The following is a 57671-nucleotide window of genomic DNA, read 5'->3' as shown; positions in this document are numbered from 1 at the left end:
CCTGGTAGCTTAAGCGCTTGTGTAACAGAAAGCTAAAATCGTTTAATGATTAGGCATTATCACAGAATTGCGGATGCCCTATATTCCGTTATTTGTAATAACCAAATCACACAAGTATGAAAAAGAGCTATCTGCTTATTGCCGGATTGTTATTAGCCAGTCCGGTTTTTGCACAAAAGAATTATTTAGAAGAGTCGAAATCCGCTAAAACCGAGCGGATGCAATGGTGGCATGATGATACATTCGGAATGTTCATCCATTGGGGATTATATGCGATTCCTGCCGGAACTTACAACGGAAAGGATGGTGGCGCAGAATGGATTATGGAAACCCATAAAATCCCGACCGCAGAATATGAAAAATACGCTGCACAATTCAATCCGGAGAAGTTCGATGCTAAAAAATGGGTAAGTATAGCCAAAGCAGCAGGAGCTAAGTACATCGTGATCACCTCCAAACATCATGATGGCTTTAGTATGTGGGACAGCAAGGTGACGAACTACGACATCATGGATGCGACCCCATTTAAAAGGGATGTGGTAAAAGAGTTGGCTGATGCCTGTAAAGCGGCGGGTATCAAGTTTGGTTTGTACCATTCGATCATGGATTGGCATCATCCAAAAGCCAACCCAAAACAAAAGCCTGCAGAAAAGCCTGATTTCACGAAATATAGGGAGGAGTATTTAAAACCTCAGCTGGCAGAGTTGATTAAGAAATATGATCCGGCTATATTATGGTTTGACGGAGAATGGATTTCTGAGTGGACGGAAGATCAGGGGAAAGACCTTTACAACTATTTACGCGGCCTTAAGCCTTCTTTAGTGATCAATAACAGGATCAGTAAAGCCCGTGGCGGTATGGAAGGGATGAACAAGTATGAGAATGCAGCGGGTGATTTCGGTACGCCGGAACAGGAGATTTTAAAAACAAATTCTCAGGATTATTGGGAGAGCTGTATGACCATCAATAACAACTGGGGTTTTGTAAAGAACGACCACAATTGGAAATCAGCAGAAACATTGATCAATAACCTGATTGATGTAGCCGCTAAAGGTGGAAATTACCTGTTAAATGTTGGTCCGAGTGCGGAAGGCGAGATTCCTGCACCAAGTGTAGAACGCCTTGGTGAAATGGGTGACTGGCTAAAGGTGAACAAACAGGCGATTTATTCGACGAACAGTCTGCCGAATTATAAAGAAGGAGAAAACTTGCGTTTTACGCAAAGCAAGGATGGTAAGACTACCTATGCGATCTTTAATAAACAGCAGAACAATGAGCTCTCTATTGCTTCGGTTCAACCAAAAGAAGGGTCAAAAATCTATATGCTTGGCGTTAGCAAGCCTTTAACCTGGACAAAAAGTAATGGTGCGGTAGTGGTGAAATTGCCGGAAACACTGCCTTGCAAGTATGCATGGGTGTTAAAAATACAAAGTGCTTCGGCCAATTCGAAGTAAATGATTCCTGGCGGCAGGTGTTTTCAATGGTAAAATACTGCCGCTTTTTATGAATTCCTAAGCTGTTCCAGCAATCAGTCTGCTTTCTGCAGGCGATTTTGGTTTTAACAGCATACATCACTATAATTTCCTGAACAGGTCTGCCGATTTCTTTATTCAGGGAATGTGGTCTCTATTTACGAAAAGGGTAGAAACAAAAAAAGCATCTCTTTTGGGAGATGCTTTAGGTAAATCATCAATAAATTAGATGGCTTTTACATTTGTTGCATTAAGGCCTTTTTTGCCGTTTTCAACTTCATAAGTAACTTTGTCGTTCTCCCTAACAGGGCCTGCTAATCCAGTTACATGTACAAAGATTTCTGCATCTCCGTTTTCTGGTACGATAAAGCCAAATCCTTTTGACTCATTAAAAAATTTTACTGTTCCTTCTGGCATTGTAGTTTATTTAATTATTAAAGATAAGTGTTATTGCTCCCGTAAAGTTGTTGCCTAACAGAAAAGAATAACAAGTGTAAAATAGGGATTGTTTAAAAGAATTCTAAGTTTTTTTAATAAAATATTTAATAATAGTACTTTTTCGCCTTAGATCACGTTTGGAGGCCTATATTTTAGTAAACTTTTTAGTTTAAAATATGTCGCTTTGCAGCTTCCAGCGGCTCGTCCGTTCCATTTTTGATGCCATTTAGGGTCGGTTTTACCATGTAATCGATTTTTACACCAGTTCCCTGAGCATTAAAACCATCCGGATAGTAGACACCGATACCTGAAATAAAGGTTTTGAAACCACCGGGCAAAGGTATGGCGACAATGTTTCCGTCTGCCCCGGCAGTAGTGCTGCCAATTACTTTTACATTGGGAGCGGTTTGAAAGGCCATGGTTACAAACTCAGCATTACTCTGTGTCATTTCATTCACAATGACGACAACTTTACCTTTGTAGTAATCTTCGGTTTTACTGCCACTGATTACCGGGGGACCATACCGGAAAGATCCCGGCCGACTTAAAGATCCCTGACTGAATCTTACAAATGGAGAGGGGTTGGGTTTTAAATAGGTACTGAGTGAATATCCCATTTCATCTGTAGGGTAATTGCGCATGTCAATAATAATTCCGGTCGTATTTTTAAATTGCTCCCTGATCTGATCCAGTTCGGTTGCCTTAAAGGTTTTGCAATAGATATAACCAATATCTTTGCTGAGTAGTTCAAATCCTGGTGCTTTTGGTTTCGGATCCCAATCTTTACTATAGCTGTCAAATTTATCATTTAGCGGCCCTTCCTGATTCAGGGTCAGGAACTGACCAGCTCTGGAAATTTCTAACTTAAATACAGGCTCATGACTTCTCAATAGATATAATCCAGGCATATCTCTTAATACGGTAGGGTGATTGGAAGCAGAAGTAACCGGAACGTGATCTTTAACCAGTTCCTTTACTGTTTTTCCATTGATTGAAGTGATTACATCACCAATTTTAAGCTGTTGCGTCACATTCAGGGTGTCTTTATAATAACCGGTAACTACCAATTGATCTGCTATGAATTTAGCCTGAAAGGGTAACTTGTACCTGCCCAGATAATGTTGATAGACGTTGCTGCTTATAAAAGCATGCGTATCACGGATAGTACTGACTAACCTGACCAGGGTATTTACATATTTATATTGATTGCGTGCTGCAATGATCTGTGGAATGAAAATCGCTAAGGTATTGTTCCAGTCCTGCGCTAGCTTCCTGTTTGGCGAAAAATACTGAATGATGCCCCAGTAGCGATACAAGGCCAATAATCGATACCCAACATCTGGATAGTCCCACTTGGTGTAAGGTTGTTCATGTGTGAAAGCAGGAATAATGCCTCCACCAAAGTCTACGTAGTAATGGCTTTTGTTATTGCTGTTACTGATCAGATGAGTCAGTTTCTTCTTTAGTGATTTACTAAACGTTGAATTATTGAGTAAGCTGCCGTAGTCGGGCTTTACTACCAGATCTTTTAGCTGGTTTGTTGGGATGCAGTCCTTGCAGTCCGGAACCTTTCCTAAGTCATCCATCCAACTTTCGAATAGGATAGAGGCAGTTTCGTCAGTTGTTAGCTGTAGCACTTTAGGTAATACCCTTAAAAGTTCCGCATCCCAGTTTCGCTCACCGGCAGCGATAGCAGGATGATGATATTTTAAGAATCCCCAAAGTTCTCCCAGGAGTGTTAAGTATTTTAACTGAACTTTTCCGGTAACAATCGTATCTATTCCAGAACCATTCTCAAATTCCTTATCCTTTAATGCCGGGTAGTTTGGGGCAGATTTTAAGGTTGCCTGCTCAATTTGGGTTTCATCAACATATAATCTCAGGCTGTCTACCCATATTTTTCCTTTTCCAAAAAGCATGGCACCAGCAGTGATTTTTACGGCTTCATCTGAGTTGTACTTAACGCTTACCATATACTCCTTCCAGTCGGTGCTACCGGTTAACTTTTGATTTTCCATGGTCTCAAAAGCAAGATCATTGCCATTAGCGTCCTCTACTCTTAACCATACGCCAGCAAAACCATCGGTCACATTTTCTGTTCTGATATTTCCTACCAGCATTAGCGATCTTCCCTGAAATGATTGGTTGATTGGAAACCGGATGGCACCACTGGGAAATCCCGGGACTGAGCTGATAGATATGGCATATTTTCCTTGTTTCTTAACCGCACTGTCTAGTTTGATCTCGAATTTATTCTTGCCATTATAAGTTAAATCCCATCCAACAGGGTTTCCTTGCTGGTCAAGCTTTTCAAAAGTACCATTGAATCGTTCCTGCGCATTGGTTAAGGCAGGAAAAAGGAGTAGGGCGAGCAATAATTTTAATTTAACCATACCGTAATTTACTTTAATTGCAGGAAGTAGGTAGGTTAACTATTTAATTTAACGTTAATTAACAATTGAACTAACTTCGTTTACTTTCTTGATCAGGTAAAAGTTATAGGTTTTCCCATCAGCACCAGGCACATACTTATGGTATTTTGTTTGCCATGGTGTAGGTTCGGATGGTGTGTTAAAGCTGTATTTTATCCAGGTGGCATCCAGCAACGCAGCAGCGTAAAGATTCAGTCGTTTATTTTTGGCATTTGGAATCGGAACATACCTGGTAAAGTCCAGTGGAAGCCCTGATTGTGCGATCATCTTATCATAATAGGACAGGCCCGTCCGACCGTCATTAGTTGAGATCAGCATTCCAAAACTTATTAAATCATCGGTGGAGCTGAGGAAAAAGCCGTTGAAATCATTTTCAGTACCTTTTTCTAACAGGTAAGGAATTTCTACCCTTTTGGTAGTTTTGACAGGGACAATCCTGTATGTTGTAAGAACATCTATACGCTGCCCGGTCCATTGTCTTCTGTCTTCTTCCGTATATTTAACATAATAGACCGGTAGCTGAAGGGTGTCTACTTTCATCTCTTTACTTTGGGCATAGGAACTACCGAAGTTGAAGAGGACTAACAGAGCCCCTAAGCTGAGTTTTTGACTGATCATAGTTGACTCTGTTTGATGTTAAAATGCTATTTTTTATAGTTAAATGGTTGTTTAATAGATGAATGTATGTATCTTTAGTTAAGCGATAGCTCCTTTGATTGCTGGCCTTTAACCTAAATATGATAACGGGAACGATATGAAAAGGATAAGTACTATTACCATAATGCAGCGGGTATTGCTGTTTTTTGTGGTCACCAATTTCCTTACCGGATTAGCGCTGTATTGGATCAGGGATGGATATGAGCTGGAAAAGCAACTCGCAAGCATTCCTGCATTGCTGTTGCTTTATTGCTACCTGGATTTCCTGGAAAAGCGAAATTTAAGAAAGGCAGGGAGAAACAGGGAGTTAACTTAAAGGATTTTATCCAATGCATTCAGCATTTTTGTCCAGGAAGTTTCTGCACTGCCAACGAAATGTTCCCAGTCTGCCGGCATTTTTTGCGTTAGCGTAAGTTCAGCTCCTGTGGCATTGGGCACAATATCAACCACTATTTCTGAATGGTCATCGGTATCCTTGCGTACCGCCCAGGTAAATGCCAGTCGTAGGGGACGATTGATCTCTAAATACTCACCGGTATGGTCAATTTCTTCTTCATTTCTAAGGACTACAAAGGAAAAGGCACCACCCACCTTAGGATCTGTTGTAAGGCTCACAATCTTTTCATCCCGAACCTCGGGACCAAACATAAATCTTCCGATCATAGCGGTATTCAGCCAGGCGTCAAAAACATCTTCAGCGGTTACCGAAAAATGGCGGGTTACAGTTGCTTGAGCAGAGAGTTGTTCATTCATGATTTCCAGTTTTAGATTAAGTTTTTATGATCTGTTGTTTTCGTATAACTTATCAGAATGCTATAATGTTTTAGAATTACACAAATATTTCCGCCATGTCAGTGCTGGTTTTGTTGAATTCCGCATAGCTGACCGGCTGAAAACGGGGTCGCCGATCCGGGGGTGGCAATAATGTATTTTTACCTAAAGGATAGTCTTTCTTGTAATGAGGGTTAATTCTTTAGCGCATAAGCAGGATAATTATTGCCTGGTCTGATTTAAATACCTATTTTTAAAGTCGAACCATTATTTGAATTATGAAACTAAAAATCAGCTTATCCCTTTTTGTATCTCTGACCTTCCTGTTTGTAAACCAGGTTTCCGCCCAAAAAGGCTGGATCAATCTTTTTAACGGAAAAGATCTGAAAGATTGGAACATTAAAATCGCCAAACATGACTATAACGACAATTATGCGAATACTTTTCGTGTAGAAGGTGGCCTGATCAAAGTAAACTATGATGGATATGAGACTTTTGATCAGCAATATGGCCATATGTTTTACAAGAAGCCTTTCTCGTATTACCTGTTAAAGGTTACTTATCGTTTTGTTGGCGATCAGGCAAAAGGTGGAGAAGGATGGGCTACAAGAAATAGCGGAGCGATGTTGCACGGACAAGCACCGGAAACCATGCTTAAGAACCAGGATTTCCCGATTTCTATAGAGGCACAAATTTTAGGTGGCGACGGGGAGCATATTCGTCATACCAGTAATCTATGTACGCCGGGTACACAGGTCGTGTATGATGGTAAATTGTTTACCCCACATTGTTTAGATTCCAAATCGAAAACTTATGCTGGTGATCAGTGGGTTACCGCAGAGTTTTTAGTGCTTGGAGATTCGGTAATCAAACACATTATTGATAAAGAAGTGGTGCTGGAATATTCAAAACCTCAAATCGGTGGAGGTAGTGTATCCAACTACGATCCGAAAATGAAGCAGGATGGCAAAGCCTTAACCGGCGGTTATATCTCTTTACAGAGCGAAAGTCACCCGATAGAATTTAAAGAAGTAAAGCTGTTTAATTTAGAGCGCTACGCAAAGGATAAAGCAAAGCTGGATAAAGTAATTGAAAAGTTGTTACAGTAAGCATACACAGGTATAGTAATACCGGTAAATTATAACATACAGGACAGGTATCCTTTACAGCCTATAAAAAGCGATAAAGGATACCTGTTTTGCTTTAATCCAGGGTTTGAACACCACCTCCGTTCACAAACAGTATTTGTCCGCTGACCCATTCAGAAACCGGTGCAGCGAAATACAATACGGCCCCTGAAATATCTGATGGGTTTCCCAATCGTTTTATCGGCGTATGTGCCAGCATTTTTTCCTCTATTTCCGGCGTAAGTACAGAAGCCAGGGCCGCAGTCTTTGTAGCCCCCGGGCCAACCGCATTGATGCGCACCTGTGGTCCAAAATCCATAGCCAGGTTACCCGTCATATGGTTCAGTGCTGCTTTAGACGATGCATAAGCACTCATATTCGGACTTTTATTGACACTACTCATCGAAGTGATGTTAATGATACTCCCATAACCATCTTTTTTCATTAAGGGCACACACAGTTGTGAAAGTCTCCAGGCACTGAAAACATTTAGTTTAAAAACCCTGGCAAAGTCGTCCACCGTAATGTTAAATGGGTTTTCCTTACCGCCACCACCACCACCGGCATTATTGACCAGGATATGAACACCGCCTAATTCTCTATGGGTTCGCTCTACCAGATTAACCAGATCCTCATCATTGAGCACATTACACTCAATGGCTATGGCTTTACCGCCTTTACTGATGATTTCTGCGGCCACCGCTTCTGCGTCCTTAAGTTTTAAATCGGCTATTGCAATCGCTGCTCCAGCGCCGGCAAGGGTTTCACAGCAGGCTTTTCCAATTCCATTACCACCTCCGGTTACAATGGCAACTTTCCCTGTCAGGTCAAAAAGTTCGTTAATAAGCATATTTATAGTTTTAATGTAAGCGGCTATTTTCAGGGTATTATACCTGATTAAGACACAAAAGGAACAAAACCAGCGCGCAAATGTTTGGATATATTCACCTGGATTGTCCTGTGCCAACTCTAAATAAATATTCCTGGATACATTGGTGCTACCGGGTGATAATTGCAAATATTCTGGTCCCTAAGCAGTACTTTTGACAGGCTCTTCTTTTAACACAAACTATTGCGAGCAAACTATTGGAACCAAACCATGTTATCAAACCATGATTAAAATACGCTTCTTATTACCACTCTGTTCCATTGTTTTACTTTCTTCCTGCGTGTCAAGGTTGGCCAGACCAGCAATTTCAGGTGTGATTGTCGATTACGATAAGAATCCGGTTGCTGATTGTCGGGTGGGTGAGACCGTAACGGATAAAAACGGGGCCTTTTATTTAAAGGAAAAAAGGTATAACAAGTTTTTACTTTCAGAAATGATGATCATGGAAGCGCCACCGCTTCGTGTTGAAGAGCCGATTGTTAAAGCAGATTTTATAAGTGATGCCATTACTTTATATAACCCACGTGGTGGCGGACAGGCCAAAGGCGCAAAATACCAGATAGACACCATTTTTCTAAAGAGAACAAATCAGGAATTCGATATCGCGGATTTGCTGGCCAATAAGCACTGGAATTTAAGCTATACCAAAAATGCGGATACCATTTATATGCTGAGATCTGGCTTTGCCGAATGGTGCAAAACTGAAAAATGCCGGAAATTTTTTAATGAATATGAGGCTTTGACTGATAATTACTATCATTCCTACCGTAAAAACCTCAGTGAAGGGGTAATTAAAAGATTTATTGAGTTGAAATTTAAGGGGGATCATTCTGGCAGACTAGAACAGGTGCAGCATTACAAACATACTTTTGAAGGTCCAAATAAGCAGAGTGATACTTTAAAAACCAGTTTTAACTGGGCCTTGACCAACAAAGGGATCATTCAATTTAAAGTTCCTGAACCGGTTGAAATCAGCCATAGCTATAAAGTCGCATGGGTTGATTTGTATCAATTGATGTTGGTTAAGACTAAGTATGATAACCTAAACAACAGATAAAGTACTTATTTATGGCCTGATATTAACAGGAATAGAATGACAATTTCCAGGTTTAATTACTCTTGTTGTAAGATGCTGGTCGCTTTTCCATCTTCAGTTTTGGTTACGAACCAATGTTTCTGCGCATCTTTTTCCATTTTGTATTTTTTATCGGTTGAGGTATATACGTCTGTGTCTGCTGCACTGAGTATAATTGCCGGATTAAATTCAACGGCAAATATCTCCACCTGTTTGTTGTCCGCAGAGAACAGCACATATCCTGCAAAGTTATTATTGCTCAGGTCTTTCATTTTGGTTGCTAATTCAAAGGGGCGAATGCATTCCTTTTTTAAAACCGACCAGCTATAACCAGCGGATGTCAAACATCCATGTTCGTCTTTGTTTCCGCCAATCTGTTTTTTGGCGGTATCTACAACAGTATTCATTGTCGAATCCTGTTTTTGAGCACTGGTATTGGCTTTTTGAGAGTTGCAACTGAATAAAGCCAGTGCAATCAGGGAAATTCCAGAAGGGTAGATTGTTTTCATATCGGTTTTTTGAATGATTAGATAGTTTGTTAAACACCAGTTGGACTCATTTGTTTTTTTACGCCTAACTGGTTTGTAATGTTGAATTTATGTACCTTATGACAAGCCGGCTGTCCGGCCTTTGCAAGCTCCCAAATAGTGTCTGACTTTTTGGGACCACTGCACTTTAGCTGCCCTGTCTTTATTTGAAACGCGCTTATGAAATACATTTTAAAGTTATTCCTTCTTTTTACGATCAGTAGCCAGTTTACCGTTATCAGTGGCCAGGCACAGGTTAAGCAAGTTCAGATTGCGCGCGTAAAGGAGATGGCAAACCTTCCTCAACCCTTAAATATCATCGACTGGAAAAAGATGGCGCTCCGTTTCGACAGTACCGTCTATGATTTTAAGGCAAAAGGAGCGTACTGGCCATTGATTTGGATGGACAGCACCCGTAAAAATTTCGATCAGCCAGTACTGGGAATGTATACTGCTATCGGGGATGTCAGACAGGGGCCAGGCAACAATAAGGGGATGTTTCATGAGGCGCTTGCCAATATGGGAGCCGTTTTAGGCGCCTCGCTGGTTGGTGTCGACAAGAGCAATCAGCAAGGCCTGAACTATGTTGCTATGCTGAAAAACTACTTCAACAGGGATACCGGCTGGGACATTATGATGAACAATACAGCGCCGGAAGTAGCCTTGCTGGGTGGTGGGTACGGAAGAGATTGGTGGTATGATGTGTATCCCAATGTGCTCTTTTATGCCATTTATGAAAAGTATCCCGCAGAACCGGATTTTGATCTGCTGGCAAAAAAGATTGCCGAAAAGTTCTTTAAAGCAGACTCCATCCTAAACGGAAATTACCACTATTCTTATTTCGACTATGGGGCAATGCTGCCTAAAACCAATACCATCTGCCTGCAGCCTGACGCTGCGGCCGGACATGCTTATGTATTGTATGCAGCTTATAAAAAATTCGGAGATCCACGTTATCTAAAAGGTGCAATCAGCGCGATGAAGGCCTTAAATGCAGAAAAAATCAATCCTACTTATGAATTGTTAATGCCTTTTGGTGCCTATTTAGCGGCCAGAATGAATGCAGAAGAAGGGACGGGTTTTGATGTCCCAAAAATGCTGGACTGGACGTTTTCCGGTACTGCGGTATGTAGGGAAGGTTGGGGATTCCTGGCAGGAAGCTGGAATGGCATAGACATTTCCGGCACTGTGGGAAGCACGGTGGATCATGGTGGCTACAGTTTTTTAATGAACACTTTTGATGCGGCATGGCCTTTAGTGCCATTGGTGAAATATCAACCTGCTTATGCCACAGCCATCGGGAAATGGATGTTGAATGCGGTAAATGCCTCCAGGTTGTTTTATCCGCAATATATGCCGCTGGAGCATCAGACTTTGCCGGGATTTGCGGAGGTGACCAAAGGTGTGATTGCTTACGAGGGCCTGGCAAAAGCATCCACATTTGAGGATCGGTACCTGGATTTAAAAGCGCCGGTTGCGCAAGGGGATGGGCCTAAATGGGTGCCCGGTAAAAACCCTGAAATCTCCCAGTTTAGTGTTTATGGGAGTGGACATGTAGGCATTTTTGGAAGCATGGTCAGGAAAACTAACGTAGAAGGGATTCTACAGCTGGATTTGAATGTAACGGATTTCTTTGCGGCTCCGGGTTTTCCTTCCTGGTTGTTTTACAACCCTTATCCCATAGCCAAAAAACTGAGCTTTAAACCGACTGGTAAAGTTGATATTTATAACCTGGTAACCCAAAAGGTTATCGCCAGAAATGTGAGCAAGGCGATTCAATTTACGATTCCCGCCTTAACTTCAGCGATTTTGCTGGAGATTCCTTCGGGCAAAAAAAGGACGGTAAAAAACAACCAGCTACAAGTAGCTGGTCGCGTGATTGATTATCATTATAGCCGGAAATAGCAGAATTAGTTCAGGACTTTATTTAGCGTGAGTTTATAGCCTACATAAACGAGTGGGACAGTAGAAGCCATCACAATAGTAGTGATTAGCAAAGCGTCTTTTGAAAACAAGGAAACGACTCCGCTGGCTATAAAACAGATGCCCAACTGAATGGTGTTTTGCATAGCGGCTGCTTTTCCTACATTGTGTGAAGCTGATTTTAAGGCTTCTGCCACAACGATAGGGTATGATGCCCCATTGGCCAAAGCCATTAAACAAAATGGAATTAACAATATGGTTAAGGTAGGCGTCATGGTGATGGTAATGATATAAAGGGCTAAACAAGTTGCCGAATAGATGATCAGTAAGTAAGGGAGTAACTTTTTCCCTTCTATTCTACTCGTTAAGCTTCTATAGCCATATCCACCGATTAAAAATGCAATGGTTTGCGGGAAAAAACTTAGTCCGATCTGATTTTCATTGTAGCCCAGTTCTTTTAAGAAGAATGGAGAGCCGGTAAGCCAGGCAAAAAATGCTGCGGAACAAAGGGCATAGAGTAACACATTTCCTAAGAATTGTTTGGATTTTAAGAGTGACTTATAAGATTTGTCTGCTGTGGAGTCCCCGGCTTTAATGGTTTGTACCGTTTTCTCGTCTTTTATGGTTAAGGTGTAAATGATGAGCAGAACTGCAATTAAAGCAAGTGCGATAAAGATTGATCTCCAGCCAAAATAGTTGAGTAAGAATGCGCCCATTAAGGGTGCTAATGCAGGTGATAGTGCCACCAATGGCATAATCGAGGCGAAAATCTTATTGGTTTCTTCCTTTGGATATCTTTCGATCACTAAGGCCTGCCAGCTTACAGCAGCGGCACATACGCCTATTGCCTGTATCAATCTCAGCAGTAATAAAAGACTTACATTGTGGGTGAAATAGATACCTAAGGAGGCAATGGTAAAGATGCTTAAACCCATAAGCACTGTTTTTGGCTTGCCAAATTTATCGGAGATTGGCCCCCATAATAATTGTGCAATACCATATCCAGCCAGGAATAAACTCAAGGTAGCACTGATATTGCTTTTGGAGGTGCCCAGATCTAAACGCATTTTATCGAATGCCGGTAAATACATGTCTGTGGCTAAAAAACCTATAATACTAAGACCAACTAAGTAAAGAAAGAACAGGAAACTATTTTTTTTAGGATTTAACGTAATCTCATTTTTCATGATTACGCAAAGGTAAGTTAAAGATCAGGGATCTGATGGCCATTTTATTGTAAACTGTTCCATTCTTCATCAAGGATGGAGTACAATACGATATCATGAAACTCATTGTTGACCAGTTCGGATTTTCGCAATATACCCTCTTTCGTAAAGCCTAATCTTTGTGGTACGGCCTGACTTCTTATGTTTTCTACAGCCGCTTTTATTTCTATTCTTTTGAGTTTCAATTCCTGAAATCCGTAATTGATCAGGGCTTTGCAGGATCGTATAACTAAACCATTTCCTTCCGCACTTTTTGTTAACCAATAGCCGATAGATGCATTGTTATTTTGGTGATTTATATGGTGTAATCCTATTCTTCCTACCGGAACCTGATCAAACAAAATGGCATAACTCAGCTCTTTTCCTTCAGCCGTAAGGTGTCTGGAGGCAATCAGGTAAAGTAGAAAATCATCGGAGTCCTTCATGTTCTCCACCCAGGGTAGAAATACGGAAAGGTGTGCTCTGTTGTCATCTATAGCCTTGAATAGCAATTTAGCTATTGGTTCGCTGATTACCTCAAGACTTAATCTGTCGTCAATTTTTATCATGCTTATAGGGACTGTGGAGCTTTATAAAGTTCAATATATGGATGTTGTAGCTGAATTCAAACTTTGGAAGGTCTTAATACTATAAGTTTTATATGACAACTCCTTAAACCAGCTACGCAGGTACGGATATGGTATGGAAAGAGATTCCAAATAAACGTTGCTGATCAATTAATTAAAAATTTTGTAACTTTTGATTACTATTTGACGTCTTTAGAAAAAAGAACATGATGAGATCTTCCTGGTTACTCCCTTTATTCCTGATTGCCTCCTTAAGTACTCAGCAGCTATTTGCCCAATCTGACCCTAAGACTAAAGCTTTGATCAAAAAGGTGGAGTCAGGATTGATTCCCGCGGTTCGTTTTGAGGGAGATTCCGTATGGACCATTGAGTCAAGAATGAAACATTATGGTGTTCCGGGATTGAGTATTGCGGTCATAAAGAATTCTAAAATTGCCTATATCAAAAGCTATGGAATCACAGATAAAACAAGCAAAGTTCCGGTAACGGATCAAACGCTCTTTCAGGCGGCCTCGATCAGTAAGCCAGTCAGCGCCTATGCGGCATTAAAGGTAGTAGAGCTGGGTAAAATCGATGCTGACGCGGATGTGAATAATTACCTTAAAACCTGGAAGCTTCCGGATAATGAGTTTACGGCTGCAAAAAAGGTAAATCTGAAACACTTGTTGAGCCATAGCGGCGGAGTTACCGTTGGCGGTTTTGCGGGTTATGCAGTTGGAGATTCCGTTCCTACACTTATTCAGGTGCTCAATGGCGCTAAACCGGCCAACTCTCCGCAGATCAGGGTGGATAAAACTCCTGGTGGATCTTTACGTTATGCTGGTGGTGGGTATTGTATCCTGCAACAAATGCTGATCGATATCGAAGGGAAGCCTTATCCTCAAATCATGAAAGAATTGGTTCTTGAGCCATTGGGTATGACAAACAGTACTTATGATCAGCCTTTAACTGCTGGACAGCTAAAACTGGCGGCGACGGGTTATTTACCAAATGGTTCGGAAGTTCCCGGAAAAAGACATACTTACCCGGAAATGGCACCTGCCGGACTCTGGACGACTGCAACAGACCTTTCGAAATTTATCATCGATGTACAATCTACTTTAAAAGGAGAAAGCCATAAGGTACTATCTCAAAATATGGCCAAACAGTTTGTCAGCCCTTTTATTGAGCCTTTTGAGGGTTTGGGTATTTTTCTGGAAAAAAGAAATGAGACGCAGTATTTTATGCACAATGGCTGGAATGAAGGTTTTTCTAGCATGATGATCGCAAATACAGCGCATGGCGATGGAGTCGTGATCTTAACGAATGGCAATCAGCCAGATCTGAATACGGAGCTGATGCGTGCGGTAACCACTACTTTTAACTGGCCGGATTTTGATTTTCCGGTCTATAAAAAATTAGCTATTCAGGTAGCAGACCGGAATAAGGCGGTAGGTCGTTACCAAACTGACAAATATGGGCTAACTAAAATTCGGGAAGAAAAGGGGAGGTTGTTCCTTCAAAATAATATGGATCAGCCTCTGGAATTGTTTAAAGTAGCAGCGGATACTTATGTGATGAAAGGTTGGGAGCGTAAGGTAAAGTTTTTGCGGAATCCTGCAGATCAGAAAATGTATCTGGTTTACTCGATGTTCCATGATCCGGTTCGCTATGAGAACCCAAGATTGGCTAAGACTGAAGATACACTTTCTGAACTTATTGATAACGGTCAATTTGAAGAAGCTTTGGTTTTATTCAGAAAAATTAAAGCGGCAGATCCGGGACATTTTATCATCAGCGAGTCTAACATCAATGGTCAGGGATACGCGCAATTAAACGCTAAAGATTTTAGAAAGGCTATCGCTATTTTCAAAATAAACACCTTGTTCTATCCGGAAAGCGGGAATACTTATGATAGTCTGGGAGAAGCATATCTTGCCAATGGCGATAAACAACTGGCAAAGGAGAACTATGAAAAGGCCTTGAAACTTAATCCTGGAAACGAGAATGCTGCCAGAATGGTTAAATCATTAACGTCTGAATAAAAACAATATCCGACGCTTGCTCCATAATTAGCATAGGGGTAATTTTAAGGAGCAGGCGTCGGTTATGGTAATATATTGACAAATTATTTATAATATTGGTTTCCCGGAACACCACAAAAAGGGTATCTCAATAATGGCAGTCAGACCACTGGAAAATGAAGTTTACATTCTAAAAAAAATAGCGGAAGGCGACGAGCGTTCCTTTGCTGAATTATTCCATTGGTATGCCAAACCTCTTGCTGAGTTTGTTTTTAAGCTCACAAATTCTATCGATATCACAGAGGAGATCATTCAGGATTCCTTTATCAAGATCTGGGTAAGGCGGGAAACGCTGACAGATATCTCCAATTTTAGTGGTTACTTATATATCCTATGTAGGAATGAGGCCTTTTTAGTGCTAAAAAAAATGGCCGCTAAAAGCGTTGTTCATGCTGCATTTGAAAAAGAGGCTTTAACGGAATTTGCCTTAGATGAACTCGATAACCCTGCGGATGGCTACCGGAAGCTGATCGAAATGGCCGTTGATAAATTACCTGAGCAGCAGCAAAAAGTCTATAAGATGAGTCGGTATGACCGTTTAAAGCATGATGAGATTGCTAAAGCACTTCAATTATCCCCCGAAACAGTCAAAAAACACATCCAATTAGCGGTTCAGTTTATCCGGAAAGACGTAAATGGTCGTATCGATCTGAGTATCCTTCTGGTGCTGACATCTACTATAATCATCCGCTAAAAAATATATTTTAAATCCATTACCCCCTTTTTCCTGAGTATTTACTCTTTAGTGTAGATGAGGCAGATTTCTATGGCCTGCATCTATTAAATTTATGCTAGAAGAACGATTTTCCTATTTATTCGAACAGTATTTCAGTAAGCAAGGCAGTCCTGCTGAAACGGAAGAACTGTTGCGCCTCATTGATTCCGGGAATTATGATCAGCAATTGAAAAGAATCATAGACCAGCATTACTACGGCTTTGAGCCGATCCAAAGTCCGTTTTCTGCGGAACAGGAAAATCGCATATTATCTGCGGTATTGAATGCTCCATCTCCAGCTATCGAATTGAAAACACCTGGTCGCAGGAAATTATGGACCAGCATTTCCATTGCAGCATCTATTGCACTTTGTCTTGGCCTCGGGCTTTATATACAACAGCGTAATACTTATGATAAAGGACAGGAACTGGCGGCAAGTTTGATTGGCCCCGGTTCCAATAAAGCACGATTGGTATTAGGTACCGGCGAAGTGATTCTACTGGATACCCTGAAAAACGGAACGCAGAATCTTGAAGCCGGCGTACAAATTACCAAGACCAAAGACGGACAGCTGATTTATACCATCAATGATTTCGGTTCTAAAAATGCGGGTTTGATCAATACCATTGAGACGCCAAGGGGCGGTCAATATCAGGTACGTCTTCCGGACGGTACAGCAGTTTGGCTAAATGCAGCTTCTAAACTTAAATATTCCAACGTTTTTAGTACTAAGAAAAGGGAAGTGACCCTAAGCGGGGAGGCTTACTTTGAAGTAGCACACTTTGCAAACCGTCCTTTTCTGGTACATACTTCCAACCAGGTGGTGGAGGTATTGGGCACACACTTTAATGTGAATGCCTATCCGGATGAAGAAAATCAGGTCACCACTTTGCTGGAAGGCCGGATTAAAACAAGCAGTAAAGAACAGGACCTTATCTTGAAGCCAGGTGAGCAGGCGACACTGGATGTGCACAATGACCGCTTGAAAAGAGCGGCAGCAGATCTGGAAAGCGTTATGGCCTGGAAAAACGGCGACTTTATATTTAAAGATGAGGATTTGGCGAGTGTGATGAAAAAAATAGAACGCTGGTATGATGTGGAGGTGGTTTTTCAGGATGTTGATCCAAAGGCGGTCAAGCTGGGAGGCTGGGTTTCCCGTTCAAAAAATATTTCCGGCTTAATCAAAATTATTGAACCTATAACAGGCCTGAAAATTAGAATTGATGGAAGGAGGGTGACTGTGATGAAGTAATTCTACTTTACTACAGGGAATCTTAATAATTCAGGAGTGCGCTAACACTCCTGAAAAGTATTGGATTACCCCTGATTAATATTCATGCGAACAAACAATTAAACCGATAACCCAAACTATTCAAATGTATGAAATTTAGTAGTAATTTCTCATATGGGATAAATTCCTGTATGCAGAAGTTGAGTATATGCCCGGACAGGAAGTCTAACCAGCTCAGTCCAGCCTTAAGGCGAAAAATCATTATGCGTATTCAACTTGTTTTTCTTATTGTATTCGCCGCCATGCTACAGGTCAGTGCCAGTAGCTATGCCCAGAAAATCAATATCAACCAAACCAATATCAGCTTAGAAAAAGCTTTAAAATTAATTCGTCAGCAAAGTGGCTACGACTTTCTATTTGATGCTAAAGTAATTCAGAAAGCATCAACATTCAATATCAACATTAAAAATGCGGATATAAATGAGGCTTTAAAGCAATGTTTAAAAGGACAAAACTTAACCTATAGCCTCGAAGAACATACCGTTCTCATTAAGGAAAAATCATTTTTTGAAAGCCTGAAGGAGAACCTGGATTATCAATTAAATGCCAATGACATTACGGGTTATGTTTTTATTGAAAAAACCAGTACGCCCTTGATCGGTGCAACCGTCATGGTTAAAAGGACTAAAAAGGCAGTATATACGGACATTAGAGGTGTCTTTACTATAAAAGATGTATTACCAACAGATACCTTAGTTTGTAGTTATATTGGTTATGTTAATAAATATGTTGCAGTTAAAAATAATATGGGAATTTTTGTTTATTTAACGGAAACTACCAATGCCTTAGATGCGATAGTAGTCCAGGGTTACGGTAAAACTACACAGCGATTAGCTACGGGTAACATTGTCCGCGTTACTGCCAGCGATATTGGAAAGCAATTGCTGGATAACCCAATTATGGCTTTGCAAGGTGCAGTACCTGGTTTAGAAATTACGAGTCTAGATAGCCGGGATGCCGGCCTTAAAAAAATTGAATTAAGAGGACGAAAATCAATTAACGCTAATCTTAGCTCAGAGCCATTATACATTATTGATGGTGTGCCACTCACCATATTAAGCCCCGTATCTAATGCTTTAGGTGCAGGTACGCAAAGTGCGATCTCTACCGGGCTAAATGGCAATAGTCCATTGTATAACATTAATCCGGGTGATATAGAATCGATTGACGTATTAAAAGATGCAGATGCTACGGCGATATATGGAAGTAGAGGTGGAAACGGCGTCATTTTAATTACCACAAAAAAGGGTAAAGCAGGCAAAACAACCTTTGCTATTAATGGTCAGCAAGGCGTTAAAATGATCATTAAAAAATGGGACTTATTAAATACCGAACAGTACCTGGATATGCGCAGGCAGGCTTTCAAAAATGATGGCACCACACCTACCATACTAACTGCACCCGAATTATTAAAATATGACCAAAACAGATATACTGATTGGCAGGAGATGGGTTACGGAAACTTAGGTAAATGGACCAATTTTGATGCGAACCTCAGTGGTGGAGACGCGCAAACTACTTTTAGATTATCATCAGGATTAAACCGGACTAAAGATATTAGTACATACAGCGGCCTAAACCAGCGTATTTCTGCTAATACTTCTTTATCACACAACAGTTTAGATCAACGATTTAAAATAGAATTCATGGCGAGTTATACCTCATCAGAAGATAACAGTATTTCAGTAGGAGATATCGCTATAGCACCAACCAATGCGCCTGATATTTTTGATGTAAAAGGCGGCTTTAATTTTAAGGAATGGGCCAATGAGATGGATGCATTTACCTCCTTAAAAAGACCAAAGAAAAACACTAACGACTATTTAAATTCTAGTATAAGTATAGGCTATAGCTTTTTTAATAACTTTAATTTTAAGGTAAACTTCGGCTATAACAGTAATAATTCAGACTTAAGAAATATTTTACCTCTTGCTAGCTTTAATATAGCCTTAAGTCCAGATTCTAAAGCGACCATAATCACCTCCAACATGAGCGCTAAAAATTTTTTAGTAGAGCCTCAGGCAAATTATAATACTTTTATTGGAAAAGGAAAATTAGCGCTGCTACTAGGAGGGACTTTCCAAAATAACTCCACAAATTCCCGCATATTAACTGCTTCAGGTTTTGCCTCCGACGAACAATTAACCAGCATTAACGCGGCAACTACCTATGTGAATAAGGAGTCGGTTTTAGCCTATAAATACGCAGGTGTATTTGCCAGAATAAATTACAACTGGGAAAATAAATACATTTTAAACTTAAACGCCAGAAGAGATGGAAGCAGCCGTTTTGGTCCGGATAACCGTTATGGTAATTTTGGTTCCATTGGTGCCGCCTGGATTGTATCTGAAGAAAAATGGGTGCAAAAATACCTGCCAAAAGCGATCAGCTTAATTAAATTAAGGGGTAGTTATGGAATTTTAGGAAGCGATGCTGTTGGCGATTATAAATATTTAACGCAATATGGAAATGACTATTTAGGAGTTAAATTATGGCCCTACGATGGAGTCAATGCACTTGTACCACAAATACAACCCAACAGCGATTTTAGATGGCAGCAAAACAAAAAAACAGAACTTGGGCTAAGCTTAGCCTTCTTTAAAGATGTTGTAAACATAGATTTTGCCTGGTATTCTGATTATACAAACAATCAGTTGTTAGAATTTCCATCACCAATCTATACTGGTTTCAATAACATTGTGATGAACTCTCCTGCAGAAGTAGAAAATAAGGGGATTGAATTCATGCTTACAGCCCAAATCATCAACACCAAAAACTTCAGCTGGAACACCAGTTTCAATTTTTCTAAGAACGACAACAAATTAGTCGGATACGAAAACTTTGAAGAATCTCCATATTACAGTTATTATAAAATTGGCCAATCATTGAACAACAGTTATGTTTTCAAAAGTTTGGGCGTAGACCCTAATACAGGGCTGTACACTTATTATGATTTTGATGGAGATGGAAAAGTCTCCTATCTCGGCAATGTTCCGGCCGGTACCTTAGGAGATGACCGGGGTGTAGCGATCAATACTTCCCCAGAATTTTTTGGAGGAATGACCCAAAGTTTCAGATTCAAAAATATTAGTCTGTCTACTCAATTTTATTACAGCAAAATCAAAGGGAAATTTGGTACCCAACCTCTTGGTAGTAGAAACATAACAAAGTACGGGTATGAAAATACCTGGCGGCAACCTGGTGATCAGGCTCTTTATGCCAAATTCACAAACCTAAGCACCCCAGATAATGGTTATTATGGCAGCTCTGATGCCTATTTGGTAGACGCAGATTTTATCAAGCTAAAAAATATACAACTGGCTTATAGCTTGCCTGGGAACGCGCTCAAATTTTTAGGGATAAGTGCATTATCAGTTAATGTTACCGGGCAGAATATTTTTGTGATTACTAAATACAAAGGGATGGATCCAGAAACACAACAATCCGGTGGAATGCCACCAACAAGAGTGTTTACCATGGGTTTAAATTGTACTTTTTAGAGAAATATACTATGAAATTAAATACTAATTATATCAAATGTCTGCTGTTATTAGCAGTGGTATTTACTGTGGCTTGTAAAAAACTGGTGGATATAGACGAACCGATAGACACCGTAACCAGTGTTAAGATTTTTAGTTCTGATGATCAGGCGAGCCAAACTTTAGCCGGATTATATAGCCAAATGGTTGGCACAGATGGAGCTCCGCTTTTAACTTTTGGTGGTGCAAGCATGTATGGGGGCTTAGCAGCGGATGAATTGGTACCCAGTAATCCTGTTGACTATCGCGAAGATAATGAGTTGTTTACCAATTCCATGCTTATAGGAAATACAATATCTGCGAATTTGTTGTGGACAGCTGCTTATAAAAATATTTATGCTGCAAATGCAATATTAGATGGAGAGCAAGCTTCAACATCCGCTCTGCTTACCCCCGGGAAGAGGAACGAATTGAAAGCATCGGCAAAGTTTATCAGGGCATTTAACTTTTTTTACCTCAGTAACTTTTATGGAGAAATACCACTGCCTTTAAGCAGTAAATATAGTGAGACTATAAAATTGATCCGGGTTTCGCAACAAGCCGTTTATGAACAAATTATTAAAGATCTAACGGAGGCGATTGCATTATTTCCACAAAGTACTGCAAGTAGTACTGTTAGAACAAAAGCCAATCAACTCAGTGCAGAAGCGCTTTTAGCCAGAACCTATTTGTATGCTAAAAACTGGGAACAAGCTGCCATACATGCCAATAATGTAATGAACAGTGGCCAATTTAGTTTAGCCGCCTTAGCCCATACTTTCGAACAAAATAGTCGGGAGACCATTTTTGAATTAAACGTGAATAGGAGCGTTTTAATAGGACGGATGAGTGAAACGGTTTCTTTAGTCCCTTTCTTACCACTGTATTTATTACCAGAAGCAGATCAGGAAATGTTTTTAGATCCTTCAATGTATTCAGAGTTTCAACCATATCTTGTTCCGATATTTTACTTGAATGAAAATTTAGTGAATGCTTTTGAAAGCGGAGATCAGCGTAAAACAACCTGGGTAAACTATAATGGAAGTCCAACGGATGCACCTTACAATGGCAAAAAATACTACTTCTCTAATAAATATCCCAATGATGAGCAAGAAAGAACGAGTTATATTGTGATTAGATTGGCCGAAATCTATTTAATACGCGCAGAAGCGTTGGCTATGCAAAATAAAGCAGATCTGGCTTTAGCTGATCTCAATAAAATCCGAAACCGTGCTGGTTTGGATAATAGTTTAGCAAGCAACCAGGCTGGTATTTTAGCCGCGATTGCACAGGAACGCCGTTCTGAACTTTTCACAGAGTGGGGGCACCGCTTTTTTGATCTGAAAAGAACAGGGAAGGCTTTAATTGAACTGGCAAAAACACCTGAGAAAAGTGCCATTAACGCCAATAAATTAGTATTCCCAATTCCATCAAAAGAAATTATAGCAAACCCTGGATTAACACAAAACCCGGGCTATTAATTAATAAAACCATCATAAACTTTTACCATGAAACCTTATTCATCCATGAAGGTCTGGGCAGCTATTGCCTTATTTTCTTCAAGCGTGCTGATCTTATCTTGTGGGGACTACTATGGAGTGCCTGAAAGTGACGAAAGAAAAACCATGCCACTAGATTCCTTTGAAGTTGCAGAAACAAAAACACCTTTACTTGCCAAAACGTATACTTTTTTGGGAATGAAATTTAACACAGAACTGGTCAGCCTGCAAGATGGTGTAGACCATAGTGACTTTCTGTCTGTTCAACTAAATTCAGAAACAGGGGAGACCGTATTAAATTTAATTAAAACAGTAAAACCATTTATGGCTACCTATTTAAAAGAATGGTCCGCAGAAAATAAAGGCATTATGCTTGATTTAAGAAATAATCCCACAGAAACCGGCGAAAAAGAAGCATACAGTTTAGAAAAGGAAGAGACTTTTGCTGTCCCTGTAATCATCCGTTGGGATGCTGGTTCCGCATCAAATGCGGAAGAATTTAAAGCAGCGCTCAACAATTTACCTGGAATTACCGCCAGGAAAATCATTCAAGAAAACACGAATTTTTAAACCTAGAATAAAAAAAACAATGAAAATTAACAACTGTACTAAACTTTTATTAATTGTTCTTTTGATTTTCAGCTCTTTCTTAGCGCAGGCGCAAGACAAGAAAAGTAAAAAATCCAGAAGATCGAAGATCGCTTTATCTGATACCACCAAGGCCGTTGTAAAGCCTAAGATTAATCCTTTAAAAAAAATAAAACCTTACGAAAGCGTCATCAATAAGGATTTTAAGAGCCAGAAAGGCTTATTTAATGTACACCAGCATAGAGATACCATCTATTTTGAAATACCTGATAGCTTGTTGAAGAGAGATATTATGGTCATCAACCGGCTAAAAAAGGTTCCGGGTAATTTCGATATGTTTGCGGGAGAGCAATTGGATGAAAACTTAATTCAATTTGAACTAGGTCCGGATTCCTCCATTAGAGTTCGTTTTAATTTAATTCTTAATGAAGCTGATCCGAAAAGCAACATTAGCAAAGCGGTTTTAGCCTCCAATTTAAATCCGCTCATCGCAACATTCCCTATTATTGCCTATGCTAAAGACTCGGGTAGTTATGTAATTGATGTGACTAAATTTTTAACAGAATACAATTTCATAAATAGTATCAATTCGACTTCTCCATTACTGAAAAAGCTTTCAGCTTCTCCATTAAAGGATACTTATATAGAGTCTATTCGTGCTTATCCATTAAATGTTGAAATTGGTATTAGTAAGAGTTTACCCGGTAAACAAGCAATAGCTGGTACAGGCACCGTAAGTTTAGAAACCAGTACTTCATTTATTGTATTGCCTAAAACGCCGATGCAAAGAAGGTTTTTTGATAAAAGAGTGGGTTATTTTGCCCGACAATATAATGTTTTCGCGGACGACCAGCACCATGCAGAGTCTAAGCAGTTTATTTCCAGGTGGCGTTTAGAGCCTAAAGATCAGGATATTGAGAAATGGAAAAAAGGAGAATTGGTGGAGCCTAAAAAACCAATCGTTATTTATATCGATCCAGCTACGCCAAAACAATGGGTGCCTTTTTTAATTGCAGGTATAGAAGACTGGCAAGTCGCTTTTGAAAAAGCAGGTTTCAAAAATGCAGTAGTAGGAAAAGCCTGGCCAGAAAATGATAGCAACATGCATATGGATGATGCGCGTTATTCTGTTCTGAATTACCTGCCATCAGCGACTAGTAATGCTTACGGACCACATGTTGCCGATCCACGCAGTGGAGAGATTATTCAAACCCATATTGGTTGGTACCATAATATCATGGAATTATTAAATCAATGGTACATCATTCAGGCAGGTGCTAATGATCCTGAAGCAAGAAAAGCCAAGTTGGATGACAAGTTAATGGGCGAATTGATTCGTTTTGTATCGAGCCACGAAGTTGGCCATACCTTAGGTTTACGTCACAATTTCGGTTCGAGCAGTAAAACCCCTGTTGATAGTTTGAGAAGTTTAAGTTACCTGAAAAAGTATGGACATACGGCCAGTATGATGGATTATGCCCGTTTTAACTATGTTGCCCAACCAGAAGATCACATTCCTCAAGAATACTTATTCCCTAAAATTGGCGATTATGACAAATGGGCAATTGAATGGGGCTACAAAAATAGCTTTGCAGCCAATGCTGATGAAGATCAGAAAATTGTTAACCAATGGATAGTTGACCGTGTATCTGCAAACCCTAGATTATGGTTTGGAGATGGTGAAACGGAGTATGGCGATCCACGTTCTCAAACAGAGGATCTGGGTGATAATGCGATGAAAGCCAGTGTTTATGGGATTAAAAACCTAAAAAGAATACTACCAAAATTGAAAAATTGGGTCTATGAAAAAGATGCTGATTATACTAATTTAACTAAAATCCATACGGAGCTTGCCACTCAATACAATAGGTATTTAAACCATGTGTTAAAAAATATCGGTGGCGTTAACCGAAACTATAGTAGCCAGGGTCAGAATAAAGCGGTATATACCGCAACACCCCGGAAAATGCAGTTAGAAGCCATGCAGTTTTTTGATAAAGAGCTATTTACGACGCCTACCTGGTTGTTGAATAAAGATTTGGAAGACAGAACATTGGACCCAATGTACAATGGAAGCGGAAACCCTTCCGGAGCACATTTTGTGGAAGATTTTCAGGTCAAAGTATTAAATACCTTATTAAGAGATGGCTTTCTGCAAAACATTGTAGCAAATGCAAATCGGTTTGGCAAAGGTTCTTATACCATTGATGACCATTTAAATGCATTGCACAAGATGATTTGGAGAGATTTAAATCCAGCTCAAATCAAAATGGATCGTTCCCGCAGAAATATGCAGAAAAGTTATGTTGGATCTTTAATCGCTATTCTTGCTTTTAAAAATGTACAAACTTCAGAAACGGATGTGCCTTCAATCGCTAAAGCCGAATTAAAAAGAATACGCATCAGTATAAAAAATGCAATTCCTAAAACACAGGATAGCATCACCAAATATCATTTAATTGATATGCAGGAAAGAATTGATAAAGCCCTTTACGTTAAAGGTTAACAATCATTCCACAATACGTTTCTCAAGCCTCCTCGCTAAATTTAGCCTGGAGGCTATTTCTCCATCCATTCCTTTTTTAATTTCATTTACAATGCTGAACAAGAAGATATTTCTACTTGCGGGGTTTATATTATGCCAGCTTTTTAGCTACGGACAAACGATATTGTCCGGAAAAGTTCAGTCTGCGGATGGTTTGCCTATGCCAGGGGTGAGCATCAGGGTCGTTAATCTGGGTTTGGGTACCTCCACTGATTCCATTGGACGTTTCCGCCTCAGGGCGAATAGCACTGGTAATTACCTGCTTCGTGTTTCTGCAATTGGTTATTTACCAGATAGTCTGCGTTTGCTGATTAAAGGGGATAGCCTAAAGGTTAATTTTATCCTCCGTGAAAACAACCATAACCTGGCAGGAATTGAGATTCTGAATATGCGCAATCTGACGGAGGTTAACCGGGATTATACCCTGAGCCCGATTGCTATGGTGCTTACTGCCGGCGCTGCTGCGGATGTAACTGCTGCATTGCAAACTTTTCCAGGTGCTGCTCCTGCAGGAAATGAAACCGGCTTTTTTGTGCGTGGGGGCACAGCGGCAGAAACTACGGTACTGTTCGACGGGATGCTGGTGAAGAATGCTTTTGGCAGTCGTTTGCCGGATCTGGCTAATAGAAGCAGATTTTCTGCCTTCCTTTTTGACAAGACGACTTTTAGTACCAATGGATATGCTGCGGCGAATGGCCAGGCATTGTCTTCTGTTTTAACATTAGATACCAGAGGTGTTGCTCAGAAATCTTCTACGGAGTTTGCATTAATTAGTTTGGGCCTGGGTGCAGCGCATACCCATCGCTTTAAGAACAGCTCTTTGACCCTGGGTGGTAATTATTATAACTTTTCTCCTTATAATTCTTTGGTACCACAATATACGCTTTGGGAAAAGGATCCGGAACAAAAGCAGTTATCACTTCATTATAAATTGAAAACTTCGGGCACAGGAATGTTAAAGGTTTTTACCGATTACAGTGATACAAGGCTTTCCTTTAATATCAAGAATCCAAATTATACCTCGCTGGATTTGCTTTCTAACCGCAATAAGAACTTATACTTCAATACGAATTATCAGGATTTTGTTGGCTCAGACTGGAAAGTATATGCAGGTGCTGCCTATAATAGTACCCTGGAATCTGGTGAGGTAAATGATGTTGCTTATCACCAGGATGATAAGGTAGGGCATCAGAAGTTATATTTTGCCAGAAAATTCAGGGGGAGCTCATTGATCAACCTGGGAGGAGAGCTGTTTGAGAATACCAGGTCAGAAGGTTATGGCGGGACTTCCAGAAGCTATAGCGATGTGCTTGCTGCGGGATTTGTGGAATCGGAACTCTATTTTACAGATCAACTGAACTTAAAGTCGGGGTTGAGGTTGGAATCATCGTCCTACCTTAAAAAGATGAATCTGGCACCACGTACTGCCTTATATTATCAGCCAGATGCTAAAAACAAGCTGGTGGCTTCCTATGGCATCTACTATCAAAAACCTGATGATAGTTTCCTTACCCAAACCGCTTCACTGGATTATGAAAAATCTATTCAATATGCGTTGGAGTATGAGCTGAAAGTCTTGTTTAGAGTTTTAAGGGTCTCTGCTTATCTGAAAGATTACCAACAGCTCGTTAAAATTAAAACACCAGTATTTTCCGGTTTTCAGGCTTACGGGCCACCAATGCAGATTTCTGATTTCAACAATAAAGGAAAAGGTTATGCAAGAGGCTTTGATGTGTTCTGGAAAGACAAGCAGAGTATGGATTTAACCGAGTACTATGTTTCGTATTCTTTTCTGGATACCAAAAGAGATTATATTGATTTTGAAAGCGCAGCAAGACCTTCTTTTGCACCGAAGCATACCTTTAACCTGGTCGCAATGAGGGGTACAAGGGATGTTCGCTGGCAGTTTTCAGGCACTTATACTTATAGCAGCGGCAGGAGTTATTTCAATCCTTTAAGCAAGGTTTTTATGAGCGAAAGGACTCAGAATAATCACAATGTCAGCCTGGGAATTACCCATCTGCCGGGATGGATTAAAGGATTCTCCGCCTTTAACCTGAACGTCAATAATGTATTTGGCTTTAAGAATGTATATGGGTATCGCTATGCTTATGATGGCAGTCGGAGGGAAGCTGTTCTTCCCCCTGCAAAGCGTAGTTTTTTACTCAGTTTTTTAATGAATATTGACGGGGATGATTTTAATCATTAGCAGGCCTATGATCAGGACTTATTTCCTGATCAACGGTATCGAAATGCTAAAAGTTGAACCTTCACCAACAACAGAATCCACCCAGATTTTACCATCCAGTTGTTTAATGATTTCCGAAGAGATATAAAGACCAAGCCCCAGGCCAGGGAAAGTGTTTTCCTTAGTGCCGGTTACGCGGTAAAACTGCTCAAAAACCCGGTCTTTTTTATCCTTGCTGAGGCCGATACCGAAATCCTGCACGCGCAACCGGACTTCCGTATCATGGTCTTCCGTATAGACTATGATTTTATCAGCATCCGGAGAATATTTGATGGCGTTAGTCATCAGATTGACAACGATCTGGGTTATCCGATCTCTATCTCCGCTTACCATCCTTTTAAAAGACAGCTGATGTTGTATCTGGTGTGTAGCGGAGGTAAACTGGATATCATCGATGATATCCAATACCATCTGGTTAAAATCAAAAGGTACATTAGTCAGTTCTAACCGGCCTGTGTTGATTTTTGTGACATCGAGTAAATCTCCGATTAAGCTGGAAAGCCTGTTAATCTGACCATCCATCTTCGCCATCAGGCCTGCATTTTTGGTGTCTCCGGCTCTTTTAAGCATCATTTCCAATACCTGGGCATAGGCTTTTATACTGGTAACAGGAGTTTTAAGCTCATGACTAGCCACGGCGAGGAAGTTATCCTTTTGATGCTCTAATTCTTTTTGATCGGTAATGTCGGTATTGGTTCCATACCATTTTACGATTTCACCATCGGCATTTCTCAGTGGTAATGCCCTCACTAACCACCAACGGTAAGCACCGTCTTTATCAATCGCACGGAATTCAATTTGGTAAGGATCACCAGTACTCAGACTAGCCGACCAACGATCGACCACCGATTTTAGGTCCTCGGGGTGTATTGTTTTTGTCCAGCCAATTTCCAGCGCATCGGAAATACTGATGTCACTACGTTCATACCAGCGCTCATTAATGTAATCCAGCATACCATCCGGCATACTCGTCCATACCACCGGAGGAACAGAATCGGCAAGGAATTTCATTTCTTTTAAGAGTGCTTTCAGCTCCGTAGTCTTTTTATCGACTGCATTCTTCGCATTGATCTCAGTTCTTAAATCCCGCGCAATTCCAGCGATAGCAATCGGTTCATTATGAAGTTCATGACGAATCATAAACAGCTGTTTGTGTATTGGAATGATCTCTCCGGTAATTTGATGTACCAGGTCTAGCCGGCCTGACCATTTGCCGTTTTTATACAGTTGAGGTAGGATAGAACTTCTGATTTCTTCCGAGGAAACCGTGCTATGATACCTGTACAGACTAATGCCCTGCATATTCAGTGGATCGATACCAATTAATTTTCCACCGGCCTCATTCATATAAATGGTATTGCCGTTAAGGTCACAATAATTACAAAAGTCTTCACTAATGTCTACGATAGTAGCCAGACGTTTCAGCTCAGATTTAGCATCCATCTCTGGCCGCAAATCACGGGCAGTGGCACCTCTTCCAATGATTGCTCCGGAGAAAGGATCTTTAATCAATATATAGTTTACCTCGCATGGTATTTCAGTTTTTGTTTCACAATTACGGAGGTGAATCAAGCCTTTCCATCCTTTGAGTTCAGTGATTTGCTGGATGAGGGTATTTTGAACTCTGTGTAGCTCTTCCGGCGTATAAAAGTCTGCGGCAGTCATGGTGCTGATGTCTGTATCATCTGGAACGCCCAACATTTTTCTCCCTGAAGCATTCATATAAATCAGCTTTCCATCCATATCAGCGATAGACATGTGGCCCGCATTGTTGTTGATGAGGGAGAGGAGTTGCTGTTCAATAAGGCTGGCCGTTGCTTCATTGGTAATGTCCAGGGCGATTCCGGCAAAGCGGTATACTTCTCCCTGTGGATTAAAATAAGCTTTTCCTTTACAATGAACCCAGCGCAATTGCTTGTTATGCTCACTTATGGTGCGGTATCGTAAATCATAATCTGCGGCGGTCTCCGGATTGATGGCCGCCTGAACGGCAAGGTCAACGTTCTCTTTATCATGTGGATGGATGCAGCTTAGTACGGATTGGTAATTGATTTCCCGATCCGATTCAAAGCCGAACAGCTCGCGGCATTTTGCATTCCAGAACACGGCCTGACTTAATGGATTCAATTCCCAGGTACCTATTTCTGCGGCTTCAATGGCAAATGTTAAACGCTCTTCCGTTTCACTGATCTTCTGCTTTGCGAGGACCAGCTCAGTAACGTCAATTGCGGTATGTATAATGGCTTGTGTACTTCCGTCTTCGGCCAATATCGCTTTATACGTGAAATTGAAGTAGAAAGACTGAAGGACGCCGTCTACCACCAGGTTTGCCTGTTCCTGCTCGCCCTGATAGGTAATTCCGGTATCATACACTTGCTGTAACAAGGCAATAAAGGGCTGATCTTTTAATTCAGGAATCGCATCAATCATATTCCTTCCAATCACGGAATGATCTTTCCCCCAAAAATTCAGCATGTGTTGATTGGCAGCAGTTATCGTAATGTTTCTACTGGTGTAAATTGCTGTCGCTGAAGGGTAGGCCTGAACCACCGCGTTAAACTGATTTAAATTGAATACTGAATTCATCTGGTGGTTAAAGTGTGTTAACTAAGATAGTCTTATTTGTGAGTTTTTTTTAACCCTTTTCAGCGGGTTTAACACGAACTGTGCCAAAATTTAAAACAATTTGTGGGTACAGACGCTAACAGATGCCTTTTCTTATGGATTGAATGTCTTTTTTTTTTCGATCAAAAACTGTAACGATCATTTTTCACTAAATTTGTAATCCAGTTTGACAATAGCTAAAATAAGGGATTTAAATGAAGGTACTTTTAATAGAGGATGAAATAGCGGTAGTTTCTTTGATAAAAAGAGGCTTGATGGACGATAATAGTGAGTTAGACATCAGCGTCGCTATGGATGGCCTTACTGGCTTGAAAATGGCGGGGATGCATCAGTTTGACCTGATTATTCTGGATGTCATGTTACCCGGTATGGACGGCCTTGAAGTTTGCCGGAACATCAGATTAACAGACCCAGATGTACCTATTATCATTCTTTCTGCCTTAAATCAAACGGAAGATATTGTGGCCGCGTTTAATCAGGATGCTGATGAATACATGACCAAACCCTTTAAAATGGATGAATTAAAGGCTCGTGTATACCGAAAATCCCGTAAATCGGGGACTGTACGTGCCACTCCGGCAAACATCCTGTCTATAGCCGATCTGGTGCTGGATAAAGATAGTAAAACGGTTACCCGGGCAGGGAAAGTCATTGTGCTGACTGCCACAGAATACAGACTGCTCGAGTATCTGATGCAGAATATGAACCGGATCATTACCCGTGTGGATATTCTGGAAGAGGTATGGGGCATGGATTTCAACCTCAGTACCAATGTGGTGGATGTATACCTGAATTACCTGCGAAAAAAAATAGATAAGAACTTTAGTCCTAAATTGATCCATACCGTGATTGGTATGGGATATGTATTGAGAGTCCAGGATAATTATGAAAATTAGAACCAAAATCATTCTGCTATCTTCGGCAATAGGGAGTTTAATCCTGTTGTCATTTGCAGTGTATGTTTCTTATTTTACGGCCAGAACCCTGGAGAGCAAGTTCTATATCAGGTTAGAAGAAAATGCCAAAATGTTGGGGAATCATGTCTTTAATTCTCAAAGTTATAAAGACAAAGGCTATTATGAATTGAGCAATCAGTTCATCAACCAGTTTTCCTTTGGAAAGAATTTCCTGGTCAGGGTTGCTAAAAACAAGAAGCAGCCCCGATATGAACCGCTTTTACCGATGGATAATTCTTTTTTTGAAGAAGCTATTGAAAAGGGAAAGGCCGAGCTCATGTTAAACGATACGGCCTATGTTGCGCTCTTTTTTGTAGACAAAGACCATGATAAGAATCTGGTGGTCGTTTCTTCGGCAGTGGATGATTTTGGGAAAGCAGAACATGCCGATCTCAATCGCGCACTGATCTCAGGAGTAGCGATTTTCTTAATTTTCATCGTTTTAATTTCATTCTATTTTGCGGAAAAACTGCTGAACCCGATTGCATCGATCAATAAACGGATCGGTTTGATCAATATCAGTAACCTGAACATGAGGTTGCCTGCTAAGAAGACAAAAGAAAAAGACGAGATTGAAGTGTTGATCTCGAATATCAACGATATGCTAAGCCGCCTGGAGATTGCAGTAAAATCCCAGCGGAGTTTTATCAGCAATGCCTCCCATTCCTTGAGGACACCGATGACGATCATCAGTGGGGAATCTGAACTGGCATTAAACAGTCTGGACCCTAAACATCCTGCACATTATTCTTTAGAAATGGTGTCCAGAGAAGTGGATCGGATGAACCTTATTGTCAACAATCTACTTTTGCTTTCCAGAACCGGATATGATGGTAAAGTGCAAAACATGAGTCTGGTCAGGATTGATGAGTTGCTCTACAGTGTGAAAGAATCGGAAGGATACCTGAATGATAACCACCGGATATTTCTGGATTTCTCTAATATCCCGGAGGATAGTAACCTCCTGAGCGTTTACGTGAACGAGGACCTGTTCTTTATCGGACTTTCCAATATCATTTCCAATGCCTGTAAATATGGCAATGAGAAGGAAGTGAAAGTCAGTATTGAAGTGATCCATTCTAAGATTGTCATCCGGGTAATTGACCAGGGGATCGGAATCCCGGACCGTGATAAACCACATATTTTCGAATCCTTTTTCCGGGCATCAAATGTGGGCAGTATTTATGGAAATGGCCTCGGCCTGGTACTTGCCAAAAACATCTTTGAACTTCATGACGCCAGCCTGACTATTGAATCTACGGAGGGAAAGGGCACTATAGTGACCATAACCTGTCCTGTGGCGGATTTCTAATCTCGCTCTTATTTTTACCTAATATGGCGTTAATACTCGGTTTAACGCATTATTAGGTCTGTCGCCTATACTTGTATCAATAAGTAAAGCGATATGAAAATAAGAACCAGTATAGGCGTAGTTTTATGTGCAGTTTGTCCGGCAATAGCATCGGCACAAACACCTGTTGATAGTGTAAAACAGGCCGGCAGATTAGTCCCCGCGACTAAAAAAGCAGCCAAAGATTCTTCTATATTTAACCTAAATGTACTTGGACGTACCTCATTAAATATTGGCCAGAATAAGGAGCGTCATTTAAATGCCGGCTTCAGACTGGATGAAACCAGACTCTTATTGAGTGGTAATGTTCATCCTGACCTATCCTATAAAGTTCGTTTCCGTTTAAACAGATCCTTCAATACCACTATTCAGGACAATGGCTCGAGGGCTCTTGACTGGGCGCAGGTCAACTATCGCTTTGGTAAGCAAAAAGAGTGGGAAGTAATTCTGGGTAAACAAGCCGCTATGGTTGGAAGTTATGAATTTGCCAACAACCCGGTTTATGAATATATTTTTACAGATTATGTAGATCGTATCCTGAATCTTTTCGTAGTAGGTGCTAACTTCTCTTATAAAGCCAACCCTAATCATACCTTTCATTTACAAGTTTATAACACCTCCACAGAGACTTTTGATCAGCTGATCAAAACCGCTGGTTACGGAGCAGGAGATTTCAAACAATCTGAGCGTCCAATGGGTGCTTATTTAACCTGGGAAGGTAGCTTCTTCGATAAAGCATTCCATACCAAATGGTCTTATAACTATTCTCAACTGGTAGCAAATGGTGATAATCATGCCATTTCCCTGGCCAATAGGTACCAATCTAAAAACACAAAAATCTATTTGGATCTCCAATATTCTGATTATGGCGTAGACCATACGATGTTGGCTTCCAGTCCGATTCATGCCTTCAAAGGAAATGTCGGTACAGATAGAACCATGCTTAGAGATGTCGTTTATAAGTCGGCGGTATTGAGGTTTGATCAGCAATTCAACAAAAGCTGGGGCATGTCTTTAAAAGGAGCTTTTGAAACAGCGAGCGCCCGCAAAGACAAAGAAATTGGCAATGATTTCAGGAAAAACTGGACAGGCTATGCTGCATTGGAATACAAACCGGTACCAACTAAAGACTGGAAACTTTTTGCAGGATATATAGACAACACCATTAGCTACAAAAACAGGATTGCGCTTCCCAATGAAAAGAACAATCGCTTTATCCTCGGCACGTATTTTAACCTGTCGGCCATCTAAGGAAAGCACCCATTAAAAAACAGATAATAAATTTAATACTATAAACTTTTATGCGTTTAACACCCAGAGAAACCGAAAAATTGATGCTGCATCTTGCAGGTGAGCTTGCCAGCAAACGCCTCAAAAGAGGAGTGAAGCTGAATTATCCAGAATGCATCGCCTATATCAGTGCAGAGATCATGGAGAAAGCAAGAGATGGAAGGACTGTAGCCGCATTAATGGATTACGGAACCAAGTTACTGAGTAGAAAACAGGTGATGGAAGGCGTTCCTGAAATGATCCATGATGTGCAGATTGAAGTCACATTTCCAGATGGAACAAAGCTAGTTACCATTCATAACCCGATTCGTTAATCTTTAAAATCATAAACATGGTACCAGGAGAATACATTATAAAGAAAGAAGACATCAGAGCAAATGTTGGGTACAATACCACCCCGATTTCTGTGACCAATACCGGAGACAGACCGATACAAATAGGTTCTCATTATCATTTTTTTGAGGTGAATCGTCATTTGCAGTTTGACAGAGAACTTGCATTTGGGAAGAGACTAAATATTCCGGCAAGTACGGCCATTCGTTTCGAACCCGGAGAAAGTAAAGATATCATTCTGATAGAGATCGGTGGTAACAAAGAGATCCACGGATTTAACGGCCTGACCAGTGGCAAGTACACGGATGAGAAAGTGAGAGCAGCAGCGATCAAAAAAATGGTTGAAGAAAAGTATAAAACCGTAAAATTAAGATAGAATATTATGGCAGATTGGAATAGAAGAGAGTGGATTAAGGTAGTTGGTATGACTGCCATGGGTAGTGTAGTTGGTCTTAGATCTTTAGGATTAGACAAACTTGGCCTGGATGCAGGATCCGTTAAATATATAGATGGGGAACTTTATATCCCGAGAGCAAAATATGTAGCGCTTTTTGGCCCTACTACAGGTGATAAAGTTCGTTTAGCCGATACAGAGTTGTTTATTGAAATTGAGAAAGATTTCGCGGTATACGGAGAAGAGAACAAATTTGGTGGTGGTAAGACCATTCGTGATGGTATGGGCCAGTCTGCCCGTGCATTATCAGACGAAGGGGTACTGGATTTCTGTATCACTAACGTGATGGTAATCGACCATTGGGGTATCGTAAAAGGTGATGTTGGGATTAAAGACGGTAAAATTGTAGGTGTAGGTAAAGCCGGTAATCCTGATGTTCAGGATGGCGTAACCGAAAACATGATCATCGGTGCCTCTACGGAAGTACATAGTGGAGCCGGTATGATCCTGACAGCAGGTGGTATCGATACGCACATTCACTTTATCAGTCCACAGCAAGTTGAAACGGCACTTTACAGTGGGGTAACGACCTTTATCGGTGGTGGTACCGGACCAGCAGATGGTACGCATGCTACTACAGTAACTTCAGGTAAATGGTACATCGAAAAAATGCTTCAGGCATTCGAAACCCTGCCAATCAACGTAGGTTTATTCGGTAAAGGAAACGTGTCTACAATGGCACCTATTGAAGAAATGGTAGAAGCCGGGGCCCTTGGTGTCAAGATCCACGAAGATTGGGGAGCTAATCCCGTGACGATCGATATGGCACTAAAGGTTGCCGATAAATATGATATTCAGGTGGCGATCCACTCTGATACACTAAATGAGGCTGGTTTCCTGGAAGATACGGTTCGTGCTATTGACGGTCGTGTGATCCATACTTTCCACACGGAAGGTGCTGGTGGTGGTCATGCTCCGGATATTATGAAGATTGCAATGTATCCTAATATCCTGCCTGCATCGACTAACCCAACAAAACCATACACCATTAATACTGCGGAAGAGCATTTGGATATGTTGATGGTATGCCATCACTTAGACAAAAACGTAAAAGAAGATGTTGCTTTTGCAGATTCAAGAATTCGTCCTCAGACGATTGCTGCCGAAGATATTCTTCAGGACATGGGTGTGTTTAGCATCATGAGTTCTGATAGTCAGGCAATGGGTAGAGTAGGAGAAGTAATTTCCCGTACTTTCCAGACTGCTCACAAAATGAGAATTCAAAGAGGCCCGTTAAAGGAAGATGAAGGAAAAGGTAATGACAACTTCAGGGTGAAACGTTACATCGCTAAATACACGATCAATCCGGCTAAAGCACATGGAATTGACAGTTATGTAGGATCGATTGAGCCGGGTAAGATTGCCGATTTGATTTTATGGAAAGCAGAAATGTTTGGCGTAAAACCAGAGATGGTCATCAAAGGAGGAATGATCCTTGGAGCGAAAATGGGAGATGCGAATGCCTCTATTCCAACACCTCAGCCTATTATCTATAGAATGATGTTCGGTAACCATGGTAAAGCATTATCCAGCACTTGTTTCAACTTTGTTTCTAAAGTTTCTTTAGAAAATGGAGCGATCGCAAGATATGGATTGCAACGTACCAGTCTTCCGGTAAAAGGATGCAGAACGGTGATGAAAAAAGACATGGTTCATAATGATGCAATGCCAGTGATTTCGGTAGATCCGGAAACTTATGATGTGCGTGTAGATGGCGTTCTTGCTACCTGCGAGCCGCTGGCTGTACTTCCTATGGCGCAACGTTATTTCCTTTTCTAAGATGATAAAAGTAGATCGGGTTATTGCTAATCTATATGACGATGCGAAGCGTTTTTCCAACTGTAAAATCGATGTTTTGCAGCTGGAATGGTATGATACGACAAAGAAAATCCTGCGCATGCTAACAGATGGTGGATCTGAAATTGCGATCCATCATCTGGCACAGGAGCAGCTTTATCATGGGGATATTATTTACCATGAGGGCAAGGATATCATCGTGGTGCAGATCATACCCTGTGATTGTATCGTGTTTCAACCGGCCACCTTGAGAGATATGGCCATCGTATGTTTTGAAATTGGAAATAAGCACACCCCGATCTTTATAAATAAAGAGAAAGAAGTCATTATCGCATTTGAATCCCCCCTTTATCGGTTCTTAAAAAGGGGCGGGTTCAAACCGCGAAAAGAGAATCGAATAATTGAAAAAACCTCTACCCTGATGATCCATAAATGGAGTTCATCAGGGCAGGTTATTTCCTTAGCAAGCAAGTAAGATGAATGCATTACTGACACTATTACAGATTAATGATTCTGCATTTCCGATCGGCAGCTTTACCCAGTCCTACGGACTGGAAACGTATGTGAGTAAGGGGATTGTGAATGATAGCAAAGCCGTTAAAGTGTACTCGGAAACGATGTTACAACACAACTTTTATTACAATGATGCCGCATTTTTTATGCTGGCCTGGAAGATGTGTGAGGGCAATGCCACTAAGGTTAAAGTCCAGGAATTGGACGAGCTGATTACCGCTTATAAAGCGCCTTTTGAAATCCGTGATGCCAGCAAGAAATTAGGCATCCGATTTTTAAAGGTCACGGAAAACCTGAAGCCTGTACCGAGGTGTACAAAATACCTTCAGGCGATCAAGAAAGGCGAGGTACACGGACATTATGCGATGGCTTTTGCCATGTATGCGCATGCTTCAAAAATCCCGTTGAAAGATGCATTACATGCTTTTTATTATAACACACTCAACGGAATCGTGACCAATTGTGCGAAGCTCGTACCGATCAGTCAGATGGATGCGCAAAAGATTCTATACAACCTTCATGGTTTGATAGATCAGTTGGTGGAAACACAGGAGCAGATGCCCGAAGAGATGTTAGGGAGTTGCTGTATCGCTCAGGATATCAGATGTATGCAGCATGAAAAATTATATACACGGATTTATATTTCATAAGAAATGGCAAAGAGAAAATATGTAAAAATAGGGGTTGCCGGACCTGTAGGGTCAGGAAAAACCGCATTAATTGAAAGGTTAACCAGAACGATGTGTAATGATTACAGTATCTGTGTGGTGACTAATGATATTTATACACGTGAGGATGCGGAATTCCTTCAAAAGAATTCTTCTCTGCCGGCAGAACGTATTGCTGGTGTTGAAACGGGTGGCTGTCCGCATACTGCAATCAGGGAAGATTGTTCCATGAATATCGAAGCAGTTGAAGAACTGGCAGAGAAATTCCCGGATGTGGAGATCATTTTCGTAGAAAGTGGTGGAGATAACCTGACGGCTACTTTTAGTCCGGATCTGGCCGATGTGACCATTTTCGTGATTGATGTGGCTGAAGGAGAGAAAATTCCTAGAAAAGGCGGTCCCGGGATTACCAGATCTGACTTGTTGCTGATCAATAAAATTGACCTTGCACCCTATGTTGGGGCAGATCTTTCGATCATGCAGAGCGATGCGAAACGCATGCGCGGGGAACGTCCTTTTATCCTGACCAATATGATGACCCTACAAGGTCTGGATCAGGTTCAGGATTGGATTAAGAAATATGCCTTATTAGAAGGATAAAAAAACAAATATCATGGAAAGTGCAATTAAGATTAGTGTATGTGTAGAAGATGATAATACGGTCCTTAAAGACAGCTATTATAATATGCCGTACAAAGTGGTGCCTTATGGATCTCAGCGTGAACATCAACACCTGGAGCTAATCATTATGAGCTCCTCTCCGGGGATTATGGATGAGGATCATTTGAAAATCGATATTGAGGTAGGGGATCAGGCTACCCTTCATCTTTACTCTCAATCCTATAATAAGTTGCACCCCATGAAAACCGGCGCTACTCAGCAAACGGAAGTGAAAGTGGGGGAAGGGGCTTTTTTCCAGTATATCCCTTATCCGATTACTCCTTTTAAGGACTCCATATTTAAGACCCTGAATGAGATACACCTTGCAAAGGGAGCTTCTCTGCTTTGGGGAGATATCATTTGCGCAGGTCGTGTTTCCCGCGATGAGATTTTTCAATTTGAAAAGCTACACAGTACAACGAAAATCTATCAGGAAGGCAAATTAAGGTATGTGGACAATCAGGTCCTGAAACCTAAAGATCAGCCGATCGATAAAATGCTGTTCCATGAGGGGTATACCCATCAGGCTACCTTAATTTTTGCTGCAGATTGTGCAGCAGAGTTTAAAAAGGAGCTGGATGAAATTTTTAACGGAGAATATGAAGACATCACTTTTGGATTTACAATGGCTGCCAACCAGATGATTCTACTCCGCGCATTGGGCAACAATGGAGATCTGCTCTATAATTTTATGAGAACGGTTGCTAATATCTGTATGGATTTTATGGAACATAAAAAACCAGTAGCGGAGCTTACCTAATCAATCATATTATGCATGAAATAGCAATAGTCAAGGATATTTTTAAAACGCTGGAAGGTGCCTATCCGGAAACGTATGAAAATATCAGCAAGATAAAAATACAGGCGGGCTTATTATGTAATGTCCAGCCAATTCTGATTCAGAATGCCTTTGAGGCTTTTGTATTGGAAGAAACGAGGTTCAGTGAAACGGAACTGGAGATAGAACTGCTCCCGATTATCGCTTACTGCAGGAATTGCACCTCCGAATTTGAGGTCCGGTTTCACAAGTTTGTATGCGTATGCGGGCAGCCTTCAGATCAGATTGTGCAGGGGGAAGAACTTCGTATTAGTCAAGTAATTTTTAACGATAAAATAACCATATAAAAATGACAGCAACACCGAAAAGTAATCAAATGCCGGTAGGGTCGGTACAGTGCGATAATACAACCCTGAATTTGTTGAAAGCTAATGATTATGTAGCTAAAGCAGTCCGTGATAAAATTCCTGGTATCTGTGTGATCAATATTTGTTCTTCGCCGGGTTCTGGAAAGACGACCTTGTTACAGGAGACTGGGAAGCGTTTGGGTAATGACCTTAAAATAGCCGTACTGGTAGGAGATCCTGAGACAGAAAGAGATGCCATCCGCATGCGCGATGTTGGGATTAATGCCTTACAAATTGTAACAGGTGGCATGTGCCACATTGAAGCGCAAATGATTTTGCAGGCTTTAGATCATATCGACCTGACTTCATGCGACTTATTGTTTATTGAGAACGTTGGTAACCTGGTTTGTCCGGCAGCCTTTGATCTTGGTGAAGATTACAGAGTTACTGTTCTGGCCTCAACAGAAGGTGATGATAAACCTAAGAAATACCCACGTATGTTCTTAACCTCTGAGTTAATGTTGGTGTCTAAAGCAGATTTATTACCATATGTTCCTTTCTCGGTAGAAGCAGCAACGAAAGATGCAAGAGAAGTAAATCCTAATCTGGATGTGATCTCTATCAGCAGTCTGCATGACACAGGTATGGATGAATGGTGTAACTGGTTGAAAGCCAAAGTTGAAGCAAAGCGCGCGAAAAATGCTTAATGATCAGGTCATCAGGATTGACAAACTGCCCGTTGTAAAACCTTCAACCAATCAGGAAGAGGACAGTTTGATTCTGGAATGGTATGAAGTGAACCGGACAAAAATTAAAAGGGAGACGATGTCCGGAAGGATGATTCACCTGGATAAACCGACTTCAACAGTACTTCAGCAGGGGACAGTGATCTATCAGGATGATGCTTGTATCATCAGGATATTCATCAAACCCTGCACCTGTATTGTGCTTCATTCCAATGATATGGAGTTGCTGGGCTTGTTTTGCTTTGATGTAGGAAACAGACATTTACCGATTTACATGATCGATGACAATAAGATCGCGATTGCGTATGACGGCCAGTTGTTTCCTGCGCTTCAGCAAAAGTATGGTTCACCGGTTACGTTGGCCAATTATAGATTAGATCCTTCACAGATTGTGAATTGTTATGGCAATATATATGAACAGAATATCAAGACCCGGAATTAATACTCTCAGGGCATAAAAAAGGCGAATGGTAGATCACCACTCGCCTTTTTTTTATGTCCTTTTAGTAACGTGTATTTTAGCAGGTTCCTGTTCTGGAACGTTCTGTTTTGATATATTTTGTGCTGGAACGTGCTATTTTAGAAGGTATATTTGATGGAGGTCATAAAGTTTCTTGGGCTACCTGGAAATGCCCGGGTATAGTCGAAACCACCTACAAAGTAATATTTGTCAAATAAGTTGTTGGCATTTACAGCAAAACTCATCTTATCCAGTTTATAATAAATGGCTGCATTGGCTACAAAATAAGAAGGCCAGAAATTCCACTCCAACTCGCCCGACTGGATATTCTGAACGGTATTTTCCATTCGCTTTTTTCCAACATATTGTCCGCCAACACCAATTCCTAATCCTTTCATGGAACCATGGCGCTGGGTATATTTAGCCCATAAGGAAGCCAGATGTTTAGGTGCATTGGCATTGACCATCCCTTTTTCCAGTTTCAAGTCGCTTTCCATAACCTCGGTAATGTTGAAGGCATAGTTAGCACTCAAATCTAAGAATGGAAGGACGCTGCCTTTTAGGTCAAACTCTACGCCCTGTGATTTTACCCTTCCGTTTTGTCTGTAGATCGGGTTGCCGTTATCTGTGATCTGTCCGGTGTTAACAAGCATGTTTTGACGTTCAATGTGGTAGAAGGAGAGACTGGAGAATACGCGCTGGTTAAAGAACTCCGACTTCAAGCCGGTTTCCAGCTGATAGCTGGTCTGACTCTTGAAAGGCTCCGTACGGCCATAGTTTTCCGGATTACGGACGAACATCGGGTTGATCGGAATAAAACCCTGACTGTAGCTGGCGAAGTAATTAAACTGGCGATTGATGGCATAAGTTAAGCCAATTCTTGGCAGGAAAACCCCTTGTTTCACCTTTTCAAAATTACTGCCTTCAAACCTTCGTTTATCACCATAGCTTTCATATCTGATTCCGAATAGCAGGTTCAGTTTCTCTTTATAATTGATTCTGTTTTGGATAAAAACACCTGTCGTCTGATAAGAGGAATTCAGGTAATCGGTAAAAAACTGCGCCAATGGCAACCTGTTATATAAAGCTGGATTTCTTAACTCATAAGTCGGGTTGTTCAGGTCAAATGTTAATGGAACTACCTTGCCGTCGATGGTCTGACTTCTCGCTTCCCACTGGTGACCTCTTTTATCGGTTTCATACTGAACATAATCCAGTCCTCCAACGATATCGTATTTAAAGTCCTTGTTTGCGCCCTTGTAGTGGACGTAAGCGGATACATTGTCGGTAAACTCCTTGGTTTGCTTCTGAATATAGCGCATGTTCATGACCGTGTTTAACGGTGCATCAGCAAATGAATTCAGCGTGCGGTGTTCTGATAAATTCTCCGCGTAGATGAACTTCATGTAATTGGCATTTATAGAAAGTTTATCGTTAATGCGATGGTTCATGGAAGCATTAAGGGAAATGTCATTTACCCGGAAATAATCACTGGGCTGACTCAAAGTAAAGGAGCGTTTCAGGCCATAAAAGTCTCCACTTTTGATCCCCATTCCCCGATCCAGATAGCCATCAAAATTGCTGTAATTTAATTCCGCATTAATGGTTGTATTGGCGGTAGGCCTGAAAGTGAAAGTAGGGGCGATCATGATCGATTTACGGGCATTCACATCCCTGAACGTATTGGTGGTTTCATGTCCGACATTTAGTCTGTAAAGGATCTTTTTTTCCTCGTCCAGATTTCCGGTGAAATCCAGGGTGGAACGTATGGTATTGAAAGAACCGGCACTTACGGAGATACTATGTCTGCGCTCTTCCAGCGGTTTTTTAGTGTTTAAGTTTACGGTTCCGCCGGGACTGATATCGCCAAATAATGCGGCTCCGGGACCTTTAAGCACTTCGATACTTTCCAGGTTCAGGGTTAAAGGAATCCTGAAATAACTGGTTCCATAGCCATATCCGGAGCGTAGGCCGTTGACCAGGCGGAAGCCGGTTTCATTACCGTTTCTAAATCCCCTGATGGTCAGGTCATCGTATGCGGAGAACTGCGTTACCCCCGGAAGATCCGCCACTACATCGGTGATTAGAAAAGCTTGCTTGTCTTCCATCAGTTCCTTGGTAACCGTAGATATCGTTTGTGGGACCTCCGTGATTTTAGACTCGATTTTTGAACCAATGAAGCTTTTAGTGTTTACATAGGATTGTTTTTTTCTACCCATGACCACTACTTCCTGCAACTGATCATCACTGTCTTTCAAATGAACCAGGAGCTCGGCCTCTTTTTGTAGCTCGGTTAAGGAAATCAGGATGGTATCCGGTTGAAAGCCTATGCCGGTAAAGATCAGTTGATGATCACCAAAAGGTAGGTTATGGAGCATAAATATGCCATTATGGTCACTTTTTCTGACATTAGGCTGCGTAGTTAGACGAATATTGATATTTGAGGCGGGGTTACCCTGCTCATCCTGAATCAGTCCTTTTATAGTGGCAGTTTCCTGCGCCTGTAGTTGATTTGGAAAGGCCAGACTAGCTAAAAAGCAAGTTAATGATATTAAGTAAATGTTATTCATATGATGGTTTAAGGTATTGCCTGTTATAAGTTGGGTTGTTGCATGTGAATGGTGTAAAATGGCTGATCCTCATCCTGGTGTAGGAATTCAAAACCCATCTTTTCCCAGAATAATTGTGCGCCATCAAGAAATGGATGCGTGTGTAAATACAGTTGTTTTACCCCATGGTTCCGGAGTAGTAAACTGATTTCAGAAAAGAGCATTCTGCCAATATTTTGATGGCGGTAGGAAGGGAGCACGTAAAGTCGGCAGATTTCATAAGTCGGCTCATTTGAAGAAATCCGGACTTGTGCAAATCTATGGTCGTAAGGTAGGGCAGCGATGCATCCGATAATTTGTGCGGCCGGGTTTGTTGCAATTAGAAATACACCCGCGTTTCCATTGTTGTAAGTCTCTTCAAATCTTTGTAAATCTCCGGGCAGCCGGTCATGACACAGCATCGGAAACAGGTCCTTTCTGGACTGAAAAGAAAACCCTCTGGCGCGTTCAATTTGCGCGCCTTTGGGAGTAGATATAGGGTAGGCCATGTTAAAATTGTGGAATAATAATGGTTTTGTCTTTCACCTGAATTTGCATCAATGGGGTATCGTAGAGGTCTTCATAGATGTTTGCCGAAAGGTCTTCAGCTTTCAATAACCTGCTGTCATAGGCCTTCTGGTTTTTGATGAAATAAGTATGGTCCGCGTAGATGCTGGCCATATTCGGATCGTGCATGATACAGATGACGGTATGACCGCTGCGGGAATAAGTCTTTAGTTTTTCTAAAACCAGGGTTTGGAAATGAAGGTCCAAATGATTGGTAGGCTCGTCGAGCACCAGGATTTCTGGTCCCTGGGCCATCACGCGACTGATCAATACCAATTGGCGCTCTCCTCCGGAGAGATCAGTATAAGATTTGTCTTTCAGGTGTGCTATCCCCATGTTTTCGAGTGTTTGCTCCACGATTTCATGATCGTTCCGGGAAGGGCCAAATCTGTAAAAAGCAGCTCTTCCGGTGAGGATGACATCATAGACTGAAAACGGAAAGACACTTTGGTGAAACTGAGGAAGGAATCCAATGGTTCTCGCCAGGCTCTTTTGTGGAATGCCGGAGCGTTCGTTTCCCAGGAGGTCAATTTGGCCTGAGGAATAGGGGTACTTACCAGTAATCAGGTTGAATAGGGTAGATTTCCCACAGCCATTCCTGCCTAGTATGACGCTAAACTGGTCGGCAGCCAGGGACAGGGAAACGTTATCCAGTATCGTTCGTCCTTGTATGGAATAGGACAAATTTTCTATGTTTATCGCAGCTACACTCATGACCAGTTGATTTTTCGTTTCTTGATAAGGAATATAAAAAAGGGTGCACCGATGATCATCGTAAAGATTCCAATCGGAATTTCGTAAGGGAAAACCGTCCGGCAAAAATTGTCTATGATCAGGAGGAAGGTACCGCCGAAGAAGATGTTTGCAGGCGTGGTTTTGGTGTTACTCGCACCAACGAGCATGCGGGTAATGTGTGGTACAAAAAGGCCATACAGACTGATGATACCTGCACTCGCCACGGCGACCGCCGTAACGATAGTTGCCAGTAAAACCGCAATGATTTTGATGGTACCAGGATTGACACCCACCGCTCTCGCCTCATCATCTCCCAGAGATAAAAGGTTGAGTTTCCAGCGGATTAAATACAAGCCGAGCAGTCCAAGGGATATCGGAAGGACGCTTTGCTGGACTTTATGCCAGGAGCTCAGGTGCAGACTTCCCATGGTCCATTGGATGATCGCCTGCAATTTGAAAGGATCACTCAGGTACTGAACCAGGGCAAGACTGGCGGAAAATAAACCAGATACAATCATCCCCGCCAGGATAATAGTGATCGAAGAGGAATTTTTAGTGTACCCAAAGATGTAAGTCAGGGAAACGGCAGCGGCCCCGAAAATAAATGCAGAAATATGAATAGACAATAAGGGTACTAATATGGCGAGCGAAGCACCGAATGCGGCACCTGAAGATATCCCCAGAATAAACGGATCTACGAGCGGGTTTCTAAAGATCGCCTGTAGCACACCACCAGCCGTAGCTAAGGCCGCGCCAACAAGAAACGTCATCAATGCTCTGGGCAAACGGATATTGTAAATGACGTTTTCAACAACCATTGGACTTGGATGACTGCTGTCTACAAGGCTCCTGATCCAATCCCAAAAAGCAGTTATGCCAATGTTGTCGGATGAGCCAATCAGTAATGAAATGATAATTACAGGAAGCGGTAGCCCGTAAATGATGAAATTGGTTAGTATACGACGCATTATTGTAAGATTAGTTTAGCTTTTTCCGGACCATATAAGGCAGAGAGAATCTCCAGCTGCTCCACGCTAAGGTTATTGGCAGCGGCCGTTGGGTAACTGTAATGATGTATGGCAATGGAAGCCAGTACAATTTTGAGGGTATGTGGGTCGTATAGAAATGGCGGACTAAGATTGAACACTCGTTTTTCTTTCAGTGCATCAAGCGAAGAGAGTTCCTTTTTGTCATATAAAACACTTTCAGGGGTATTCCAAAGCAACATAATATCTGGATTCCAGCTGATGAGTGTTTCCGGAGATATGTTGGGTGCATCAATCTCATATGGACAGGCATTTTCAAGTCCGGCCATTTCAAAACAATCGTTGATCAGTCCTTTTCGGCCTGTAGTAGAGTAAATACGTCCACCGGACCAGGCGTAGTAAATGGTTTTCTTATTGGTAATGTCTTTGTTTAGTTCTTTAAGGTCCTGGATTTTATCCTGACTGAAGGCGATCAATTCTTTAGCCCTGGCTTCTTTTCCAAGTAAGATGCCAAGGTTAAGCACCTCCAGGTTGAGTTCTCCGAAGTTTTGAGTGCTGATACCAAATACGGCAATCCCCAGTTCTTTCAGCATCTGGATGGCGTCTGTATTGTTGGATGGTATGATGACCAGATCAGGGTTTAACTTGATGATGGTTTCCATGCTCAGGCCGCTCTCTGTGATAGTAGGAGTGGGAATCAGCTTCTCTTTAATACGGACATCAATTTTTGAAAAGTAAGGATATACATTAGGGTCGGTGTAAATGCGGTTCGGAATCCCAACAATAGCACTATCGGCATGAAGCATATAAAGCGCATCGAGGGCCGCCGGTACGAGGGAAACTACTCTTTGAGCAGGTTTTGTAAGGCGGATGGTATCTCCGGAGGCGTCAACTGCAACGATTGGGTAGGTCTTTCCACTGTGGTCTGCCTGGTTGGATTGGCAGGAACTCAAAAGGGAAGCGAAGGTGAGGAAGCAGAATATATAGCTGAAATATGGTTTTTTCATATTACAATTATATAATCAGCGCATGTGAATAGGATAAGCCGAAGATTAGAGTAGATTTAGAATCTGTATCATCGTACTGTAAATGAGTCTGTTAGGGTGTTTTTTTGGGGTGTATGTGTTGGTTTTATTCAAAAAAAAACGCCTTAAATAATTTGGAATCAGTTTATAATAAAAGATGTAAATATAAAAAGAGCCTGTAATCATGATTACAGGCTCTTTGCTTTTAATGCAGAAAAATAAGTGTTTTACTTCTTTTTAAACGAAATCGTATAACTGCCATATGCGCCATTGATCGAACCGTTATGAGCTAGCCTTACACTAAAGGTTAAATCACAGGGAGCAACAAAATTATCCGCATGATTAGCTACAGATGTTGCGGTAAAAGTCTCTGCACCATAATTTCCATAAGTTACTTTGGCTACAGTGGTCGTATTTCCTGTTGGATCTACTGCAATCACAATCGGTTGAGGATTATCAGCTCCATATATAAATGAGATATGGGTAGCATCAATGATTTTTAAAGATACAGTCTGACCAGCGGCGTAATCGGCCCATCCATCTTTAACCACAAGAAAAGGTACACTCGCGCCCACAGCACCAAAATCAGCCATGTTAAATTTACAAACGGCCGCATATTGAATGGTAGTACTTGTACCTGCTAAAGCCGGGATACCTCCATTATTGGTCTCACCCAGGCCAGAAAACGCAGGGTAGACCTTTCCATTTGCAAATATGTTCACACCAATGGTATAGCTATCGCCCAAAACAGAGGAAACACCAAATAAAGCTTTAATTGCGACCCCTGTCAGGGAAACAGTAGCAGGAAAAGTAGTTACATCCGCCTGAACCGTTTTTACAACAGCTGTATTTCCATTTTTAATCACCACAACATCAAATTTTGTCGGTTTAATGTCATCAGGATAGTATAGTCCTACTACAAACTTTCCAACAAATGCGTCCGGATCTGATTGAGAGATCACTTGATCTCCTGTTTTATCGACGGTAATCAGTGGCAATGGTACCCTGTCCAGTTTAGGAATTCTAGGGTTATCTTCTTTACGACATCCTCCTATAAGAAGCAATGCAATAAATATATATATGATATTCTTTTTCATATCGAATGATTTAAATATTAGTCTTTATGGCAACCAGAATGGTTTATAGGTTGACGGATCTGTTTTTTGGGCTGGAGCACTGCCATTAGTTGAAATCTCAGTACTTGACCAGGGTATGCTCAACGGATATTTTTTCGATACTTTCACATCTACCGCAGGCTGTAAGGCAAGGAATGGATTTCCATTAACAGGTGGCTGAGCTTTACCCCCCGGAGCCATAGCTGGATTAGATGGATCAAATAAAACAGGGAAGCCTGTTCTTCTATAATCAGTGTAAGCATCTACCGCACTTCCATAGCTTGAGATCCATTTTTGGGTCATGATCGATTCCAGCTGTTGATTTGGATTGGTATCGTAAGCAAGAAGCACCAAATTGAGGTAATCCGTTGCTGCAGTTGTACCAGAAACAGCAGGTACTGTCTGAGTAGGTTTCACATAAGTAGTGATCACATAATCAACCTGTTTAAAGGACTCCTGAATGGCTGCTGAGAGTGTCGCTTTTGCATCTCCGGCAATCACACCAGTTTTCATCAACTCGGCTTTCATATACAATACATCAGCATAGGTAATAAAACGGTAGGGGGCAGCACCGGTTCCACTGGCAGAAGAAACCACCTGGGCACCACCATCGTCATACCTGCCGCCTACAGGGTAAATCCCAAATACGGTCATGTAATTCTGTTGCGACTGACCTGCATTAGGTCCGGTAGAACCAAAATAGATCGACAGGAAGGTGTCATCTCTGTATTCAGTTGGATTCGGTGTAGCGGTGGTAACACTCAGTTGATTATAGAAATAATAAGGAACACGGGGATCTACAATCCCGGTATAAATATTAGGATTATATCCTTTTAAGATTTCATAAAACCATGGACTTTGATATTGTGATCTTTGGGGAGCAAAGTAATCACCGAAACCAGGATTACGGTCGTCAGTTGCACCATTTGGACCAAAAGGCAGTAAAAAGCTTTCATCAGTTTTACTGATCAGGTTATTTGCTGTAATCAAAGCATTAACATCTGCAGCAACGTTTTTGATAAGTCTTTGCTGTAGCAGCAACTTAAGCTTGATGGTATTCGCTGCTTTTACCCACTTTGCAATATTTCCTTTGTAGATCACATCATCTGTTCCGGGAACAAGCAAATTTGCCGCCGGTGCATTCAAATTAGCAATCCCATTGTCTAACAAAGTGATTAACTGAGGATAGATTTCGGAACCTTTATCAAATTTGGCGTTAAGGACCCCTCCATTTACCAGTTTATTCGCCTCTGAGTAAGGAATATCGCCATAAATATCAACCATCTGGCTGTATCCATAAGCTTTCAGAACTTGTGCGATACCTACATATTTAAGGTTACCCTGGGTTGTTCCTTCCTGGATAATGAAATCCATATTGGCAAAAGATTTATACATCCCTGACCAGCTGTTGATGATGTTAAAGTCTATACCTGTGGCCAGATAGCCATTGGGATCTTCTCTCACCACCAGGCGGTGCATGTAAACTTCCAGGACTTGTGATATGCCACTTGAGGTAGCAAGGTTAACTCCCAGATTTAATTGAACCGCAGGCAACAATTTAGGAATAGATACTGTGCTGGGGTTATATGGATCGGTATTAATATCAAGTTGCTTTTTGCAGGAAATAATCAGCAATACAACAGGTATTAAATATTTTAATTTACGTATCATATCGAATTTTTTAAAAAGTTACATTAAGATTAATCCCATAACGTTTCACTGTCGGAGCAGTTGATAACTCTATACCCTGGATATTTGTAGCTCCAAAACTGTTGGTCTCAGGGTCGAAATTAGTTCCCTTAGGGGTGTTAGGTGCATAGAACCATAAATTCCTTCCGGTAACACTTACCCGCAGTGCACTGATCGGCGTTTTAGCAAACAGTTTCTTTGGTAGGGTATAGCCCAGGCTAACTTCTCTTAATTTAATTACGGTTGCATCATAAACACTCCATTCATGAGCACCATTAGTTGCAAATGTTGACGCTCCACCTCCGTTAAAATATAAATCGTTGGTTGTCAGTCTTGTGATGTTTTGAATTTTATTGCCATTGGCATCTAGAATTGGCAGATAAGTATTTGGATCACCATAAACTCCAGGAATAACCCAGGTGGTTTCTCTGTCTTCAGTGATTTTTCCAGTACCACGACCTAACTCATTTTGGATCGTTGTAGAGTAAACACTTCCACCTTTGGTATAATCAACCAATGCCGTTAAGGTAATTCCTTTATAGGTGACAGAATTGGTTACGCCCAATTTAAATTTAGGGTTTGGATCTCCAATAAAGCTTTGCTCAATATTATCAATTAATGCGCCTGTTCCAGGGTCAATTAACAGATTTCCATCGGAATCACGCGCACTGGTTGTTCCTCTGATATAACCATAAGGCATACCTGCTTCTGCATATACAGAATAACCAGTAGAAGCAGCAGTACCTGCAAGGTCAACCCTGGTTACACCTTCTCTCAATTTTTCAACTATATTTTTATTGTGAGTAAATGCAGCTGTTAGGGCCCATTTCAAATCCTTCGTTCTCACCGGAACAGCAGTCAGCTGAATCTCTACACCTTTATTACTGATCTCACCAAGGTTAGTATTGTAGAAGTCGAAACCTGTACTGGCTGGAACCGGAACAGGGACAATCAGATTGGTGGAAATTTTGCGGTAGTAAGCGAAGTCCAGATTAACCCGCTGGTCGAAAAAGCTGAGTTCAGTACCCAACTCCAGCTCTTTGGTGAATTCCGGTTTCAGGTTAGGATCGTTCGCTACAGTACTAAAGGCCGCATTAGGTATACCCAGGAAGTTTGTCCCAAATAAGAACACATTACTTGTACCATAAGGATCTCCATCACGACCTACTTTTGCATAACTAGCTCGTAATTTACCATAATCAAGTATACTGCTTTGGATCTCCAGAGCATCAGTAAATACTAATGTGCCTGAAATTGCAGGGTAAAAATAACTTCTATTGTTTACCGGTAGAGTAGAAGACCAGTCATTACGTCCGGTCGCTGTAATAAAAGCATAATTTTTATAACCTACAGTAGCCTCTCCAAAAAGGCCAAAGATTCTTCTTCTGGCATAAGAATCGCCAAGAAATATTTGTTGCGAAGTATTTCTCAGACTATGAATACCACGTTCAATAAATTTATTTCCTAAATCCACAATACGGGTAGTGGTACGTTGGTTAAAGTTAAAACCAAGCAATCCTGTCAAACTAAAATCACCTTCAAATTTTGGTGTTAAGTTTAATAGGGTAGTAGATTCAATTTCCTGCTTGCGATAGTCATCTACTGTTAAGCGACCTAAACCCTCGGCAGCTCTTGAACTGATCTCAATCACCTCTCTACGACCCAGCGTATTTACGTTAGTTCCCAGGGCGAAGGAAAGGTTTGCCCATTTCGTCAGATCCTTATCGACTTTCATGTTCGCAATAAATCTTTCTTCAGCAGTATTTGTCGTATTGTATTTAGCCGACCATTTCGGGTTGTCAAATTGACCTGCACCGGCATAAATGATACTATTGCCATTTTTATCTTCAAAAGGGAGCGTCAAATCCCAGTTACGCCCCAAAAACAGGGAACGCGAAAACAAAGAAGGAGCACCATTCTGAGTTTCTCCAAAATAGCCACCGTCCTGAGTAGAACGGCTATAACTTAAATTACCACGGACATTGATGCCCATAGATAATTTTGAACTTCCCCCTACGGAAATATTGGAACGGTCATAAGAAGAATTCGTCACATAACCTGTTTGGTTTAACTGTGAGGCTGTCACAACGAATGCAGTTTTTTCATCACCTCCGTTAAAACTGATAGAGTTCTCAAACACATATCCGTTTTTAAATAAGCTTTTTACGTTATCCGGATGGGCCTGGTATGGAACGGTTTTATCAGGGAATAATTCAGGATACGCAGCCAGGTAAGCGGGCCATGCAGGAATAGTGGTTAATGCTCCTCCAAATTTAGGTCCCCATGAACCGTTTGAAGCAGAGTAGTTGCCGTAAGATCCTGTACCAAAGCTATTTTGAAGATCTGGTAAAGCGGCAATCTGCTCCAGGGATGCGGAACTTTTGAAGTTAATCTCCATTCCCTTATTGCTCCTTGAAGCACTTCCACTTTTAGTAGTAATCAGGATCACCCCATTTGAGGCACGTGATCCATATAATGCAGCAGCTCCGGACCCTTTAAGGATCTGCATGGAAGCAATGTCATTCTGATCAAGATTACCAAGACCACTTCCATAAGCACCACCACCACCAAGCTGACTGGATGTCGTTACCTGATCATTACTGTAAGGTATCCCATCCACAACGATCAAAGGTTGTGTGTCGCCGGTAAATGAAGTATTACCCCTCAACTGAATACGTGTTGCAGAACCTGGAGTACCCTGGGAAGCGCGGATATCTACCCCGGCCACTTTCCCTTGCATACTTTTCAATAAATCGGGCTCAGCAACCTGAGTAATCTGATCATTGGTTAACTTTCCAATACTTGATCCTATTGATCTCGCCTGCTTCTGAACACCAAAGGAAGTAACGACTACCTCATTTAATTGTTTAGAGTCAATAACTAAAGAAGCATTCACCACATTGGAAGAAGCCAGGTTAATGGTTTGGGAGATATATCCCAGGTAAGAGAACTCTAATTGAGCATTACCTGTAGGTATACTCAATGAATATTTACCATTTGCCGCAGTTTGGGTACCAATCTTGGTCCCTACCATCCGGACAGTTACCCCGGGAAGCGGAGTTCCGTCTTCCTTATCTGTAACCGTACCAGTGATTGTTCGATTCTGTGCCATCACAGTGCCTGTGATAAACATCAGAATGAGCAAACTTTGTAAAAGTTTTTTCATAAAATAGAAAATTTAGGTTAGTTAATAATACTTGAAGATAATCAGTTTAAAAGTTAAGAAATTCAGATATTATTTCTAAAACTCTTAAATGACATTACTGTGACATATTAAAAAAGTATAAAACTTTGTAAATGACTGCTCTTGCCGTCATTTATTTTGATATGTTAATTAAAATCGGTATTTTATACTTATTTGTTGTGATCTGGCCCCGGAGGCTATAGTTTTTAGTCAGGTTTTAGTACTCCTGTAAAGAGATTTTAACACCTTTTATCAATAATAAAACCTTTTGTTGAAGTAAAGTACATCTGTTGAGTTTAATTAAAAAGAAAACTTCAGCCGAAAATAATCCTGGCGGTTCATGCTTCCCGGGAAGGAAAAAGTCGAAATAGGATGGGGATTATTGGTAATAGCACAAAATGTCAGGAAAAAAACAGGCTGGGAAAAGGGCTTTTTTCGATTTTTTAAAAAAAAGATTCAGAGAATCTGAAAAGTTAAATTATAAATCATAAAAAAGAGGCTGATCATTTTTCATCAATGATACAGCCTCTCTTAGCCATGGTGTTGTCCGTAAAATGAATTGACTTATTTCCCCCTATCTGTGGCTTTAGTAAGCTCAGGAATGAAAACCAAATAGTCGTAACCTTTTATAATTCTTTCCAGCGCCAAATCCTCTACTTTAAGCTTCTTTTTAGAGATTGCTTGTTTTAATGGTCTTAAATCATAAGCATACCAATTGTCATCTTTAACGACGGTTAAGAAAGATTTAAATTGATCTAAATCAGCCAATGTTTCACCTTTTTGCTTTCCGATGAGCATAATGTGTAATGACTTCCGGTAATTTGCCTCTTCAATATTGGAAACCAGGTTACCAATATCAAATACTTCCATTAAACTCTCTCCTTTAGGCAGGTGATTAGCACCAAATTTGAAAAGATTCTTCTTGTCTTTCCATTCAGGGAGTTTTTCAAAAACCAGGTGTTTCATGTATTGAACTCTTAAACGATGAATTCGATTTGAATATAGTTCCTTGCTTAATTTTAGTTCTTCAAGCTGCTCTTTCTCGTTGGCTGATAAATTCAGAGCGCTCAATGCGTTCATTTTTGCCAGAAAATCGTCAGAGAACATATAGAATGTGGTGTTGTTTTTTGTGTCAAAAGCAGCGGAATTAGCGATCATCTGCTTATAAATTTCTTTTGCTTTAGCATTTTTGGATTGTTTACTCAATTCCGAAAGCAGTAACCCATCTGAAAATATATTAATTTGATCAGCTCCATATAGTTTGATATTCTGCTGAACTATGTTTTTGAATAAATCAAACTCAGATTCACCTTGTAAAAAAGATAAAGCTGAACCTGATTCATTACGGAATTTGTCCAGTTCAGCAGGGGATAAGGATTTAATTTTGGTTGATATTGTGTTGATTGTATATTGATCAATTTCCTGAAAATAGTTGTCGAACTTAATATTATTGATAACCGCGTTTGTGAAGTAAGGGACTTCATCGCTGAAATGTACCTCGCCCAATAAAACAGAATTGCTTTTGCTCATTTCATCCTGTAAGGTTGTCCAGCCTTTACCTTCGAAAGCGTTGTTATTGTTTTTTTTAAAGCTGGAGTAGTTTTTTTGAATTAAACTATCCATTAATGTGGTTTGGGCGTAACTGAAATTGGCAATAAACAGGGATAGGATTAGTAGTTTGGTTTTCTTCATTTCTTTTTTTTCGGAAAGATATAATTTATTGGTAGAATAAATTATAGTATTGAGCACTTGTCCCTGAATAATCTTATAAATGAGGTGTGAAAAACGGTATATTGCTTGGAACAAGTTAATTGAACTAAATAATCTCTGATATAATGACTCAAATTGATTCACCAAAAAAATTAAAGCACGAACAAGTGCAATACATCGAATTCCTCTCTAAGGATATCATAAAAGCCAAAGAATTTTATACAAAAAGCTTTGACTGGGTTTTTACTGATTATGGACCTGCATATACTGCTTTTGAAGGCGATTATGTGGATGGAGGCTTTACCCGGGGGGTCCCTGTAATGGGAAGTATTTTAATTGTTATTTATTCGGAGCATATTGAATCGACCCAAAAGAAGGTAATAAAGGCTGGCGGTTCTATAACGAAGGAGATTTTCAATTTCCCCGGCGGTAAACGGTTTCATTTTACAGACCCTGATGGATATGAGCTCGCTGTCTGGTCTCTTTGATTCCCGTTGTTTGTTAACAGAAATTGTATCTTCATCGTACTTCTAAATCCTGACCCTTATGCAAAATTATAAGAACCACAGCCGTTATTATACACCGCATCACTATTTCTTTTACCCACTGATTTTTGCCGGACTCGTTGTTTGTATGAGTAAGGCTTTTAAGAGTACCGGCGATTTTTGGTTATGGACTTTTCTGGCGCTTGTTTTTGTGGTGGTTGGATGGCTCTCTTTTATGCTGCGCCAGCATTATGCACTGACGCTTCAAAACCGGATCGTATTGCTTGAAATGAAGTTTCGATATTTCGTACTTACCGGCAAGCGATTGGATTTGCTGGAGGATCAGTTGAGTTTTGGCCAGATTGCAGCGCTTCGTTTTGCTTCAGACGCGGAGCTTCCGGCCCTGGTAGAGCGTGCTATCTTAGAAGGACTCCATCCGGATGAGATTAAGAAATCAATTAAGGTATGGTTGCCAGACAATACCCGGGTTTAAAAATTATTAAGACAAACTTTTACCTTTTTTAAAATATTAAAATATGAATCCCATTCCTGTATCCGACTTCCTGCTGATCACCTCTAGATATGGTAAAGTAGATGGAAAATCTCATTTTGATAGTGAGGAAGACCTCGTACATGACATTTTTCCCAATCGAATTTTATTCTATACCAATTTCATGGACGAGAGATCCTATGAAATGTATATTCAGGAAGGAGCAATATGTATAAAAAAGACAAGACTGGATGACTACGAATTACATGAGGATGCAGAAGATATTGAAGATGATTTAGATGAAGATGACACTGAGGAACTGGATGGATTATGGAGTAGAATTGTGTATGAACTACTAACTCGCCCTGCATTGAAGGACCTGGATATCCGGACAGAAATGTTAACGCTGTATTCCTCCCTTTTTACACAAACTGAGCGCGAACTTTTTTCTAAAAAACTCCCTAAAAAGATGAAAGCTGATGTAACCTGGATATGGGGACAAGTTTCTTCAGCATTAGAGGAAGCAAATAGGTTAGTCTCTTTTGAATGGAAGGAATGGGTAGAAACCGGCGTGATGGAACTGAATGATCTGGAAACGCTGCAACAACTAAATATTGATTTACCTTATCCAAATGAATCTGAAATAGAGGAGGTTTCTAATGCAGAAGAATGGGAAGAGGCAATCTTGCAATATTTTAATAACCATTTAAAAGCGTTCGACCTTAAGTTAGTCGCTATAGGAACTCATTTTGATGAATACCAAACCTTCGCTTGCTTGTCTACACCTGAAACCAATCTGGCTAATGCCCGCGAAAATTTCAAGAAATTAGGCATGGTTTATAAAGGCTAGGCTGTGCTTATCATTTATGGCTGCGGGAATTGTTATTCAACCAGGTTAAAATAAACCGGGTTGTCTCCAGCGGAATTTAAACAGTTTATTAAGCTCCGGGACGCAGAGATTAAATGATAATTATATTTGCAGGTTCAAGGCATAACTTTATATTCGCTTTACAAACAGGTATAACAATCCAGCATGATTATAGGCAAAAGGAAGTTAAAAGCAGAACAGAGTGAAGATGCAGTCGCTTCTGAGCTAGTGCTGGAGTTGCTTCACAAGTCCTATTATGATCGTTTAGTTTATTATGGCTGGACCATTATTCATGATAAAGAAACTTCCAGAGATCTCGTTCAGGAAGCTTTTATCTGTTATTGGAATCAAAAAGAACAAGTATCTTCGAACCTGATTCAGATCCGCAATTTTTTATATGTCAATGTGAAGAACGCTTGTTTGAAGCATTTACGCCATGATAAAGTGGTTGATAAATACATGGGCTTGCAAGATCCTGACCCTGTGGAAGAGGCTTCTGCCTTAAATAAGATGATCCATGCAGAAGTGTTGGGAGAAATATATGCAGCTATTGCTACGCTTCCTGAAGGATGTAGAAAGATTTCTAAAATGGGCTACCTCGAAGGATTGAAGAACCAGGAAATCGCAGACCAGTTGGGAATCTCTATTAATACAGTTAAAACGCAGAAAAAACGGGCTTTACAGTTGTTGAGACTGAAACTTAGTCCGGAATCTTTCCTTGCGCTGATCTTTCTTTTTCAGCACTTTAAGCATAATTAAAAAAAAACAATAATATCTTTCACCCTAAAATCATTTCAAGGGATCATTATAAGTATGCAGGACAATACTCCTTTATTAAATCGTGCTGAACAAATACTTCGCTATCTACGTCATGAACTAACCGTTCCTGAGGAAGGGGAGTTTTTGCACTGGTTAAGTGAAAATCCCGGACAGCAAAAATTTGTAGCAGCGCTGTGTACGGAGCAAGGGATGGAAGCAGAACTCCGGTTTATGGATCACAATAACCGGGAGGAAGATTGGCATGCATTGCAACAAAGAATTCAGGAGAACAGCAATCGTGGAAAGGGGATTTGGTTATGGCAAAAAGTCATTTCCATTGCAGCGGTATTGCTGGTTCTGACCGCTACCGGATTTTATTTCTATGAACATTTTGGCGCTAAACCGAAGATCACCATTCAGGATCTGGCCAAACACGACATTCAAGCCGGTGGAAATAAAGCATACCTCACCCTCGCCGATGGAAAACAGATTGCGTTGACCGACCTTGAAAATGGAAAAGTCGCGGAACAGGCAGGGCTAAGTATCACTAAAATGGCGGATGGGAAATTACTATACGAACTAAAAGATGATCCGGAAGCAAACCACAATAATAAAGGAGAAATTTCATACAATACCATTTCCACACCTGCCGGCGGACAATATCAGGTGGTCTTACCAGATGGAAGCAGGGTTTGGCTAAATGCCGCCTCTTCTTTAAGATATGCCACCTCACTGGCCAGTTTAAAAGAACGAAAAGTAGAATTATCTGGTGAAGCTTATTTCGAAGTTTCTAAAGCGGAAGGACAATCCGGAAAGCCTTTTATTGTAAAATCAAGAAATCAGGAAGTGGAAGTACTGGGTACTCATTTTAATGTCTGTAGTTATGACCAGGAGCCATCCAGTGCTACAACGTTGTTGGAAG

The 57671-nt window shown here is 40.8% G+C and carries 49 protein-coding genes (1 of these 49 only partly in view); 31 read left to right on the top strand and 18 right to left on the bottom strand.

Going from position 1 to position 57671, the window contains the following annotated elements:
• Positions 1-116 precede the first annotated feature (116 nt).
• Entirely contained in the window at positions 117-1454 is a 1338-nt protein-coding gene (locus tag OQX61_RS23595) for an alpha-L-fucosidase (RefSeq protein ID WP_265844304.1), read from the top strand.
• 243 nt (positions 1455-1697) lie between these two features.
• On the opposite strand, the gene OQX61_RS23590 is transcribed toward OQX61_RS23595, so the two are convergent.
• The 3 genes from OQX61_RS23590 to OQX61_RS23580 form a co-directional block, all read right to left on the bottom strand.
• A complete protein-coding gene (locus OQX61_RS23590; protein WP_062548246.1) occupies positions 1698-1889 on the bottom strand; it encodes a cold-shock protein in 192 nt (63 codons plus the stop codon).
• A gap of 185 nt (positions 1890-2074) precedes the next feature.
• A complete protein-coding gene (locus tag OQX61_RS23585; RefSeq protein ID WP_265844303.1) occupies positions 2075-4303 on the bottom strand; it encodes a S41 family peptidase in 2229 nt (742 codons plus the stop codon).
• 54 nt (positions 4304-4357) lie between these two features.
• A complete protein-coding gene (locus OQX61_RS23580) occupies positions 4358-4960 on the bottom strand; it encodes a hypothetical protein (RefSeq protein ID WP_265844302.1) in 603 nt (200 codons plus the stop codon).
• A 136-nt stretch (positions 4961-5096) separates the two neighbouring features.
• Between OQX61_RS23580 and OQX61_RS23575 the strand changes: the two genes are divergently transcribed.
• The gene (locus OQX61_RS23575) at positions 5097-5315 is read left to right on the top strand and encodes a hypothetical protein (protein ID WP_265844301.1); all 219 of its coding nucleotides are present in this window, start codon (positions 5097-5099) and stop codon (positions 5313-5315) included.
• Here OQX61_RS23575 and OQX61_RS23570 read toward each other — a convergent pair.
• A complete protein-coding gene (locus OQX61_RS23570) occupies positions 5312-5752 on the bottom strand; it encodes an SRPBCC family protein (RefSeq protein ID WP_265844300.1) in 441 nt (146 codons plus the stop codon). The genes OQX61_RS23575 and OQX61_RS23570 overlap by 4 nt on opposite strands.
• 296 nt (positions 5753-6048) lie before the next feature.
• Between OQX61_RS23570 and OQX61_RS23565 the strand changes: the two genes are divergently transcribed.
• A complete protein-coding gene (locus tag OQX61_RS23565) occupies positions 6049-6879 on the top strand; it encodes a DUF1080 domain-containing protein (RefSeq protein WP_265844299.1) in 831 nt (276 codons plus the stop codon).
• A 94-nt stretch (positions 6880-6973) separates the two neighbouring features.
• On the opposite strand, the gene OQX61_RS23560 is transcribed toward OQX61_RS23565, so the two are convergent.
• A complete protein-coding gene (locus OQX61_RS23560) occupies positions 6974-7747 on the bottom strand; it encodes a glucose 1-dehydrogenase (RefSeq protein ID WP_265844298.1) in 774 nt (257 codons plus the stop codon).
• A 262-nt stretch (positions 7748-8009) separates the two neighbouring features.
• On the opposite strand from OQX61_RS23560, the gene OQX61_RS23555 reads away from it, so the two are divergent.
• Entirely contained in the window at positions 8010-8843 is an 834-nt protein-coding gene (locus OQX61_RS23555) for a hypothetical protein (RefSeq protein ID WP_265844297.1), read from the top strand.
• A gap of 56 nt (positions 8844-8899) precedes the next feature.
• Here the strand turns inward: OQX61_RS23555 and OQX61_RS23550 are convergent, their stop codons facing one another.
• Positions 8900-9370, bottom strand: coding sequence for a hypothetical protein (locus OQX61_RS23550; protein ID WP_265844296.1), 471 nt, complete (start codon positions 9368-9370; stop codon positions 8900-8902).
• A 198-nt stretch (positions 9371-9568) separates the two neighbouring features.
• On the opposite strand from OQX61_RS23550, the gene OQX61_RS23545 reads away from it, so the two are divergent.
• Entirely contained in the window at positions 9569-11293 is a 1725-nt protein-coding gene (locus tag OQX61_RS23545; protein ID WP_265844295.1) for a hypothetical protein, read from the top strand.
• 5 nt (positions 11294-11298) lie between these two features.
• On the opposite strand, the gene punC is transcribed toward OQX61_RS23545, so the two are convergent.
• Both punC and OQX61_RS23535 read right to left on the bottom strand, forming a co-directional pair.
• On the bottom strand, positions 11299-12498 hold the full coding sequence (punC, locus tag OQX61_RS23540; protein WP_265844294.1) for a purine nucleoside transporter PunC: 1200 nt from the start codon (positions 12496-12498) through the stop codon (positions 11299-11301).
• 44 nt (positions 12499-12542) lie between these two features.
• Positions 12543-13085 carry a GNAT family protein gene (locus tag OQX61_RS23535; RefSeq protein WP_265844293.1) on the bottom strand — a complete coding sequence of 181 codons (543 nt, stop codon included), beginning with the start codon at positions 13083-13085 and terminating at the stop codon, positions 12543-12545.
• A 224-nt stretch (positions 13086-13309) separates the two neighbouring features.
• Here OQX61_RS23535 and OQX61_RS23530 point away from each other — a divergent pair, with 224 nt between their 5' ends.
• The 8 genes from OQX61_RS23530 (at position 13310) to OQX61_RS23495 (ending at position 27531) form a co-directional block, all read left to right on the top strand.
• On the top strand, positions 13310-15127 hold the full coding sequence (locus tag OQX61_RS23530) for a serine hydrolase (RefSeq protein WP_265844292.1): 1818 nt from the start codon (positions 13310-13312) through the stop codon (positions 15125-15127).
• A gap of 133 nt (positions 15128-15260) precedes the next feature.
• Positions 15261-15860 (top strand): RNA polymerase sigma-70 factor, encoded by a 600-nt coding sequence (locus OQX61_RS23525; RefSeq protein ID WP_265844291.1) that lies wholly within the window; start codon positions 15261-15263, stop codon positions 15858-15860.
• Between the two features lie 94 nt (positions 15861-15954).
• Positions 15955-17133 (top strand): FecR family protein, encoded by a 1179-nt coding sequence (locus tag OQX61_RS23520; RefSeq protein ID WP_265844290.1) that lies wholly within the window; start codon positions 15955-15957, stop codon positions 17131-17133.
• Positions 17134-17375: 242 nt separating this feature from the next.
• Positions 17376-20672, top strand: a complete 3297-nt coding sequence (locus OQX61_RS23515) for a SusC/RagA family TonB-linked outer membrane protein (protein ID WP_265844289.1) — start codon at positions 17376-17378, stop codon at positions 20670-20672.
• 11 nt (positions 20673-20683) lie between these two features.
• On the top strand, positions 20684-22171 hold the full coding sequence (locus OQX61_RS23510) for a RagB/SusD family nutrient uptake outer membrane protein (protein WP_265844288.1): 1488 nt from the start codon (positions 20684-20686) through the stop codon (positions 22169-22171).
• A 27-nt stretch (positions 22172-22198) separates the two neighbouring features.
• Positions 22199-22759, top strand: a complete 561-nt coding sequence (locus OQX61_RS23505; protein WP_265844287.1) for a hypothetical protein — start codon at positions 22199-22201, stop codon at positions 22757-22759.
• 19 nt (positions 22760-22778) lie between these two features.
• A complete protein-coding gene (locus OQX61_RS23500) occupies positions 22779-25283 on the top strand; it encodes a zinc-dependent metalloprotease (RefSeq protein WP_265844286.1) in 2505 nt (834 codons plus the stop codon).
• A gap of 91 nt (positions 25284-25374) precedes the next feature.
• A complete protein-coding gene (locus tag OQX61_RS23495; RefSeq protein ID WP_265844285.1) occupies positions 25375-27531 on the top strand; it encodes a TonB-dependent receptor in 2157 nt (718 codons plus the stop codon).
• An 18-nt stretch (positions 27532-27549) separates the two neighbouring features.
• On the opposite strand, the gene OQX61_RS23490 is transcribed toward OQX61_RS23495, so the two are convergent.
• Positions 27550-30156 carry a PAS domain S-box protein gene (locus tag OQX61_RS23490; protein ID WP_265844284.1) on the bottom strand — a complete coding sequence of 869 codons (2607 nt, stop codon included), beginning with the start codon at positions 30154-30156 and terminating at the stop codon, positions 27550-27552.
• A gap of 233 nt (positions 30157-30389) precedes the next feature.
• On the opposite strand from OQX61_RS23490, the gene OQX61_RS23485 reads away from it, so the two are divergent.
• The 13 genes from OQX61_RS23485 (at position 30390) to OQX61_RS23425 (ending at position 40530) form a co-directional block, all read left to right on the top strand.
• Positions 30390-31091, top strand: a complete 702-nt coding sequence (locus OQX61_RS23485) for a response regulator transcription factor (protein WP_265844283.1) — start codon at positions 30390-30392, stop codon at positions 31089-31091.
• Entirely contained in the window at positions 31081-32463 is a 1383-nt protein-coding gene (locus OQX61_RS23480; protein WP_265844282.1) for a HAMP domain-containing sensor histidine kinase, read from the top strand. The genes OQX61_RS23485 and OQX61_RS23480 overlap by 11 nt, the downstream gene beginning before the upstream one ends.
• Positions 32464-32556: 93 nt before the next feature.
• Entirely contained in the window at positions 32557-33753 is a 1197-nt protein-coding gene (locus OQX61_RS23475; protein WP_265844281.1) for a porin, read from the top strand.
• Between the two features lie 50 nt (positions 33754-33803).
• A complete protein-coding gene (ureA, locus tag OQX61_RS23470) occupies positions 33804-34106 on the top strand; it encodes an urease subunit gamma (RefSeq protein WP_182953713.1) in 303 nt (100 codons plus the stop codon).
• Positions 34107-34123: 17 nt separating this feature from the next.
• Positions 34124-34501, top strand: a complete 378-nt coding sequence (ureB, locus tag OQX61_RS23465) for an urease subunit beta (protein WP_265844280.1) — start codon at positions 34124-34126, stop codon at positions 34499-34501.
• 6 nt (positions 34502-34507) lie between these two features.
• A complete protein-coding gene (gene ureC, locus OQX61_RS23460) occupies positions 34508-36358 on the top strand; it encodes an urease subunit alpha (protein ID WP_265844279.1) in 1851 nt (616 codons plus the stop codon).
• Between the two features lies 1 nt (position 36359).
• Positions 36360-36851: an urease accessory protein UreE gene (locus tag OQX61_RS23455; protein WP_265844278.1), complete on the top strand. Its 492-nt coding sequence runs from the start codon at positions 36360-36362 to the stop codon at positions 36849-36851.
• Position 36852: 1 nt separating this feature from the next.
• On the top strand, positions 36853-37539 hold the full coding sequence (locus OQX61_RS23450; RefSeq protein ID WP_265844277.1) for an urease accessory protein UreF: 687 nt from the start codon (positions 36853-36855) through the stop codon (positions 37537-37539).
• A 3-nt stretch (positions 37540-37542) separates the two neighbouring features.
• Positions 37543-38157, top strand: coding sequence for an urease accessory protein UreG (ureG, locus tag OQX61_RS23445; protein WP_265844276.1), 615 nt, complete (start codon positions 37543-37545; stop codon positions 38155-38157).
• Positions 38158-38170: 13 nt separating this feature from the next.
• On the top strand, positions 38171-38977 hold the full coding sequence (locus OQX61_RS23440) for an urease accessory protein UreD (protein WP_265844275.1): 807 nt from the start codon (positions 38171-38173) through the stop codon (positions 38975-38977).
• Between the two features lie 11 nt (positions 38978-38988).
• Positions 38989-39342, top strand: a complete 354-nt coding sequence (locus OQX61_RS23435) for a hydrogenase maturation nickel metallochaperone HypA (protein ID WP_265844274.1) — start codon at positions 38989-38991, stop codon at positions 39340-39342.
• A 2-nt stretch (positions 39343-39344) separates the two neighbouring features.
• The gene (gene hypB, locus OQX61_RS23430) at positions 39345-40049 is read left to right on the top strand and encodes a hydrogenase nickel incorporation protein HypB (protein WP_265844273.1); all 705 of its coding nucleotides are present in this window, start codon (positions 39345-39347) and stop codon (positions 40047-40049) included.
• Entirely contained in the window at positions 40042-40530 is a 489-nt protein-coding gene (locus OQX61_RS23425; RefSeq protein ID WP_265844272.1) for an urease accessory protein UreE, read from the top strand. Before hypB ends, OQX61_RS23425 begins: the two co-directional genes overlap by 8 nt.
• Positions 40531-40667: 137 nt before the next feature.
• On the opposite strand, the gene OQX61_RS23420 is transcribed toward OQX61_RS23425, so the two are convergent.
• The 9 genes from OQX61_RS23420 to OQX61_RS23380 all read right to left on the bottom strand — a co-directional run bounded on the left by OQX61_RS23420 (position 40668) and on the right by OQX61_RS23380 (position 54129).
• A complete protein-coding gene (locus OQX61_RS23420; protein ID WP_265844271.1) occupies positions 40668-43118 on the bottom strand; it encodes a TonB-dependent receptor in 2451 nt (816 codons plus the stop codon).
• Between the two features lie 23 nt (positions 43119-43141).
• A complete protein-coding gene (locus tag OQX61_RS23415) occupies positions 43142-43645 on the bottom strand; it encodes a GNAT family N-acetyltransferase (protein WP_265844270.1) in 504 nt (167 codons plus the stop codon).
• Position 43646: 1 nt separating this feature from the next.
• On the bottom strand, positions 43647-44417 hold the full coding sequence (locus OQX61_RS23410) for an ABC transporter ATP-binding protein (protein ID WP_265844269.1): 771 nt from the start codon (positions 44415-44417) through the stop codon (positions 43647-43649).
• Positions 44414-45406, bottom strand: a complete 993-nt coding sequence (locus OQX61_RS23405) for an iron ABC transporter permease (protein ID WP_265844268.1) — start codon at positions 45404-45406, stop codon at positions 44414-44416. Before OQX61_RS23405 ends, OQX61_RS23410 begins: the two co-directional genes overlap by 4 nt.
• On the bottom strand, positions 45406-46431 hold the full coding sequence (locus OQX61_RS23400) for an ABC transporter substrate-binding protein (RefSeq protein WP_265844267.1): 1026 nt from the start codon (positions 46429-46431) through the stop codon (positions 45406-45408). Before OQX61_RS23400 ends, OQX61_RS23405 begins: the two co-directional genes overlap by 1 nt.
• Positions 46432-46676: 245 nt before the next feature.
• Complete coding sequence (locus OQX61_RS23395; protein ID WP_265844266.1) at positions 46677-47546, bottom strand: hypothetical protein; 870 nt, start codon at positions 47544-47546, stop codon at positions 46677-46679.
• Between the two features lie 24 nt (positions 47547-47570).
• The gene (locus OQX61_RS23390; protein ID WP_265844265.1) at positions 47571-49235 is read right to left on the bottom strand and encodes a SusD/RagB family nutrient-binding outer membrane lipoprotein; all 1665 of its coding nucleotides are present in this window, start codon (positions 49233-49235) and stop codon (positions 47571-47573) included.
• Between the two features lie 10 nt (positions 49236-49245).
• Complete coding sequence (locus OQX61_RS23385) at positions 49246-52419, bottom strand: SusC/RagA family TonB-linked outer membrane protein (RefSeq protein WP_265844264.1); 3174 nt, start codon at positions 52417-52419, stop codon at positions 49246-49248.
• Positions 52420-53001: 582 nt separating this feature from the next.
• Positions 53002-54129: a hypothetical protein gene (locus tag OQX61_RS23380; RefSeq protein ID WP_265844263.1), complete on the bottom strand. Its 1128-nt coding sequence runs from the start codon at positions 54127-54129 to the stop codon at positions 53002-53004.
• A 143-nt stretch (positions 54130-54272) separates the two neighbouring features.
• On the opposite strand from OQX61_RS23380, the gene OQX61_RS23375 reads away from it, so the two are divergent.
• The 5 genes from OQX61_RS23375 to OQX61_RS23355 all read left to right on the top strand — a co-directional run.
• Entirely contained in the window at positions 54273-54635 is a 363-nt protein-coding gene (locus tag OQX61_RS23375) for a VOC family protein (RefSeq protein ID WP_265844262.1), read from the top strand.
• 58 nt (positions 54636-54693) lie between these two features.
• Complete coding sequence (locus OQX61_RS23370) at positions 54694-55125, top strand: DUF6526 family protein (RefSeq protein WP_265844258.1); 432 nt, start codon at positions 54694-54696, stop codon at positions 55123-55125.
• Positions 55126-55168: 43 nt separating this feature from the next.
• On the top strand, positions 55169-55972 hold the full coding sequence (locus tag OQX61_RS23365; RefSeq protein ID WP_265844257.1) for a hypothetical protein: 804 nt from the start codon (positions 55169-55171) through the stop codon (positions 55970-55972).
• A gap of 183 nt (positions 55973-56155) precedes the next feature.
• Positions 56156-56749: an RNA polymerase sigma-70 factor gene (locus OQX61_RS23360; protein ID WP_265844256.1), complete on the top strand. Its 594-nt coding sequence runs from the start codon at positions 56156-56158 to the stop codon at positions 56747-56749.
• A 54-nt stretch (positions 56750-56803) separates the two neighbouring features.
• Positions 56804-57671, top strand: the 5' portion of a protein-coding gene (locus OQX61_RS23355; protein WP_265844254.1) for a FecR domain-containing protein. The gene runs 368 nt beyond the window's last position; the window shows 868 of its 1236 coding nt (coding positions 1-868); the start codon lies at positions 56804-56806; its stop codon lies beyond the right edge, outside the window.

Origin of the sequence: Pedobacter sp. PLR (assembly GCF_026239675.1) — a bacterium.
Classification (GTDB): Bacteria; Bacteroidota; Bacteroidia; order Sphingobacteriales; family Sphingobacteriaceae; genus Pedobacter.
Note: the sequence above shows the minus strand (reverse complement) of the source record. Positions and strands in the feature narration are given on the sequence as shown.

Bases quoted from the DNA above. Each gene is read 5' to 3' on its own strand.
- hypB (WP_265844273.1), top strand. From the start codon at position 39,345: ATGACAGCAACACCGAAAAGTAATCAAATGCCGGTAGGGTCGGTACAG.
- OQX61_RS23435 (WP_265844274.1), top strand. From the start codon at position 38,989: ATGCATGAAATAGCAATAGTCAAGGATATTTTTAAAACGCTGGAAGGT.
- OQX61_RS23440 (WP_265844275.1), top strand. From the start codon at position 38,171: ATGGAAAGTGCAATTAAGATTAGTGTATGTGTAGAAGATGATAATACG.
- OQX61_RS23520 (WP_265844290.1), top strand. From the start codon at position 15,955: ATGCTAGAAGAACGATTTTCCTATTTATTCGAACAGTATTTCAGTAAG.
- OQX61_RS23505 (WP_265844287.1), top strand. From the start codon at position 22,199: ATGAAACCTTATTCATCCATGAAGGTCTGGGCAGCTATTGCCTTATTT.
- ureG (WP_265844276.1), top strand. From the start codon at position 37,543: ATGGCAAAGAGAAAATATGTAAAAATAGGGGTTGCCGGACCTGTAGGG.
- OQX61_RS23495 (WP_265844285.1), top strand. From the start codon at position 25,375: ATGCTGAACAAGAAGATATTTCTACTTGCGGGGTTTATATTATGCCAG.
- OQX61_RS23415 (WP_265844270.1), bottom strand. From the start codon at position 43,645: ATGGCCTACCCTATATCTACTCCCAAAGGCGCGCAAATTGAACGCGCC.
- OQX61_RS23405 (WP_265844268.1), bottom strand. From the start codon at position 45,406: ATGCGTCGTATACTAACCAATTTCATCATTTACGGGCTACCGCTTCCT.
- OQX61_RS23550 (WP_265844296.1), bottom strand. From the start codon at position 9,370: ATGAAAACAATCTACCCTTCTGGAATTTCCCTGATTGCACTGGCTTTA.
- OQX61_RS23515 (WP_265844289.1), top strand. From the start codon at position 17,376: ATGCGTATTCAACTTGTTTTTCTTATTGTATTCGCCGCCATGCTACAG.
- OQX61_RS23485 (WP_265844283.1), top strand. From the start codon at position 30,390: ATGAAGGTACTTTTAATAGAGGATGAAATAGCGGTAGTTTCTTTGATA.
- OQX61_RS23375 (WP_265844262.1), top strand. From the start codon at position 54,273: ATGACTCAAATTGATTCACCAAAAAAATTAAAGCACGAACAAGTGCAA.
- OQX61_RS23370 (WP_265844258.1), top strand. From the start codon at position 54,694: ATGCAAAATTATAAGAACCACAGCCGTTATTATACACCGCATCACTAT.
- OQX61_RS23455 (WP_265844278.1), top strand. From the start codon at position 36,360: ATGATAAAAGTAGATCGGGTTATTGCTAATCTATATGACGATGCGAAG.
- OQX61_RS23525 (WP_265844291.1), top strand. From the start codon at position 15,261: ATGGCAGTCAGACCACTGGAAAATGAAGTTTACATTCTAAAAAAAATA.
- punC (WP_265844294.1), bottom strand. From the start codon at position 12,498: ATGAAAAATGAGATTACGTTAAATCCTAAAAAAAATAGTTTCCTGTTC.
- OQX61_RS23475 (WP_265844281.1), top strand. From the start codon at position 32,557: ATGAAAATAAGAACCAGTATAGGCGTAGTTTTATGTGCAGTTTGTCCG.
- OQX61_RS23425 (WP_265844272.1), top strand. From the start codon at position 40,042: ATGCTTAATGATCAGGTCATCAGGATTGACAAACTGCCCGTTGTAAAA.
- OQX61_RS23420 (WP_265844271.1), bottom strand. From the start codon at position 43,118: ATGAATAACATTTACTTAATATCATTAACTTGCTTTTTAGCTAGTCTG.
- OQX61_RS23385 (WP_265844264.1), bottom strand. From the start codon at position 52,419: ATGAAAAAACTTTTACAAAGTTTGCTCATTCTGATGTTTATCACAGGC.
- OQX61_RS23480 (WP_265844282.1), top strand. From the start codon at position 31,081: ATGAAAATTAGAACCAAAATCATTCTGCTATCTTCGGCAATAGGGAGT.
- OQX61_RS23595 (WP_265844304.1), top strand. From the start codon at position 117: ATGAAAAAGAGCTATCTGCTTATTGCCGGATTGTTATTAGCCAGTCCG.
- OQX61_RS23590 (WP_062548246.1), bottom strand. From the start codon at position 1,889: ATGCCAGAAGGAACAGTAAAATTTTTTAATGAGTCAAAAGGATTTGGC.
- OQX61_RS23380 (WP_265844263.1), bottom strand. From the start codon at position 54,129: ATGAAGAAAACCAAACTACTAATCCTATCCCTGTTTATTGCCAATTTC.
- OQX61_RS23580 (WP_265844302.1), bottom strand. From the start codon at position 4,960: ATGATCAGTCAAAAACTCAGCTTAGGGGCTCTGTTAGTCCTCTTCAAC.
- OQX61_RS23585 (WP_265844303.1), bottom strand. From the start codon at position 4,303: ATGGTTAAATTAAAATTATTGCTCGCCCTACTCCTTTTTCCTGCCTTA.
- OQX61_RS23490 (WP_265844284.1), bottom strand. From the start codon at position 30,156: ATGAATTCAGTATTCAATTTAAATCAGTTTAACGCGGTGGTTCAGGCC.
- OQX61_RS23395 (WP_265844266.1), bottom strand. From the start codon at position 47,546: ATGAAAAAGAATATCATATATATATTTATTGCATTGCTTCTTATAGGA.
- OQX61_RS23545 (WP_265844295.1), top strand. From the start codon at position 9,569: ATGAAATACATTTTAAAGTTATTCCTTCTTTTTACGATCAGTAGCCAG.
- OQX61_RS23530 (WP_265844292.1), top strand. From the start codon at position 13,310: ATGATGAGATCTTCCTGGTTACTCCCTTTATTCCTGATTGCCTCCTTA.
- OQX61_RS23510 (WP_265844288.1), top strand. From the start codon at position 20,684: ATGAAATTAAATACTAATTATATCAAATGTCTGCTGTTATTAGCAGTG.
- ureC (WP_265844279.1), top strand. From the start codon at position 34,508: ATGGCAGATTGGAATAGAAGAGAGTGGATTAAGGTAGTTGGTATGACT.
- OQX61_RS23555 (WP_265844297.1), top strand. From the start codon at position 8,010: ATGATTAAAATACGCTTCTTATTACCACTCTGTTCCATTGTTTTACTT.
- OQX61_RS23565 (WP_265844299.1), top strand. From the start codon at position 6,049: ATGAAACTAAAAATCAGCTTATCCCTTTTTGTATCTCTGACCTTCCTG.
- OQX61_RS23450 (WP_265844277.1), top strand. From the start codon at position 36,853: ATGAATGCATTACTGACACTATTACAGATTAATGATTCTGCATTTCCG.
- OQX61_RS23410 (WP_265844269.1), bottom strand. From the start codon at position 44,417: ATGAGTGTAGCTGCGATAAACATAGAAAATTTGTCCTATTCCATACAA.
- OQX61_RS23390 (WP_265844265.1), bottom strand. From the start codon at position 49,235: ATGATACGTAAATTAAAATATTTAATACCTGTTGTATTGCTGATTATT.
- OQX61_RS23535 (WP_265844293.1), bottom strand. From the start codon at position 13,085: ATGATAAAAATTGACGACAGATTAAGTCTTGAGGTAATCAGCGAACCA.
- OQX61_RS23570 (WP_265844300.1), bottom strand. From the start codon at position 5,752: ATGAATGAACAACTCTCTGCTCAAGCAACTGTAACCCGCCATTTTTCG.
- OQX61_RS23400 (WP_265844267.1), bottom strand. From the start codon at position 46,431: ATGAAAAAACCATATTTCAGCTATATATTCTGCTTCCTCACCTTCGCT.
- OQX61_RS23365 (WP_265844257.1), top strand. From the start codon at position 55,169: ATGAATCCCATTCCTGTATCCGACTTCCTGCTGATCACCTCTAGATAT.
- OQX61_RS23360 (WP_265844256.1), top strand. From the start codon at position 56,156: ATGATTATAGGCAAAAGGAAGTTAAAAGCAGAACAGAGTGAAGATGCA.
- OQX61_RS23575 (WP_265844301.1), top strand. From the start codon at position 5,097: ATGAAAAGGATAAGTACTATTACCATAATGCAGCGGGTATTGCTGTTT.
- ureA (WP_182953713.1), top strand. From the start codon at position 33,804: ATGCGTTTAACACCCAGAGAAACCGAAAAATTGATGCTGCATCTTGCA.
- ureB (WP_265844280.1), top strand. From the start codon at position 34,124: ATGGTACCAGGAGAATACATTATAAAGAAAGAAGACATCAGAGCAAAT.
- OQX61_RS23500 (WP_265844286.1), top strand. From the start codon at position 22,779: ATGAAAATTAACAACTGTACTAAACTTTTATTAATTGTTCTTTTGATT.
- OQX61_RS23560 (WP_265844298.1), bottom strand. From the start codon at position 7,747: ATGCTTATTAACGAACTTTTTGACCTGACAGGGAAAGTTGCCATTGTA.